The following is a 57671-nucleotide window of genomic DNA, read 5'->3' on the forward strand; positions in this document are numbered from 1 at the left end:
CGACGCTGAATACGTCGGCAGCGCCTTCGACGCCGCGGCGGCCAGCTTCGATCAGGATCTGGCGCGCTTGCGTTATCAGGGTCCGCAATGGACGGCGGCTTGCCTGTCCCGGCTGGGCATCGCGGCGCATTCGCTGCCCGCGCTGGACCTGGGATGCGGCACCGGGCTGGTCGGCGAGGCTGCGCGGCCTTACGCCAGCCGGCTCGATGGCGTGGATCTGAGCGTCGGCATGCTGGAGCGGGCCAGGGCCAAGGGAATATACGACAGCCTGGATGAGCGGGAGCTGCGTGACTTTCTCCGGACAGGGGGTGGGACTTACCAGCTGATCGTCTGCATGGACACGCTGCCTTATCTGGGTGATCTGGACCAGCTGTTCATGCTGTTGGCCGCGCGTGCGGCGCCGGGCGGCCTGCTGCTGTTCTGCACCGAAAGCCTGGACGACGGCGAGGCCGGCGATTTCCGGCTGCATCACAGCGGCCGCTACCGCCACCATGTCCGTTATCTGGACCGTTTGCTGCAAGAAGGTTGGGAGGTGCTGGAAAGAACGCGGATGCCGGTCAGGGACGAGTCCGGCTGCCCGGTGTGGGGCGACTTCGTCTGCGCGCGAAAACGCTAGGCGTTACGAGTGATTCGAAACAAACTACCATGGTATTTAAATGGTATTTGTAATTAATTCATATTGATCAATTGCTCTATTTTGGATATTCATAAAGTCATCGCCATGCGTAGACGAGTGGCATCGTTTGCGCGTGTTTTTCGTCAATCTCATGAAGGATGACCGCGATGCGCGCCAAAAACACGCTTTCCCTGCTGTTGCTGCTTTCGCTTTCCCCTTTGGCACACGCCCTGGGCAAGACCCCGGGCACTTATACCAACTACCGCTTCCCCGCCACCGCGTCGGCTGGCATGGATGCCGTTGATTTCACCATCAAGGTGGACCGCGATCCAGGCTATTCCGCCAATGTGTACTGGGCCAACCAGTTCGATCTGGTCGGCACGTCCGGCGCTTATACCGGCATGCAGAGCAATGGCGGCGGCAAGCGCACCTTCCTGTTTTCCGCCTGGGACACCACCGACGCCAAAGCAGGCAGCGTCGGCAGTTACTGCACCACGTTCTCCGGCGAAGGCACCGGCCGCAGCTGCCGCATCCACGTGGACTGGACGCAGGGGCACAGCTATCGCTTCCACGTCGCTTACGAGGCTGGCGGCTGGCTGGGGGTGACCGTCACCGATCAGACCAGCGGCGCGTCGTTCAAGCTGGGCAGCATCAAGACCGCGGCGAGCAAGATCTCGCCGCACAATATGGTCAACTGGGCCGAATACTTCGAGTGGAACAGCAACCGCGCCACTTGCCTGGGCCAGCCCTATAGCAAGGCGACATTCGGCGTGCCGTCCGGCTTCGTCGCCGGCAGACTGGTGCCGGCCAGCATCAGCGGCACCTCGGTCAGCGACGCCTGCCCGGTTTTTTCCAAGGTCACGGCCTACAGCCAGAGCAGCGCGCAGGAAAACGGCATCGGCAACAGCACCCGAGGGCCGATCGCTAATGGCAGCCAGTGCCTGGATGCCAGCGGCGGCGCGAGCGAGGGCGCGGCGGCTATTACTTATGGTTGCCACGGCGGCGGCAACCAGGCCTGGGTGCATGCGAAGGATGGCTCGCTGCAGCTGAAGGACAATTACTGCCTGGAAGAGCATGGCAGCGGCGTCGACATTCGCAGCTGCAGCGGGACATCCGCCTGGACGCGCAGCGGCAGCGCGATACGCAGCGCCAAGAGCGGCTTGTGCCTGAGCGCCAATCGTTCCGGGCAGCCGGTCAGCCTGCTGCAGTGCGGCGGCACGGCCAATCAGAGCTGGAGCTTGCCGACGCGCTGACGGACGCGACGCCGATCCGGCCGAGTCTGGCCGGATTCTCTTCTTTGGGGCGGGGGATGGCCGCGGCGGCATGTTTGACACCCCTCTGTTTCTTCAGATAAGTTTTGCCCTTCGGCAATCCACCCACCCATAGGCGAACCATGACTGCCCTTTACGCCTCGGATCAGAGAGTGACCCGAGCGCGCTCCGCGCAATCGCTAGCGATGAAGCATTGTTCGGAGCCTGATACGGAAGCTTGAGCTTCCACTCATTCATCGCCACGCAGATTGAGCGCTTCCCGCCAGGGGAGGCGGCATGGCGCGTGGCGATCGATATCAACAGGGCCGCGGATGATGATTCATCCGCGGCCCTGATCGTTTCCGCCGTCCTCTCAACGATGGCGTTCTTCCAAGCGAGCCGGGTCAAACCGGCTCGCTTTTTTCATTTCCGCGTGAATTCGCAACTAACTTGAATTGTGTTTCAGAAAGGATGATTCCATGTCCCAGAACATTTACGACGACCAAGAATTTTTCGATGGCTACGCGCAGCTGCCGCGCTCCCGCTGCGGCCTGGACGGCGCGCCCGAGTGGCCGGCGCTGCGCGCCATGCTGCCCGATCTGCGCGGCAAGAGCGTGGCCGATCTTGGCTGCGGCTATGGATGGTTCTGCCGCTACGCCAGCGAGGCGGGGGCCAGCGAAGTGCTGGGCATCGAGCTGTCGGAGAAGATGCTGGCGCGCGCTCGCGAGCTGACCCGCGGCGGCAACATCCATTACCAGCAAGGCGACCTCGAACGGCTGGTCCTGCCCGAACAAGGGCTGGATCTGGTTTACAGCTCGCTGACCCTGCACTATCTGCCCGACCTCGATCCGTTGTTCGCCGCTGCCCATCGCGCCTTGAGGCCAGGCGGCTGGCTGGTGTTTTCGATGGAGCATCCCATCCATACCTGCCCGAGCGTTCAGCAGTGGGTAAATGACAGAGAAGGCCGCCGCTCCTGGGCGGTCAACGGCTACCAGGCGGAGGGGCGGCGCGTCAGCAACTGGCTGGCCGACGGCGTGGTCAAGTACCACCGCACGCTGGGCGCCACGCTCAACGCCCTGATGGCTGCCGGCTTCGCGTTGCGGCATGTGAACGAATGGGGGCCGAGCGCCGAGCAGATCGCCATCGAGCCGGCGTTGGCGGAGGAGGCCGAGCGCCCGATGCTGGTGCTGATAGCCGCGCAAAAGTAAGCGCAGGGGAGGCGTCGCGGTCCGCCGCGCCTCTTTATCTACTCGTTTTTGCGCGGGCAAGCCGACGCGTTAAACCATGTGAGTATCGCGAGACAAACCGTTGTATAATCGCGCGATTTTGTTTCCGCCCAAGACGTTGAACATGAACAAGACTCCCCGCGTCGGTTTCGTCTCCCTTGGTTGTCCCAAGGCCGCGAGCGATTCCGAGCAGATCCTGACCCGCCTTCGCGCCGAAGGCTATGAAATCGCTCCTTCCTATGACGGGGCTGACCTGGTGGTGGTGAATACCTGCGGCTTCATCGACTCCGCCGTAGAGGAATCGCTGGACGCCATCGGCGAAGCGCTGAATGAAAACGGCAAAGTGATCGTCACTGGCTGTTTGGGGGCCAAGGGCGATGTGGTGCGCGATGTGCATCCGTCGGTCTTGGCCGTGACCGGCCCGCACGCCACCGAGGAAGTGATGACCGCGGTGCATACCCACCTGCCCAAGCCGCACGACCCCTTCGTCGACTTGGTGCCGGATATCGGCGTGCGCCTGACGCCCAAGCATTATGCCTACCTGAAGATTTCCGAGGGCTGCAACCACCGCTGCACCTTCTGCATCATCCCGTCGATGCGCGGCGATCTGGAAAGCCGTCCCATCCACGACGTGCTGCGCGAGGCGGAGAGCCTTGCCAAGGCCGGCGTCAAAGAGATCCTGGTGATCTCGCAGGACACCTCGGCTTACGGCGTGGACACCAAGTACAAGCTGGGTTTCCACAACGGCCGTCCGGTCAAGACCCGCATGACCGAGCTGTGCGAAGAGCTGGGCAGCCACGGCATCTGGGTGCGTCTGCACTACGTCTACCCGTACCCGCATGTAGACGAGGTGATTCCGCTGATGCGCGACGGCAAGATCCTGCCGTATCTCGACATCCCGTTCCAGCACGCCAGCCAGAAGGTGCTGAAGCTGATGAAACGGCCAGCCAACAGCGACAACGTGTTGGCGCGCATCAAGAAGTGGCGCGAGATCTGCCCGGAATTGGTGATCCGCTCCACCTTCATCGTCGGCTTCCCCGGCGAGACCGAGGAAGACTTCGAGGAGCTGCTGGCATTCATCCGCGAGGCGGAGCTCGACCGCGTCGGCTGCTTCACTTACTCCCCGGTCGAAGGCGCCACCGCCAACGAGTTGCCGAACCCGGTGCCGGAAGACGTGAAAGAAGCCCGCAAGGAGCGCTTCATGGAAGTGCAGGCCGAAATCAGCGCGCGCCGCCTGGAGCGCCGCGTCGGCCAGACTTTGAAAGTGCTGGTGGACGAGATCGATGAAGAAGGCACCGCGGTGTGCCGCAGCTATGCCGACGCGCCGGAAATCGACGGCCTGGTGTTTGTCGAAGACTCGACCGGCATGCAGCCGGGCGAGTTCTACCAGGTGGAAATCGTCGATTGCAGCGAGCACGATTTGTGGGGCGAGCGTCGCTGACGCGTGCCTCGCGGACAAGACAAAGCGCCGGATTTCGATCCGGCGCTTTTTTATTTCGCACTGGATAAAGTTTTTGACATTCCGGCCCTTGCGGCAAGATGGTTAACGGTATAATGGCCGTCAGCTTATGACGAGGCCATGTTTGTCAATGTCCTATTCGATTCAAACCCTGGCCGACATCGCATCTTGCGATCTCCTGTGTTGCCCGCCGTCCCTGCCCATCCGCGAAGCCGCCAGCCGGATGATGGCGGCAGCCTGCAGCTCCATCGTCGTGCGCGACGAAAAAGGAGAGGTGCTGGGCCTGTGGACCGAATCCGATGCGCTGGAGGCGTCGCTGGGACGCCGCGATCCGGACCTGCCGGTGGGGCAGGCGGTCAGCGCGCAGTTGGCCAGCCTGCCGCACGACATGTCGTTGCAGGACGCGGTGGAGGCCTTCCGCCGTCGCCAGCTGCGCCACGCGCTGGTGTGGAAGCGCGGTCAGCCGCTGGGCATCGTCACGCTGACCGACATCGTCCGCAATCAGGGGCTGGAATCCTTTCTGATCGTCAAGCGCATCCGCGACCTGCCCGGGCTGCCGGCGCGGTCGCTGCCGGCGGCGGCCACGCCGCGCGAAGCGATGGAGCGGATGCGCGAGCAGGGCCTGTCCGCGCTAGCTGTGGCGCTGGACGATGGCGGGCACGGCATCGTCACCCAGCGCGACGTGTTGCGCTGGCTGGCTTCGGACCAGTTGCCGCCAACCCTGGGCGAGGGCTGTCGCCGCCCGCTGATCGGCGTGTCCGAATTTTCCAGTTTACTGCAGGCCAGGCGCCTGCTGCAGCAGCACAATATCCGCCACCTAGCGGTGTTCGGCGACGACGGCGGCCTGCTTAGGCTGCTGGGCTTCGACGACATCGTGCAGGGCATCGAGCACGAATACCTGCACGAGCTGAACGAGGCGCTGCGTCAGCGGGACGAGGCCTTGCAGCAGTCGCGCCACAGCCTGCTGTTGGCCGACAAGGTGTTCGAATCGACGATGGAAGGCATCATCATCACCGACCGCAACGGCGTGATCCAGTCGGTGAATCCCGCTTTCGCCCGCATCACCGGCTACAGCCGGGAAGAGGCGCTGGGCAAGACGCCGGCCTTGCTGAAATCCGGCAAGCAGCCGCCTGAGTTCTATCAGCAGCTGTGGCGCTGCCTGCTGCGCGACGGACGCTGGCAGGGCGAGGTGGTGAACCGCCGCAAGGGCGGCCTGTTGTACACCGAGCACCTGAGCATCACCGCGATCCGCGACGCCAACGGCGAATGCCTGCACTACGTGGCGGTATTTTCCGACATCACCCAGCGGAAGCAGGCCGAGGAAAGGCTGCACTTCCTGGCCAACCACGACGCGCTGACCAGCCTGCCCAACCGCACGCTGTTCCTGGAGCGGCTGCAGGGCGCGGTGGACCGGGCCGGCGCGGCCGGCCAGCAGCTGGCGCTGCTGTTCATCGATCTGGACCGCTTCAAGCTGGTCAACGACACCCTGGGCCACTACGCCGGCGACCAGTTGCTGATCCACATCGCGCGGCAGCTGCAGTCGCGGCTGCTGCCCACCGAGACCGTGGCCAGGCTGGGCGGCGACGAATTCACGCTGCTGCTGGAAGGTGCCGCCGGCGAAGCCCAGGTGGCCGCGCGGGCGCAGGCGATGCTGGACGCGGTCACCGAGCTGTCCGGCGTGGCCGGCCAGCAGATGTTCATCTCCGCCAGCATAGGCATCAGCATGTTCCCGCTGGACGGCCGCGACGCCGACACGCTGCTGGTTCACGCCGACACCGCGATGTACCGCGCCAAGGATGGCGGCAAGAACGGCTTCCAGTTCTACACCCCGGACATGAACGCGCGCGCGCTGGAGCGGTTGAAGCTGGAATACAGCCTGCACCGCGCGCTGGCGCAGCAGGAGCTGGAGCTGTGGTACCAGCCCAAGGTGGCGCTGGACAGCGGCGCGTTGGTGGGCGCGGAGGCGCTGCTGCGCTGGCGGCATCCCGAGCTGGGCCTGGTGCCGCCGGACCGTTTCATTCCCATCGCCGAGGAAAGCGCGCTGATCGCGCAGATCGGCGCCTGGGTGCTGGAGACCGCCTGCGCCGACGCCCGCCGCTGGCGCGACGCTGGCCTGGCGCCGGGCCGGCTGGCAGTGAACGTTTCCGGCCGCCAGCTCAAGCACGGCGATTTTGTCGCCGAGCTTGAGCAGACGCTGGCCCGCCATGGCCTGGACAGCGGCGCGCTGGAGCTGGAAATTACCGAGAGCGTGGTGATGGAGGACGCCGGCGGCATGGTGGACACGCTGTTCCGGCTGCAGAAGCTGGGCATGTATCTGTCCATCGACGACTTCGGCACCGGCTATTCCTCGTTGTCCTATCTGAAGCGCTTGCCGGTGCGCGGACTGAAGATAGACCGCTCCTTCATCGACGACCTGCATTGCGACGGCGACGACGCCGCCATCACCAGCGCCATTATCTCCATCGCCCGCAGCCTGGGGCTGGACGTGGTGGCGGAGGGGGTGGAAGAGGAGGCGCAGCGGCGTTTCCTGCTGGAGCAGGGATGCAACTGCGCGCAGGGTTATCTGTTCAGCAGGCCGCTGCCGCGCGCTGATTATGAGGCGCTGCTGAGCTGCAGCCTGGCCGGCGCGGAGGCGTAAAAAAACCGGCGTCGGGAGACGCCGGTTTTTCATCGGAAGCCGGAGCTTAGCCGCCGATCCTGTCTTTGCCCATGAACGGACGCAGCACGCTCGGCACGGTCACGCTGCCGTCGGCGTTCTGGTAGTTTTCCAGCACCGCGACCAGGGTGCGGCCTACCGCCAGGCCGGAGCCGTTCAGCGTGTGAACCAGCTGGTTCTTGCCGTTTTCGTCCTTGTAGCGCGCCTTCATGCGGCGGGCCTGGAAGGCCTCGCAGTTGGAGCAGCTGGAGATTTCGCGATAGGTGTTCTGCGCCGGCAGCCACACTTCCAGGTCGTAGGTCTTGGACGAGCCGAAACCCATGTCGCCGGTGCACAATGTGATCACGCGGTAGGGCAGCTCCAGCGCCTTCAGGATGTTCTCGGCGTGGCCCACCATTTCTTCCAGCGCGGCGTAGGAGTCTTCCGGCTTCTCCACGCGCACCATCTCCACCTTGTCGAACTGGTGCTGGCGGATCATGCCGCGGGTGTCGCGGCCGTAGCTGCCGGCTTCGGAACGGAAACACGGCGAGTGCGCGGTCATCTTCTTCGGCAGCTCGCTCTCTTGCAGGATGGTGTCGGCGACGGTATTGGTCAGCGTCACTTCCGAGGTGGAAATCAGGTATTGCGGCACGGCGGACTCGTCGCCGCCGCGGGTCACCTTGAACATGTCGTCGGCGAACTTGGGCAGTTGGCCGGTGCCCAAAAGCGCGGTGTCGTTGACGATGTACGGGGTGTAGTGCTCTTCGTAGCCGTGGCTGCCGGTATGGGTGTTCAGCATGAATTGGGCGATGGCGCGGTGCAGGCGGGCGATGTCGCCCTTCAGCACGGTGAAGCGGGCACCGGACAGCTTGGCGCCGGTGTCGAAATCCAGGCCCAGCGGGGCGCCGACGTCGACGTGGTCTTTCACTTCGAAGTCGAACTGGCGCGGCACGCCGACGCGGCGCACTTCCACGTTGTCCGCCTCGTCCTTGCCGGCCGGCACCGATTCGTGCGGCAGGTTGGGGATGGACATCAGCCAGGCGTCCAGCTTGCCCTGCACGCCGTCGAATCCTTGTTCGGCGGCTTTCAGCTCGTCACCCAGAGTGGCTACTTCGGCCATGATGGCGGAGACGTCTTCACCCTTGCTCTTGGCGATGCCGATCTGTTTGGAAGTAGCGTTGCGCTTGGCTTGCAGTTCCTGCATCCGGGATTGCAGGGACTTGCGCTCGGCTTCCAGCTGATTGAATGCGGCGGTGTCCAGGGTGTAGCCGCGGTCCGCCAGACGGGCGGCGACGGCTTCGATGTCATTGCGAAGTAGATTGATGTCGAGCATGATTATTCCTGTTTTTCACTATCGGGATTTTGCTGGGCGTCTGCATCCAGCTGACGCAAAAAGGCCAGTTTATCCTGAATCTTGCTTTCCAGCCCGCGCGGCACCGGACGGTACCACTCGATGTCTTCCAGCCCCTCCGGAAGATAGGTTTCCCCGGCGGCGTAGGCGTGGGGCTCATCGTGCGCGTAGCGGTAGGCATGGCCGTAACCCAGTTCCTTCATCAGGCGGGTGGGCGCGTTCCGCAAGTGTACCGGCACCGGGCGGGATTTGTCCTGTTTGACGAAGGCGCGGGCCTGATTATACGCGTTGTATCCGGCATTGCTCTTGGCGGCCACCGCCAGATAGATCACCGCTTGTCCCAGCGCAAGTTCGCCTTCCGGACTGCCCAGCCTTTCGTAGGTCAGCGCCGCGTCGTTGGCGATCTGCATCGCGCGCGGATCGGCCAGGCCGATATCTTCCCAGGCCATGCGCACGATGCGCCGCGCCAGGTAGCGCGCGTCGGCGCCGCCGTCCAGCATCCGGCTGAGCCAGTACAGCGCGGCGTCCGGATTGGAGCCGCGCACTGATTTGTGCAGCGCCGAGATCTGGTCGTAGAAGGCGTCGCCGCCCTTGTCGAAGCGGCGCGCGTTCAGCGTCAGCACTTCTTCCAGAAAAGCCGGGTCGATGTGCGCCGCGCCGCGGGTCTGCGCCGCGGTGCGGGTCTGTTCCAGCAAGTTCAGGAAGCGGCGGGCGTCGCCGTCGGCGTAACCGGTCAGCGTGGAGACGGCCGCGTCGTCGAAATTCAGCCCGTCCAGCGCGCCTTCCGACCGCGCGCGCTCGAACAATTGCTTCAGCTCATCCTCGCTCAGGCTGTTCAGCACATAGACCTGGGCGCGCGACAGCAGCGCGGAATTGACCTCGAACGACGGGTTTTCGGTGGTGGCGCCGATGAAGGTGATCAGGCCGGATTCGACGAAGGGCAGGAAGGCGTCCTGCTGGCTCTTGTTGAAGCGGTGCACCTCGTCGACGAACAGGATGGTGCGTCGGCCGGAACGCTGCAGCACGGCATGCGCCTTTTCCACCGCCTCGCGGATGTCCTTGACGCCGGCGAACACCGCCGAGATCGGGATGAACTCGGCATCGAAGCTGGCGGCCAGAATGCGCGCCAGCGTGGTCTTGCCCACGCCGGGCGGGCCCCACAATATCATCGAGTGCGGCTTGCCGGACGCCACCGCCAGGCTCAGCGGCTTGCCCGGGCCGATCAGGTGCTGCTGGCCGACCACCTGGTCGAGCGCTTGCGGGCGCAAGGCCTCGGCCAGCGGTTTTTGCGGTTCGACGGAAAAAAGATCGGACATGGCGCGATTTGGGCGGGATGGAGCGGAGAAACAGTATACCAGTTGGAGGCGGGCATGAAAAAAGCGCCGGGCCGGTGCTTTTTGCTTGCATGTCGATGGAATGACGGTAGGCTATGGAGCCTGGAAACCTTGCCGTGCAAGCTCCGTGCTTCGTTTTTCGAAATGATGGCGAAGGGAAGATTTCCTGATGCCGTGTGGCGCTTGGCGGGACGATTTGAGCGGCGGTTTTCGACCAGAAAAATCGGTAGAATTTTGAGGTGGTTTTTTATCTTTAAAAATCAGCAGTTTGAAAATGGTGTGTTCCCCACGTGCGTGGGGATGAACCGATTGTGAAATGGCCGTCGTCGGTGCAGGTATCGTGTTCCCCACGTGCGTGGGGATGAACCGCAGTTGACGATGGAGGATTCGGCATGAATAAGCGTGTTCCCCACGTGCGTGGGGATGAACCGCCGGCCACCAGCCCGCTGACCTGGTTCAGGACGTGTTCCCCACGTGCGTGGGGATGAACCGCTGGTTGCAGCGCTGAATGGTGGCGTCGAATGGTGTTCCCCACGTGCGTGGGGATGAACCGGGTTTGGTTGATCGCCATAGCAAACAGGACCCGTGTTCCCCACGTGCGTGGGGATGAACCGCTCGGCGTCAAATTGGGGATCGCCGGGCTGGGGTGTTCCCCACGTGCGTGGGGATGAACCGCCGTCCGGCACCAGGCGCCGAATCTTGGCCGGGTGTTCCCCACGTGCGTGGGGATGAACCGCTCGGTACACGCAGCAACGCGTCCGCAACAGCGTGTTCCCCACGTGCGTGGGGATGAACCGCAGGGAGTGGAGATTCAGGATGCGTAATCTTGAGTGTTCCCCACGTGCGTGGGGATGAACCGTCAGGCTTACGCTGTCAACGCCTGGCTGATGCGTGTTCCCCACGTGCGTGGGGATGAACCGGCGCGTTGTTCGCGGCCTGAGCAAAACACAAAGTGTTCCCCACGTGCGTGGGGATGAACCGTAGTAAGTAACACTCCAGGCCCAGCTGCAGGGGTGTTCCCCACGTGCGTGGGGATGAACCGAAAAACGCCTTCTTCGCGGGTTCTTCGTGTATGTGTTCCCCACGTGCGTGGGGATGAACCGGTGCTGGGGACCCATTACCGCGACTCTGTCGAGTGTTCCCCACGTGCGTGGGGATGAACCGTGGACCGTTGGGATGGTGATGTCGGTGGCGAGGTGTTCCCCACGCACGTGGGGATGAGCCGGCCAGGGAAATCGGATTTGTGATCCCCAAGGAGTGTTCCTCACGCATGTGGGGATGAACCGAAATGGGCCGACGTCGCCCGCCTCTACAACGGGTGTTCCCCACGCACGTGGGGATGAGCCAAAGCTAGTGCCTCAAGGCTTGAGGGTTCGAGAATATTCCCCACGGTTGTGGGGATGAGTGACGGGGGACGGCTGGAGTGGTGTCGCGGCGTTGCCAGCCTGGCCGCGTCCGAAAACAAAAAAGCGCCCCTTGGGGCGCTTTTTCGGCACAACAATCCAGAAGGCTTAGGCGCGCTTCTTGAATTCGTTGGTGCGGGTGTCGATTTCGATCTTTTCGCCGGTGTTGACGAAGGCCGGAACCTGAACTTCGAAAGTGGTGCCAACCAAGCGGGCCGGCTTCAGCACTTTGCCCGAGGTGTCGCCGCGCACGGCCGGCTCGGTGTATTCCACTTCGCGGACCACGGTGGTCGGCAGTTCCACGGAGATGGCCTTGCCGTCGTAGAAGGTAACCTGGCAGATGTCTTCCATGCCGTCGACGATGAAGTTCAGGGTATCGCCCAGGTTGTCGGCTTCCACTTCGTACTGGTTGAATTCGGTGTCCATGAACACGTACATCGGGTCGGCGAAGTAGGAGTAGGTGCAGTCCTTGCGATCCAGCACCACCACGTCGAACTTGTCGTCCGCGCGGTATACGGCTTCGCTGCCGGCGCCGGTCAGCAGGTTCTTCATCTTCATCTTGACGACGGAGGCGTTGCGGCCGGATTTGCTGAATTCAGCCTTTTGAACAACCATCGGGTCGCTGCCGACCATGAATACATTACCAGCGCGCAGTTCTTGTGCGGTTTTCATGCTTGTCTAATTCCCAAACTCTTGAAATGAAGCCGGGAAAGATTCCCGACAAAACACGGCATTCTAGCTGATTTCGCCGACGAAGTGCAGCAGTCTGGCCGCGAGATCGCCGTCTTTCAGCAGATGCTGTTGCCAGTTTGTCGCATGTTCGCGCCACGCCGGCAGCCAGGGCGCGGCGTCGCGCCAGGCGGCGGCGATGTCGCCGTGCCGGTTCCAGGCCAGGTTCAGCGTGCGCACCGCGGCGGCCATCCCGGGCGGCAGGCCGGCGCAGTATTGCTCGAGAAAAGCTTCCAGCTTGGCGATATGGGCGTCGTCGTCCTGCGGGTAGATGTGCCACAGCATGGGCCGCGCCGCCCATTGCGAGCGCACCAGGCTGTCTTCGCCGCGCACGCAGTTGAAATCGCAGCTCCACAGCAGGCGGTCGTAGTCGTCCTGGTCGCTCAGCGGCAGCGCGTGAACGTCCAGATTGCCGAGGCGGGCGTGGTCGCCGGCGCGCAGCGCGCGACCGAACAGGCCGGCGACATCGGGCAGCACCTTGCCTTCCGGCACCAGGCAGCGCACCGGCAGCGGGCCGTCGGCCCAGGCTTGCAGCAGCTGCGCGGCGGCCGGGTTGTGGTAGGCGAACAGGCTGACGCGCAGCTCGCCGGCCACGCGCCGCGGCAAACCGCGGCGCAGCCAATAGTCGTTTTGCGCGGCTTCGTCCGCTTGCCAGGCTGTCCGCGCGTCTATCAGACCGTCCTCGCAGATCAGCCCGCCGCTGGCGGCGTCGAAGCCAGGGAAGAAGAAATGCTTGGTCAGCGGCAGTCTGGGGTGGGGCGAGGGCAGCTTGTGATGGCTGAGGGTCCAGTCCTCGGCCGACAGGTATTCCAGATTGATCCACGCCGGCTTGACGGCCTGGGCCGCCATCGCGTTCTCGAAACTGTCCGGTAGGCGGCAGCCGAAGGCCTCGATCACCGCGTCGGCGGGGACGATATCGGCCGGGAAATCCGTCTGCGGCCAGTGGAGGATGTCGATGTCGGCCAGTACCTGTCGTGGCAGGGCCGGGTCCAGCCCCGGGGCGATGCGGGCGAAGCTGTCCAGATCGTCCACCCACAGCCGCACGGCGTGGCCGTGGTCGCGCGCCAGCCGGCGCGCCAGGCGCCAGGCGACGCCGATGTCGCCGTAGTTGTCGATGACGGTACAGAAGATATCCCAGCTGCGAGGTGGCATGAGGCGAAACGATGGAGAAACAAACGCCGGCAGCTTACCACGGAAGCGCGGCGCTGCGGGCTGGCTGCGGCGGGCCTTATAATCCCATTCATGCCGCGCCTTCTCGCCCTGTTTTTGATCGCCCTGAGCCTGCACGCCCGCGCCGATGTCGCCTCGCTGCAGGCCGCGCTGCGCGCCGAGCGCCCACAGGCGGAGACGACGGTGGCCGCCTTGCAGCAGCTGGACGCCGCGTTGCTGCGGCCGGATTCGCTGTATCCGGCGCTGGACCAGCTTCCCCTTATCCAATTGCAGGCACTGTATCGCCACCGCGGCCAGTGCCGCGCGCCGTGGCCGGCGCTGCCGGCCGATGTATTGCGTTTCGAGCGCGCGCTGTGCGGTGGCGAAACGCTGCCGCCAGAATGGTTCGCCGTCCATTCCATCCATCCGCTGGGCGGCAGTTACGCCTGGCACTATCTGCAGCGCCATCCCGATTCCGCGCCTGCCTTGCAGCCTTATCTGCACGTGCGCGAGCGGCCGGAGGCCTTTGCCGGCATCGGCGGATTGAGCGACGACAACCTGGCCGCGCTGCTGTCCGGCGAGCGCTGGCTGCTGGACGGCGGCGCGCTGTGGTGGCGCGACGGCGCGTCCTGGCGGCGCTACGGCGCCGAACAATGGCGGCCGCTGGCGGAATCGGCCGGTTTGGCGCTGAGCCCGCTGGCCGACGGCGACGCCTGCCCGCAGCCGCTGGGCCGGATCTGCGCGCAGCCGTTGCCGCCGTCGCCATGGTGGTGGCGGGCGCTGGCGGGCTTGTCTCTGTCGGCGCTTGCCGGCGCGCTGGCCTATGGCTGGCTGCAGAGACGCCGGCTGGAGCGGGAGCGGCGCTTCGTGCTGCAGATGCTCACTCACGAGCTGCGCACGCCCATCGCCGGCCTGGGCAATGTGGTGGAGGACTTCCGCGCCGGTTTCGATCAACTGCCGCCCGGCGCGCAGCAAGGCTTCGGCCGGCTGGCCGACGGCGTGTTGCGGCTGCGCCAGCTGGCCGACGCCAGCCGCCACTATCTGGCGGCGGACAGCCGGCTGGAAGCGCCGCAGCCGCTGCCTTTGTCGGAGTGGCTGGACAGCTTCGCGGAACGCCACGGGGCGACTTACTGTCTGGATCAGGATAGAAATTTGAAGCTGCCAGCCTACTGGCTGTGCCTGTGCCTGGACAATCTGCTGCGCAACGCGCGCCAGCATGGCCGGCCGCCGGTGCGCATCCTGGCCAGCTGGGAGAAGGGCCGGCTGCGGCTGGCGGTGAGCGACGGCGGCGCGCTGCCGCGCTACCGCTTGTCGCTGTTGCGGCGCGAGCTGGGCGCGGATGCCGGCATGGGGCTGGGCCTGGCCATCGTGCGGCGGGTGATGAACAGGCTGGGCGGACGGCTGACGCTGGAAGGGCCGCCGACGACATTCGCGCTGGAGTTGCCGTGTGACGATATTGCTGATTGAAGACGACGCCGAACTGGGCGCGGGCTTGCGCCAGTTCCTGCAGCAGCAGGGCTACGATTGCCTGTGGCTGCGCGATGGCGGCGAAGTGGCCGCCCATTGGCGGCAGGCCGAACTGGCGATACTGGACCGCCAGCTGCCGGACGGCGATTCGCTGCGCCTGTTGCCGCAGTGGCTGGCGCTGAAGGCGCTGCCGGTGATCGTGCTCACCGCTCGGGTGGAGCTGGACGACCGGGTGGCCGGGCTGGAGGCCGGCGCGCGCGATTATCTGACCAAGCCCTTCGCCCATGTCGAGCTGCTGGCCCGCGTGCGCGCCCAATTGCGGCCGCTGGGCGAGGGCGCATTGGCCTGCGGCGAGCTGCAGTTGTTTCCGGCCAGGCTGGCGGCAGCCTGGCGCGGCGGCGAGGTGGCGCTCACCCGCACCGAATTCGACCTGCTGGCGATGCTGGCGCGGATGCCGGGCCGTGTGTTCACCCGCGACGAGCTGCTGAACCAGGTGTGGGGCTACCAGCATTTCCCGTCCACCCGCACCGTGGACACCCACGTGCTGCAACTGCGGCAGAAACTGCCCGACATCCCGATCGAAACCGTGCGCGGCGTCGGCTACCGGCTGAGCGGGGGCGAGGCGTGAAGCCGCCGTTCTGGCTGGCGCTGGCCTGGACGGCGCAGGCGGCCGCCGCGCCGCTGCTGCCCGCCACGCCGCTGGAGCCGGCCTATCACGCCTTGCTTTCCGGCGACCGCGCCGGCGCCTGGCGCCAGCTGGACGCGCTGGGGGCCGCGATGTCCAGCGCCGCGCAGCGCCAGGCCTGGCTTGCGTTGCAGCATGAGATGGTTGCCGGCCAGTGCGGCCGCGACGCGCCGGCTGCGCCGCCCGCGTGGCTGGGCGACCTGGAGCTGGACCTGATCCAGCGCGACATCCCGCTCAGCCGTTCCTACATCGTCAGGCTGAACGGCGTCAGCCCGCGGCGCGACCTGCGCTGGTCGCTGCGGCTGCCGGACGGCCGCGAGCTGCTGGCCGGCGCGAAGACGCGCTACGACGGCCGCCAGTTCGAGCTGGAAAGCGAAGACCAGTCCGCCGCCTTGCCGCCGGGCGTGTACAGGCTGAGCGCGCAAAGCGGCGGCGAGACCTGGCGGCAGGATCTGTCGCTGCCGGGCATGGCCGCGATGGACTGGCTGCGGCGCGACGGCCGCAAGCTGACGCCGCGTCCGCCTACCCAGCCATCCGCCTGCCCGCGGCCCTGGTTGGAACAGGCGCTGCTGTCGCAGCCGGATTTCGAACTGCGCTGGTGGCAGCGGCGCGAGCTGGGCCAGACGCTGCGCTGGCCGGCCAACCCCGGCGAGAAGCTGTGGGCCAGCGTGTCGCTGTTGCGCGCCGAGTTCAGAGGGCCCATCGCCGTCCGCCAGATCCACCGCGTGGCCGCGCCCTTGAGCCAGTTCTGACATTATCCTGACAATTGCCTGTTCCTTTTGCGCTGCAATGCGGTCTATCGAAATGACCGATTTGCGGGAGAGGGCATGACGCGTCTGATCAAAATATTGCCGCTGGCGGCGGCGTGGGGGATATCCCTGCCGGCCTGGGCCGGGCTGGTGTTGCAGAACCCGGAATGGAAAGTGGAGCTGGAGCCGGCCACGCTGGCGCTGAAGGTGACGCCGGCGGGCGAGCCGGCGCGGCGGGTGTCCGACGGCGTGCCGGCGCGCAAGGTGTCCGCGCTGCGCCAGGACGATCAGTCCGCCGACTGGCAATGGGACGACGGCCGTTACCGCTGGCAGGCCAAGCTGCAAGGCCGGGACCTGACGCTGACCCTGAACGCCAAAGCGCCGGGCAGGGTGGAGCTGCTGCGCCAGCCGGCGGCCGCGATGGGCAAGGGCCTGCTGCTGCCCCTGGCCGAGGGCAGCTACATCCCGGCGGGCAGCAAGCTGTGGCGCGATTTCCTGCCCGGCTTCGCCGGCGACGGCCTGGACACCTCGGAAAACCTCAGCCTGCCGCTGTGGGGCATGGACTATGGCCGCCGCAGCCTGCACTGGCTGCTGCTGGAGCCGTTCAACAATCAATTGGCCATCCGCGCCGACGGTTCGAATCTGGCGCTTGGCCTGAGCCACGAATTCAACCCGCTGAATCAGCAGCGGCCGATGACGCTGCTGCTGCGGCTGGCCGACGACAATCTGCTGGCCGGCGCGCAACGCTATCGGCAATGGCTGATCGAGCAAGGCCGTTATCAAACGCTGGCCGACAAGATCCAGGCGCAGCCGGACACCGCCAAGCTGATCGGCGCCAGCCACGTCTATCTGTGGGGCAATAATCTGCTGGATGCGTCCGACGTGCGCGACTGGCCGGCCTTCCTGACGCTGCTGCGCGGGCCGGACCCGCTGGCGGCCAGGCTGCGCGGCCGTTTCGACGCCGAGGCCGGCAAGGTTTTGCGCCAGGCCGGCGCCAAGCCGGACCATTACCAGCAACGCGCGCTGATGGAGGCCGTCAATCAGGCGCTGACCGCTGAAGCCCGCGCCGGCTGGCTGGGCAAGAAGCCGGACTGGGAACGGATGGCCGCGCCTTATCAGCGGCTGCGCGCGCTGGCGGAACGGCTGTTCGGCCCGGCATTGCGGCCGGATGCGTCGCGCTGGGGCGGCGGGTTGTCGCGCAAGACCATCACCGCCTTGCAGGCAGCCGGACTCAAGCGGCTGTGGCTGGGCGCGGACAACTGGGAGGGCGGGCTGTGGCAGCCGCAGGCGGTGAAGGCAGGCGTGGATGCCGGTTATTTGATGACCGCCTACGACTCCTACGAAACCGCGCTGAAACCGGGTTATCGCGAGGACTGGCTCACCGCTCAGCAGGGCGAGGCTATTTTCCGCGACTGCGGCGTGACGCTGGCCAATGGCAAGAAGAAGGCCGGCTTCCAGCAATCCGGCTATTACACCAACCCGGATTGCGTGCGCGACACCTTGCAACAGCGCACCCGCGCGCTGCATGCCGCCACCGGCTTCAACAGCTGGTTCTTGGATGCCTACGCCACCGGGATGGTGTTCGACGACTACACCTCCGGTCGCCAGACCGGCAAGGCGGAGATGGCGGCCGGCTATGAAAAGTCTATGCAATGGGTGGCGAACGCCTACCGGCTGCCGGTGGGATCGGAAATGGGCAACGCCGCCACCAGCCGCGGCATCGCCTTCGCCCACGGCATGCAGGTTCCGGTGATGGGCTGGGGCGATGCCGATCTGCAGAAAAACAAGCAGTCGCCGTACTTTCTGGGCCGCTGGTATCCGTCCAACCAGCCGGAAACCTTCTTCAAGAAAGTGCCGCTGAAGCAGCCGTACCGCGATCTTTACTTCAGCGCGCCATACCGCTTGCCGCTGTACCAGGCGGTGTTCCATGGTTCGGTGATCACCACCAACCACTGGCTGTACGACAATCTGAAATTCTCCAACGGCTACGCCGACAACCTGCTGGCGCAGTGGCTGTACAACGTGCCGCCGCTGTTCCACCTGTCCGCCGCCAGCCTCAAGGCCCGCTTGCCGCAGCTGCAATGCGCCGACCGCGCCTTCCGCCCCTTGCATGAGCGGCTGGCCACCCAGTCGTTGACCGGTTTCTCCTGGCTCAACCCCGAGCGCACGCTGCAGCAAACCCGTTTTGCCGACGGCAGCCGGCTCACCGCCAACTTCGGCTCCGCGCCGGTCCGCTACGATAAGCAAACCCTGCCGCCGCAAAGCCTGCTGGCCGAGCTGGCCGGCCAGCCACCCAGACTGCTGCAGGTGGCGGATTGCGCCGGTAAGTAAGCGGCGGCGATAATGCCGATGTCGTTTTGCCGGTCATGGAGCGGCGGTTTGCCATGGCCGGCGAGCGGCATTGCCGAGCGATCGAGATGGTGATTTTTTGAGCGGAAAAATCGGTAGATTTTTAGGGTGGGTTTTTATCTTTAGAAATCAGAATCTTGAGATTGGTGTGTTCCCCACATGCGTGGGGATGAACCGCCCTGCGGATGCTGAATTTGCATCTGCTACGGGTGTTCCCCACATGCGTGGGGATGAACCGGCGCGCGCCTGGTTGTCGGCCTTGGCGGAATCGTGTTCCCCACATGCGTGGGGATGAACCGCGGATGATGCGGGACCAGGCGGCGCAGGCGAAGTGTTCCCCACATGCGTGGGGATGAACCGCGAACTGAATGAAATTCCTGGCCTGCCCTTCGGTGTTCCCCACATGCGTGGGGATGAACCGGCGGAATGGGCGCTGCGTCGCTTACTCTCCTCGTGTTCCCCACATGCGTGGGGATGAACCGCATGAGCCACGCCCGCGCCCACTTCCAGCGGGGTGTTCCCCACATGCGTGGGGATGAACCGGGGTCAGCGCCGGCATCGATGTGGCGCTGGCCGTGTTCCCCACATGCGTGGGGATGAACCGTCCGGAGACGCCCGCCGGGTTGAGTCGCTGGCGTGTTCCCCACATGCGTGGGGATGAACCGCTGTGGAGCAACTTCCATGAATGCCCGATTCTGTGTTCCCCACATGCGTGGGGATGAACCGGACATCCACGCGCTGATCCAGTCATTGCGGGAGTGTTCTCCACATGCGTGGGGATGAACCGGACGGCGCGCAGGGCAAGACCGTCAATGCCGAGTGTTCCCCACATGCGTGGGGATGAACCGGCGGCCTCGGTCCGCAAATGATGGCGATCATCGTGTTCCCCGCATGCGTGGGGATGAACCGTCGGCCCGCCGGCTGGGGCGCATGCAAGAGCGTGTTCCCCACATGCGTGGGGATGAACCGATCGCCAACGTCTACAAGGTGCCGATCAAGAAGTGTTCCCCACATGCGTGGGGATGAGCCGGCGGTATGCACATTTGCGTCCGGTTTGGTTGTGTGTTTCCCACGCCCCTGGCTCGAGAAAAGACGTGGCTTTCTTTATGGGTAGTGATACGGGATTTCAAAAATATGGGGATTGAAGCGTGGGCGATGGTTGTGGGAATCGTCAGGCCAAACGGCAGGTACAACTCTCGACCCTGCAAGTTGCTGCCTAGAGAAGTTTCATGGCATGAGTTATGTCAATATTCTTATTGACCAAAATGACAATGTGCTTTTGGGCTGATAGCCTGCGCGCTTGGGTTGGTTCCAGTTGGCAGATCGGTTTTCACTGGGAGAGGCGATGCAGACAGAGTTGGACGGCAAAAAAGAGGTTCATGAACCCTCCAGTGTAACCGGACTAAGTTTTGATGATCTGCACCCCGCGGTCCGACAGCTATGGGCCAAAAGCGGTGACCCGACTGGCCATGGCCTGTTATGTCACATGCTGGACGTGGCTGCGGTGACCAGAGCTTTGCTCGACTACTGCGGGATTTCGGCCAAGGCGTTGGCGCTGCGTTTCGGCCTGCCCGAGTGTGCGGTGTTTCCATGGTTGGCTGCCTTGGTGGGTTTGCATGATCTGGGCAAGGCTACGCCTGGTTTTCAGGCGAAGTGGAACGAGGGGCGATTGCTGGATGAGCGGGCGGGTCTGCCGTTCATGCCGGAAAAGGCTTTGGAGCAAGACCGTCACGACCAGGCTACCGCTAGCCTGTTGCCAGCGCTGTTGCAGGCGCGCGATACGCCTTTTGCCTGGTCCTTGTGCGTGGCGCAGTCGGTCAGCGCCCATCATGGTTTTAATTTCGTCGATATGCGCAAGGGCGCGCCCTTGCGCGAGCCGGATGCCTGGAAGCAGGCGCGGCAGCAGCTGTTCGACGTTTATTGGGATACGGTTGCGCCGCCCGATTTGCCGCAGGATTGCGATCTATCGCTGATCGCAGTGGAGTGGCTGGCTGGTCTGACCAGCGTATGCGACTGGATAGGCTCCAACGCCGAGTGGTTTCCGCCGGGAGAGCGCGGCGCAACGCCGCTCGAACATTTCCAAAGCGCGCAGTCAATCGCACGTGCGGTCTTGGCGGATGGCGACAAGCTGGGTTGGCCACCTAAACGTGCCTTGCTCCAACAGCCCGATCTTACCTGCGATGAGCTGCTGACGCGCATCCTGAACGCGCCGGAGCGGCTTATCGCTCGGCCGCTGCAGCGTGTTGCGGAGGCGCTGCTGGAGGAGGGGACCGGGCCTGCCTTGATGGTGGTGGAAGCGCCGATGGGCGAGGGCAAGACCGAGCTGGCCTTTCTGGCCAGCCTGCGGCTGCAGGCCAGGCAAGGTTATCGCGGCATCAATTTCGCCTTACCTACTCAAGCTACCGGCAACGCACTGTTCGAACGCGCACTGGTGTTTTTGCGCGCGTTCGCGGCTGGGGTCCATCTGGACATCCAGCTGGCGCATGGCGGCGCGGCCATGAATGAAACGGTGGCCAAGCTGCGCAATGTCTGGGGGGATGAAGGGGACGACGCAGTACGCTCGTCCGCCTGGTTCGGCCAGCGTCGTCGCGGTCTGTTGTCGCCGTATGGCGTGGGCACGGTGGATCAGGCGCTGTTTGGTGTGATGAACGTCAAACACCACTTTGTCCGCTTGTGGGGTCTGGCAGACAAGGTTGTAGTGCTGGATGAAGTCCATGCTTATGACGCCTATACCAGCACATTGATCGAAGCCTTGCTGCGTTGGCTCAAGGGCATGGGCTGTTCGGTGATTCTGATGAGCGCCACCTTGCCGGACGCCCGGCGGGCGCGCTTGTTGAACGCCTGGGGAGTCGACACTTCGATTATTCCGGTTTTGCCCTATCCAAGAGTTTTGCTGGCGGACCGCAGCGGAGTGCGCGGCGAGACATTCAACGTACGCGAACAGCAGCCGATCACGGTGTCCGGCCTGGATGAGTCGCTGGAAAGCATCGCCGCTGCCGCGTTGGCCGCGCTGGAACATGGCGGCTGCGGCGCGGTGATCGTCAATACCGTGGACCGGGCGCAGCAGCTGTATTCCATGCTGGCGGGAAGGCTGGGAGAAAACGTGGAGCTATTGCTGTTCCACGCCCGTTTTCCCGCGGATGAAAGGCTATTGTGCGAGCGGCAAGTCTTGCGGACTTTTGGCGCGCCGGATGCTTCCGGTCAACGGCCAGAGCGAGCCTTGCTGATCGCTACGCAAGTGGCGGAACAAAGCCTCGATATCGACTTCGACTTCCTGATTTCCGACCTCGCCCCGGTGGACTTGCTTTTGCAGCGGGCCGGCCGGCTGCATCGCCACCGCCGCGGGCAGCGGCCCTCTAGCCATCAAACGCCGCATTTGCGGGTTGCCGGTTTGTTGCCGGACCGCCTGCCGGAGCTGAAGCAGACCAAGTGGGGAAGCATTTATGGCGATTATCTGTGCCTGGTGACTTGGGCCATTTTATTGAATGAGCCTGTCTGGCGTTTGCCGCTGGATATCGATCGGCTGGTGCAGGCGGTTTACGCGCCATGGCCGGACTTGAGCCGTTTGTCCCAGGAACTGCAGGACCGGATCGAGATGGTGGACAAGACCCGCCACGGTGCCAAAACGACTTTCCAAGCCCAGCTGGCCAGCCATATCGCTATCGATTCCAATGCCGAGCCCGCCTATGCCTACGCGGACAAGCCGCATGGCGCGGATGAAGACGACATTCTCGGCCTGCGCAACAAGACGCGGCTGGGCGAAGACGGCGTTACCGCGCTGCCGCTATGGCCGGATGTCGACGGCAACTGGCGACTGGCTCCAGATGACGCGCCATTCAGTCCGCAGCAGGCGGTAGATGACGCGCTGGCCAAACGCTTGTACGCGCGGCAGATCAAGCTGTCCCGCAAGGATGTGGTCCAGGCCTTGTTGCAGCAGCCCCTGTATCCGGCGCTGCAGGAACATGCGCTGCTGGCGCATTGCCAGCCCTTGTTGCTGCAGCCTGGCGGCAGTCTGTTGGGCAATACGCTGGTTAATTTGGATCCTTGCCTGGGCCTGGTGTATGGCCCGGAGCCGAAACAGGAGAGGGCATGAACGCAAGATTCAATCTGCTGGATGAGACCTGGCTGCCGGTGCGCAAGCTGGATGGCCGGGTGGAGATGGTCGGCTTGCTCGAACTGTTTGCTCGAGCGGGAGAGATGAGCGGTTTGGCGGAAACCGATCCGCCCAATCTGATTGCGCAATACCGGCTACTGCTCGCCATCTTTCACCGGGCCTTGGCTCATGGCAAGGGGCAGTGGTCATCGCGTGACATGGCGGGCTACTACCGAGAGGGGCTGCCGGTCGATCTGATCCACGCTTACCTTGAGCAATGGCGGGAGCGTTTCTTCCTGTTTCATCCCGAATTTCCCTTCATGCAGGTGGCGGCATTGGCCACGGCGGAAGAAACCCGCGACAAAACCAAACCGTGGACGCAGATCGCCCTGTCCAGCAGCACCGGCAATGCGCCGGTACTTTTTGACCACTCAATTGATGACTATCCACAACCAATTACTTTGGAAAAAGCATTAAGTCATCTACTCGGGTGTTTGCAGAGTGTTCCCGGTGGTTTGGTGAAAGTTCTTCGTACATCTGATCGGGCTGGGCCATTAGCAAACTGTGCTGCAGTTTTGCCGTTGGGGGCGAATTTAGCTAAAACTTTGGTTTTGGCGTTGCATCCTTGTAAGCCAGAAATTAATGATCTTCCTTCTTGGGAAAAGGAAGCTATCACAATGGCAGAGTTATCTGCTGATTCTAAATTGGTAACAGGGCCAAATGATAGATATACAAGACAGTGCCGGGCAGTTCTTTTATTGCAAGATGGTCCGTTGAATTTGGTCGGACATATTCTCTTTTCTGAGGGGGTGGCAATTGAAGAAAGTGAACACGTTCCTGATCCAATGGTTAACTATTTCATGGGAAAAGAGTCGGTAGTTAAACTCGGGTTTCAGGCAGGGCGTGCGATATGGCGAGATATGGCGACTCTCCTGCCAGATGTTCAGCAGGAAAGTGGATTGCGTGCCCCTGTATTGGTTTGGGCTAATAGTATTTTGGCCAATCAATCTGGAGTGTCACTAGATGTAATGGTAGCAGGTTGGGCAATGAAACCTAGAAAAGCAGCTGCAATTGAAAGATGGCGGCTCGATCATTTAGTACTTCCCGCATGCCTTTTGTTACAACCTGAGGCGGCTGATGAATTGCGAGACCATTTGAGTCTATCAGAGAAAGATTTCACTCAGTTTAGCCACGTTGCAACAATGATGCTGACCTACTCCATGCCCGATGAATCGCACAAAGATACCCGCAGCCGGGCGCGCAGCCTGTTTGAAAATGGCCCGGCCGGCACGCTTTATTTTTCAGCGCTGGAGCGCCAATTGCCGCGCCTATTGGATCTGATAGGCGAATCTCGCCTGGACCAGGCGGATGCTCATTGGGCCGCTTCCCGTCGTGCTGCGCTGGAGCAGGCCTGGATCGCCGCATGTCAGCAGTCCGGCACCACGGCCAAGGCGCTTCGCGCGCAGGAGCGAGCGGAGCCGGCCTATCGCTCGTTGTTGAAACCGCTGAAGTCCCCATCGTCTGTCGAGGAGCAAGCCCATGTCTGAACACGCGCAGGACTTCATCCTGCATTTGCAGCAATTGGCCGAGCAGGATAGGGGCGCATTGGCCGCTTTGCGCCGCAGCGTTGGTTTCCCGCCCGGCGCATACCCGCCGGCCTTTCCCCATGTAGAGCGTTTCGTGCCTCCGGACAGCCACGCAGAAGACAGCTTCCGGCTGGCGCTGTATATCGCGGCCAGCCTGTTTGCCTTGCTGCCCAAGCATCAAACGGGGCAGAGTCTGGCCGCTGCTTTCGGCAAGCTTTGGCGTGCGAGAGAAAGCGACAGTGTGGAAAAGCGCTTCATCACTTTGCTGGATGCGGAACCGGAACAGCTGCCCAACTATTTGCGCCAAGCGGTGACGCTGCTGGCGGCGGATGGTTACGGACTGGATTACCAGGCTTTACTGCGGGATCTGAATTATTGGCTGTCGCCCTGGCAAAGGGAGCAATACGATGGCACCACCTCGCGCGACAAGGTGCGCCGCAATTGGGCGCGGGATTTCTATCGCCAGCATGAAACCGAGCAAGGCTGATTTTTTCCATTATCCAGAGAGATAGCCATGAGTCTGTTTGTCGAATTCCATTTGATTCAGAATTTCGCGCCGTCCAACCTGAACCGCGACGATACCGGCGCGCCCAAGGATGCCGTGTTTGGCGGCTACCGTCGCGCCCGGGTCAGCAGCCAATGCCTCAAGCGCACTATTCGCTTGGGGGCGGATTTCCCATCGCAAAACCAGGGGGTGCGCACCAAAAAATTGCTGGAACTGCTGCGGGCGCAATTGCGCGAACAATACGGTCGCGAGAGCGAGGACGTGGATGTCCGCATCGAGGCCGCTTTGGCGGCTGCGGGCCTCAAGCTGAAGGACGACGGCAAGACCGAGTACCTGCTATTCCTTGGGCAGCAGGAGATCGACGCTTTCTCCAAGCTGGTGAACGAGCATTGGGATGTTCTGGCCACGCTGGTTAACGGCGAGAAAAAGAGTAAGAAAGACGCCAAGGCCAGCGCGCCAGCCGAGGTGGTGAAACAGGCCAAGTCCATCATGAATGGCGGCAAGGCGCTGGACGTGGCTCTATTTGGCCGCATGCTGGCCGACATGCCGGAAGTGAACCAGGACGCCGCCTGCCAGGTGGCGCACGCGATCAGCACGCATCGCGTGGAGCGCGAGTTTGACTACTTCACCGCGGTAGACGATATGGGCGGCGCGGACGAGACCGGCGCGGGCATGATAGGGCAGGTGGAATTCAATTCCGCCACCTTCTATCGCTATTCGGTGGTCGATCCTGCCAAACTGGCGGCCAATCTGCAGCATGACAAAGAACTGGCATTGACCGGCCTGCATGCTCTGACCCTGGCGACGGCGCGCGCCATTCCCACCGGCAAGCAAAACACCTTCGCTGCGCATAACCCGCCTAGTTTTATCGGCGTGGCCATCCGCCATGCCAGCCCGCTGAATCTGGCCAATGCTTTTGAAAAGCCGGTGTACGCGCGCGGCGGCGAAGCGCTGACCGCGCCCTCGGTGGCTGCTCTGGCCGACTACGACAGCAATTTAGCGGGCATCTACGGCGACGCGAACGATGCCTGGGCTTATATCGACCTGTCCGGCGCTTGGCCTGCGGGCAAGGGAGAAAAACTGCCCAGCTTGAATGCGCTGGCCGACTGGGTGGTGAGGCAAGCCCGCGCCAAGTTGGAGCAATGAAATGGCCACGTTGCTGCTCAGGCTGGCCGGCCCCATGCAATCATGGGGAACGACCAGCCGTTTCGATGAACGCGACAGCGGTTTGGAGCCATCCAAGTCTGGCGTGCTGGGGCTGATATGCGCGGCGCTGGGGAGGGATCGCGCCGCGCCGCTGGATGATCTGGCTGCGCTGAGAATGAGCGTGCGGGTGGATCGTGAGGGCCTGCTGATGCGCGATTACCAGACTGCTACCGGTGTGTTGCTTGCATCAGGCAAGACGGATGCCAAACGCACAGTGATCAGCCCACGCTATTACCTGGCCGATGCGGCGTTTCTGGTGGCGCTGGAGGGCGAGCGCGGTTTGCTGGCGACCATACAGAAGGCTTTGCAACGACCTGTTTGGCCTTTGTCCCTGGGCCGCAAGGCCATGCCACCCGGTCCACCGGTCTGGCTGCCAGATGGCATTCAGGATGAAGCCGCTCAGAAGGTGCTGTCTTCTTGGCCGCGCATCGCGCCGTGCCGCGCCGAACATAAAGGGCAGTCCTTGCGCCTGATGAGCGAACACCCGAGCGAAGGCGCGGTGCGGCTGGACCAACCGGTCGCGCCATTTGCCGAGCGGCGTTTCGGGCCGCGTTTTGTAAAGCCGGAGGTGGTGGATGTACCTGACACAACTGACGCTTGACGCCAGGCTGGCTGCGGCGCGCCGCGATCTTGCCAACGCCTATGACATGCACAGGAGTTTGTGCCGGGCATTTGCGGCAGATGGGCATACCAAGCCTGCGCGCTTTCTGTGGAGGCTGGAGCGACATGACGCCGCGCAAGGCGAGGCCATGGTGTTGGTACAGTCGGAACTGCCGGGCAACTGGCAATCGTTCGGCTACGTACAGACTATCGCTTGCAAGCCTTTGTCGCTGGAGGCGCTGGTGCAAACTGACAAACGCTACTTCTTCCGTCTATTGGCCAACCCCACGGTGACGAAGGAAGGTAAGCGCTACGGTTTGCAGGCGGAAGAGGCGCAACTGGCTTGGCTGGCGCGACAACTGGAGAAGTCAGGCGCGATGATTCAGCATGTGCAACGCGGGATGAGTCAGCAATGGAGGCTGCGTAAGCCAGGCAGCCTGATGACCTTGCAGGCGGCGCGCTTCGATGGTGTGCTGGCAGTGGACGATGCGCAGAAATTGCGTTTGGCAGTGGCGTCAGGCCTGGGGCACGCCAAAGCCATGGGTTTGGGCTTACTCTCTTTGGCGCCGTTGTAAAGGAAACGGGATGAGCCAACCCCTCCCGCCCTTGAAGCCGCTCCCGATCAAGGAGCGGCTTTCCGTCTTATTTGTCGAGCGCTGCCAGTTGGATGTGCTGGACGGCGCTTTCGTCGCGGTGGACGTCACTGGCGTGCGCACCCATATCCCGGTGGGCGGCGTAGCCTGTTTGATGCTGGAGCCGGGCGTGCGGGTATCGCACGCCGCCTGCAAGCTGGCGGCCCAGGTGGGCACTTTGCTGGTGTGGGTGGGCGAGGCCGGGGTGCGGCTGTACTCGGCCGGCCAGCCCGGCGGCGCGCGCGCCGACCGGCTGTTGTACCAGGCCCGGCTGGCGCTGGACGAGGACGCGCGGCTGAAGGTGGTGCGCGAGATGTACCGCCGCCGTTTTGGCGACGAGCCGCCGCAAAAGCGCAGCGTGGAACAGCTGCGCGGCATCGAGGGCGCGCGGGTGCGGGCCATGTACCAGCAGCTGGCGCAGCAGTACGGCGTCAAATGGCAGGCGCGCAATTACGACCGCGAAGACTGGGACCAGGCCGACATCCCCAACCGCTGCCTGTCCGCCGCCACCGCCTGCCTGTACGGCGTGACCGAGGCGGCGGTGCTGGCGGCCGGCTACGCGCCGGCCATAGGCTTCATCCACAGCGGCAAGCCGCTGTCCTTCGTCTACGACGTGGCCGACGTCTACAAATTCGAAACCGTGGTGCCGGTGGCCTTCGCCGTCGCCGCCAAGCCGGTGCACAACGTGGAGCGCGAGGTGCGCCAGCGCTGCCGCGACATGTTCCGCAAAACCAGGCTGCTGGAGCGCATCATCCCGGACATCGAAACCATGCTGGACGCCGGCGGCCTGGACAAGCCGGAGGCGCAGGGCGTGGTGGACGCGGCGTTTCCGGAAGACGAGGGGCTGGGCGATGCTGGTCATCGTACTTGAGAACGCGCCGCCCCGGCTGCGCGGCCGGATGGCGATCTGGTTGCTGGAAATCCGCGCCGGGGTCTACGTTGGAAACTACAACCGCAAGATCCGCGATTACCTATGGCAGCAGGTGGAGGACGGGTTGGAAGATGGCAACGCGGTGATGGCTTGGCAGGCCGCCACCGAGGCCGGCTTCGACTTCGTCACGCTTGGGGCCAACCGCCGCATGCCGGCCGAGTTCGACGGCGCGAAATTGGTGTCTTTTCTGCCGCCACCGGTACCGGAAGAGAGCAGTGAATAGCATGAGGATCGCTTTGTTCCAGAGGGCGATTTGGCTCTTTGAAAATCGGTAGATTTTTAGGTGGCGTTTTTGTTTTTCAAAATCAATTGCTTGCAATTGGTCTGTTCCCCACGTGCGTGGGGATGAACCGCTTGGCCGTGCGCACGCCGGACAGCAGGTCAACTGTTCCCCACGTGCGTGGGGATGAACCGTCCGTACAACGGGCGCTTGCTGCCGCCGGTGACTGTTCCCCACGTGCGTGGGGATGAACCGCCGCAGAACGACGCCGCCGCCCAGGCTGCTGCCTGTTCCCCACGTGCGTGGGGATGAACCGCCAAACCGCTTTTGCGCCCACTGCAGCGGGAACTGTTCCCCACGTGCGTGGGGATGAACCGGTTCAGCGCTGGCTCCGGTATTGCGAGGTGACCTGTTCCCCACGTGCGTGGGGATGAACCGAGCCATGACGAGAAAGCTATTACATGACCTTGCTGTTCCCCACGTGCGTGGGGATGAACCGTCGAGCTGGCCGACGCCGTCATTCGGATATTCCTGTTCCCCACGTGCGTGGGGATGAACCGCCGTGTCATCGAATTTCCAGATGATGTTCGGCCTGTTCCCCACGTGCGTGGGGATGAACCGTAGCCCGCCACATTTAATCCTCCCGGAGATAACTGTTCCCCACGTGCGTGGGGATGAACCGCCGGCAGGCATTAAAGCGCCGCATGACCACGTCTGTTCCCCACGTGCGTGGGGATGAACCGCCAGAGACCTTTGTCGACAGCCCGCAGGCCATCTGTTCCCCACGTGCGTGGGGATGAACCGGAATGATCGGTCTCATACAGTTCAATGCCGAACTGTTCCCCACGTGCGTGGGGATGAACCGTGCCACCGTTTACCGTGACAGTGTTTGTTCCCCTGTTCCCCACGTGCGTGGGGATGAACCGGGCGAGCGCGTGCCGGTGCAGGAGCAGTTCCTCTGTTCCCCACGTGCGTGGGGATGAACCGGCGATCAACGGATTTAAATTCCACTTCAACGCCTGTTCCCCACGTGCGTGGGGATGAACCGATGGCGGTGTGGCCCCACTGCGAGCCTTTGCCTGTTCCCCACGTGCGTGGGGATGAACCGGTTTGGTAAACATCCAGCAGCACCGTCTTGCCCTGTTCCCCACGTGCGTGGGGATGAACCGCGGCCATCTCCAAGCTCAAGGAAATGAGCTACCTGTTCCCCACGTGCGTGGGGATGAACCGAATCAGTTTTGGGGTCGCATGGAGGTTTACAACCTGTTCCCCACGTGCGTGGGGATGAACCGACCGACATCCAGCGGCTCAAGCAGATCCTGCCCTGTTCCCCACGTGCGTGGGGATGAACCGACGGACATGTCAGGCCTTGGCAGCTGCAGCAGCTGTTCCCCACGTGCGTGGGGATGAACCGTACGAAGCCCAGCAGCTTCGCAATCAGGGCAACTGTTCCCCACGTGCGTGGGGATGAACCGCCGTGGGTTCGGATGAAGAGGTTTGTCGAGGCCTGTTCCCCACGTGCGTGGGGATGAACCGCGCACGCCTGAGCGCATTAAAACCATTATGAACTGTTCCCCACGTGCGTGGGGATGAACCGAATAGTGCTTTTGGACGACTCTTGGCACGAGCCTGTTCCCCACGTGCGTGGGGATGAACCGTGGGCGGAGTTTGAGTGCCAGCCGGCTCCGGTCTGTTCCCCACGTGCGTGGGGATGAACCGAATCTGTTTTAGGATCGCACGATGGTTTATCACTGTTCCCCACGTGCGTGGGGATGAACCGTCGGTAAGAGATGGCGGCATCAGCGGCAGGGTCTGTTCCCCACGTGCGTGGGGATGAACCGCAGGCCTTTTGCGCGCTTTTGGAATTTGGGTTCTGTTCCCCACGTGCGTGGGGATGAACCGCAATGAGCAGATTACCACCCGGCTGGCGGTCGCTGTTCCCCACGTGCGTGGGGATGCACCGGGTGCCGCTGTCAGCTACGCGCCGATTTTTACCTGTGAACCGCAGTCCCGCCACCCGCTAAAGACCGCATGCGCGCGCGCCACGCATGGAAAGGTTTGTCATCCAATCTTTCCGCTGCTTGCGGCGCTTGGGTGGCGCTTCCTATGCTGCAATGGTTGAGGCTGAAGGAGTCGCCATGCAGCAGTTGAGAACGGGTTTGCTGGTTGCCGCGCTGTTTCTCGCGGTGGCCTTTGTTTCGAGATCGCTGGCCAGTTCCGTCACGGAAACCATGCCGGTCTGGCTGGGCAGCGGGGTGACTTTTTCCGCGTTGTTGATCTCCCCCCGCTGGCGCTGGCCGGCCATCCTCGCCGGCGTGTGGCTGGGGTCGGTGATCTGGGGCATGGTTGCGCATGGCCTGAGTCCGGCGGGGGCGGCGGCTTTCGCCAGCATCGAGGTGGTCAGCGGCGCCATGGGCTGCTGGGTGGCCAGCCTGGGGCGCAACGATCCGGATACCCCGGCCGGCATGGCTCTGTTCCTGTGCGGGGCGGCGCTGGCGTCCTGCCTGGGCGGCGCGCTGGCCATGGCCTTATGGCAATGGCAGCGGCCCGGCCTGAATCTGACGCTGGAGGGCGTGGCGTGGGTGTTGTCCACTATGGTGGGCATCTTGCTGCTGACGCCGGTGGTGACCGCGTTCCGGGGCTTTCACCTGCAGCTGTCTGGCGGCATGCCGATGATGCAGTTTCTGGGCGGCGGCGCGGCTTTTCTGCTGTTTCTATGCGCGGTGGCCTTGGTTTTCATCGATCACAGCGGCGAGCGCTACGGCCAGGTGGCCGCCACGCTGGCCTATCTTCCCATGCCTTTCCTGTTGATCGCCGCCGCCTTGTGGGGGCCGCGCGGCGGCGCCGTCGCCTTGTTGCTGGGCGGCTTGCTTATCATTGGGCGAACCGCTCATGGCGGCGGGCCGTTCGCGGTGGCCGAGGGGTTTTCCGGCGAGGCGGTGATCGAGGTGCAGGGCTTCGTGACGATATGGGCCGCGGTGATGATCGCGGTGAGGGCGCTGTCGGACGGCCGCCGCCAGGCGTTGGTTGACGCCCAGGCCTGGCGTCTGCGCTACGAGCGCATCATGCGCGAAGTGGGCGTGGCGACGGTGGAATATGAAGCGGCTACCGGGCACGCCACCTGGGGCATGGGGGCGGACAAGGTGCTGGGCGAGGATGTCGCGCATATCTCCAGCCTGGACGAGTGGCTGGAGCGGATCGAGCCGGACGAGCGCGGCCTGGTGGAGGCGACGTGGAGCAGCGTGGCCAGCGGCGAGACCTGGGCCAGCGAGCAAAGCTACACCGTGGTGCAGTCGGACGGGGAGCGGCTGCGAGTGCGGGAGCGCCTGGCCTGCGTGCGCGGCGCGGACGACGAAGTGGAAATGGTGGTGGGCATGCTGAGGCCGGAGCCTCTGGAGAATGGCAATGGCTGAGCCCGGCGTGTTCCTGATCCATGGCCTGGGCGGCACGCAATACGACCTGGGCTCCATGCACAAGCGGCTGAAGAACGCCGGCTTCGTCACCCATGCGCTGACGCTGCCCGGCCATGGCACGCGGCCGGAGGATTTGTCCGGCGTCAAAATGGAGGCATGGCTGGAGGCGGCGCGCGCCAAGTACCGCGAAATCGTCGGCCAGCATGAGGTGCTGCACGTGATGGGCATGTGCATGGGCGCCTTGCTGGCGCTGGAGGTGGCCAAGCTGGAGCGTCACGCCAAGGGCCGGCTGGTGGCGCTGGCCCCGCCGGTGTACATCGACGGCTGGGCCACGCCCTGGTATCGGGGCCTGCGGCCCTTGTTGTATCGGATTCCCGGATTGCCGGAGCGGATGAAGGTGGCGGAGGAGGAACCCTACGGCATCAAGAACGAGCAGCTGCGGGCCATCGTCAAGGCCAAGTTCGAGCGCGGGGAGAATTTCCATTACGGCTGGGTGCCGCTGGCCTGCATCCGCGAGGTGGATCGGCTGCGCGCCGCGGCGATGCGGGGGCTGGACCAGATCGCCTGCCCGACGCTGGTGGTGCACGCGCGCGAGGACGAACTGACCAGCCTGCGCTCGGCGCATTTCCTGGTGGAGCGCATCGGCAGCGGCAAGCGCGCCGGCCAGGCGCGCATGGTGGTGCTGGAAGACAGCTACCACATGGTGTGCGTGGACAACGACAGGGAAATCGTCGGCAAGCATGTGCTGGAATTTTTCAATGCCAGCGCGGCGGGCGGCTTCGGCATGAATAGGGTCGATCCGGCCATGGCCCCGGCGGAGATGGCGGAGCTGCTGGCCTTGGCGCGGGGCGTGTTGGAGCAGGGCGACTTCGCCGGCCTGTACCGGCTGGGCATCCCGGATTTCGCCTGGCTGCAGCCGGGGCGCAACCGCAGCAGCGGCGCATTTCCCGGCCGCAAGGGCCTGCGGCGGCTGCGGAAGTGGACGGATGAGGGCGCCAGCTTCTCCGCCTTCGGCGCGGCGGTGATCAATGCCGGCATGGCGGTGCAGCCGGCCACGCTGCTGCATCGCGGCCTCGCCTCGCCCGGGGTGCTGGCTGTGCAGATGCGCAAGGGCAAGCTGCTGGAGGCCAGGTGGTTTCCGGACGATCTGGACGCCGAGGACAGCCATTTCGGCGGCGAGCCGCTGTCGGACGGGCCCAGTGAGCAGGAAAAGGCGTTTGAGGCCGCGGCCGCGCTGTCGCGCACGCTGCGCAAGGCGCCGGACAACGCCACCTTGTTGGCGATGTACGCCCTGTACAAGCAGGGCTCGCAAGGCGACGCCGCGGGAGAGCGGCCGGGCATCACGGACATGGTGGGGAGGGCCAAGCACGACGCCTGGACTGCCAGGCGCGGCATGAGCCGCGAGCAGGCGATGACCGATTATGTGGCGCTGGTGAACCGTTTGAAGGATGGCGAGAGCCAGGAGGCCTGAGTCCGCCGCTTGTCGACGCCGAGATGGTAAGGGGAGCCGAGTGTCTCTCGCTTCCGCGCGGGGAGCCGCACCGGATGGCCTGGACGTTTCCATGGCTCCAGTAAGTACTGTCACTGATTGAAGCATTTCCCTGCGGCTGCCAGTCTGAATTCCCCAAACCGCGCAGGAGATGCAAGATGGCCTTCCCCACCGCAGTCAACAGCCAGATCACCGATGCCGTCACCCAGTCCAACGTCAAGGTGCTGGGAGAAGCGCCCGCCATGGCGATGGGGTCGATCTACCAGTCCATGGCCCACTCCACCGGCATCCTGTACGAGAATGCCGTCTCCTCGCAGCAACAGATGACCACGCTTGCCCAGTCGGTGTCCAACATCGGCGCGATACAGATCTACAGCGTGGATACCATGGCGGGCGCGGGTTTTGCCGAGCGGGCGAGCCAGCTAGGCGTCGCCGATAACCTCGCCAGCTTGTTGACGGTGCTGCGCAGCTTGCGCGATCAATAGCAAGCTGGCTTCCGGCAGCGCGCCGCGGCTGTTTCAATGCTTCTATCCCATTGTTTATTCGGAAGGAAGTTGATTTGGCGCAGAAGGTTTGTTCCTGATCAAATCCGGCTTCTTCAGCGCGGGCGATGGCCGCCGCCATTGCCTATGTTGGGGAGGCGGCCTGTCCGGGACGGGGCAGCGCAAGCGGAGGAGGCGGAGCATGGACTATCTATTGTTGTCGCACCCGACTTTCGGCGCGCTGGGCATCATCGCGGCGGTGTGGGTGCTGGTAGAGACCTTGAACGCGTCGGAGGGCAACGCGGCGCGGATCAGGCTGGCGTCGCGGGCTACGGCGTTGTGCATCGGCCTGTCCTGGATATTGGGCGGCTACTGGTATGTCCATTTCTACGGACACGACAAGGCGCTGATCCTGAAAGGCCCGCTGCCCTACGCGCACAATCTGGTGATGGAGACCAAGGAGCATCTGTTCTTCATCGTCTTGATCCTGGCGTTTTACTTGCCCATCGTGGCGGCTGGCCGGCTGCACAAGAATCCAGCTGCGCGGCGGATGACGGCGGCGACTGCGGCTTTGCTGGCGCTGACCGCGTTCGCGGTGGAGGGCGGCGGCGCCATCATCAGCTATGGCGTCAAGGCGGCGCTGCTGCAGCATGGAGGCTAGCGATGGACAATACTCTGAACCGATACGCCGGCGGCTTTGCCTTGTCGGCCTGCGTCGCCATCCTGTTCAACACCGCATTGGCCTGGCTGAAGGATAGCCTGCCGGCGCTGAACGGCTGGATGGCGTCGCTGACCGGCCATCACTGGACCACCCACGGCTTGTTCGACTTGGCGGTGTTTTTCCTGCTCGGACTGGCCTTCTCCCGCGCCGGCGCGGCGGACAGGCTGGGCGGCGACGTTCCGATGAAGCTGTTGGCGGGCTGTACCGTGGCAGCAGGCCTGGGCCTGCTGTTGTGGTTCCTGTTCGTTTAGCCCGCCGGGCGGAGGGAAGTTAGCTGCCGTTGCGCAGACGCTTCAGTTACAAGGCCAGATTCAGCGTTTTTTGCTGGATCTGGGCCTGTTTTCCGCGCCAGGCTGGGGTATCCGGCTCCAGCGCGGCGAGTTCTTCCCGCAGGGCGGCCAGTTCCCGTATCGCTTCCACTTCGGCCGGCACGCAGCCGGCGTCTTTCAATATCTTGTACGACGTTCTCAGCTCGACCGGCGTGGCGGCATCGCCGTCGTTCAGCTCCAGCGGCTCGCCCCATCCCTCGGCTCGCCCCATCCCTTCGCGCGTTGCAGCTCGCCGCGTCGAGATCGCGTGGACTCTGCATGGTCTGCCTCCAAGGGCATTGGATGCTGAATAATAACATTGGCATAATGTGTCATTGATGTGGAGGGAGCTCGGCCAGGAAACGGACCAGGCGCAGCGTCAGGCTTTCCCGCGTGGCGTTGGCGGGCCAGACGGCGTAGACGCCCAGCGGTTCCACACGATATTCGGGCAGCGCCACGCGCAGTTTGCCCGCCGCCAGCTCGCCTTCCGCCAGGAAGGCGGGCGGCGTCGCCAGGCCGCAGCCGGCGGCGGCCAGCTGGCAGGCCGCGTCCACGCTATTGACCGTGATCTGCGGCTGGATGGCGAAATCGTGCCGCTGTCCGGCGGCGTCGATCAGAGTTTTGCGTTTGCCGCGCATCCGTATGCCCAGCCAGGGCCAGTCGGCCAGGTCGGCGGGACATGCCGGCGCGGTGCGGGCGTCAAGCAAGCTGGGCGCGGCCACCAGCAGGCGGGGCATGTCGAACAGGCGGCGCGACTTCAACGCGCTGTCTTGCAGTTCTCCGATGCGGATGGCCAGGTCGATGCCGTCCCGGATCAGATCGCGTTTTTCGTCGCTGTAATCCAATTCCAGCTCCACTTTGGGATGGCATTGGGAGAATGCCGCCAGGCTGGCTGTGAGCGGGCCGCGGGCGAAGAAGGCCGGCAGGCTCAGCCTGAGCGCGCCGGCGGGTTCGGCCGCGCGTCCCGCCAGCTCGTTGAGTCCGGTTTCCGCCGCTTGCAGCATCGCCTGGGCGTGGCCGTAAAGCGCTTGGCCGTCCGGCGTCAGCGACAGCCGTCGGGTGGAGCGGTACAGCAAGGCGACGCCCAGCCGGCTTTCCAACTGCGAGACGTGATGGCTGACCACCGATGGCGCCAGGCCCAGCGCGCGAGCGGCGGCGCGGAAGGAGCCGGTTTCGATGGTCTTGGCAAAGACAGCCAGCGCGCGCAGTTCATCTATCATTGTTCTATTTTTTAGATTATTGAATTTCAATTGTACTTAATTGTAGATCATTTGGCGGCGGCGCATAGTGAGGCGGTATCTCATCATTGGAAAGAGCCGCTCATGGACGATATCCGTTGCGCCATCATCGTCGATCCCGATCTGCCGCTCGGCGTCATCGCCAATACCGCCGCCGTGCTGGCGATGTCGCTGGGCAAGCGCCACCCTGAGTTGGTGGGACAGGACCTGCCCGACGCGCGCGGCCAGCCTCGGACGGGCATCACCACGGTGCCGATGCCGGTGTTGAAGGCCGGCGCGGACCAACTGCGCGCATTGCGCGCGGCCGCTTGCAAGGCGGAGTTGACGCTGGTGGAGCTGGCTAGCGCCACGCGCGCCACCCGCAGCTATCAGGAGTATGCGGCGGCGTTGGCGTCCACGCCGGAAGAGGAGATCCAGTATCAGGGCCTGGCTCTGTGCGGGCCGGGCAAGCGAGTGCGGCAGCTGACCGGCAGCCTGGGCCTGTTGCGCTGAGGGGCCGGCATGATCTGGAACTTCATCGCGGCCACGGCGTTGGTCACCTTGATGCCGGGGCCGTCGCTGCTGCTGATCGCAGGGGCCTCGGCGCAGCGCGGATGGCGCGCTGGAGCGGTCGTGACGCTGGGCGTGGTGCTGGCGGACGCCATTCTGCTGCTGATGGTGCTAGGCGGTTTGGGGACATTGGCGGAGACTGCGCCGGCCGCGCTGTCATGGCTGAAGTGGCTGGGGGCGGCTTATCTGTTGTATCTGGGCGCGGCGCAGTTGCGCATAGCGGGGAAAGGCGCGTCCGGGGCGGGCTCGGGCAATTTCCGCAGCGGATTGGCCTCGACGCTGCTGAACCCGAAAATCATCGTCTTCCTGGCATTGTACTTTCCGCAGTTCATCCGGCCGGGAGAGGACGCGGGACGGCAGATGCTATTGCTGGGGCCGTTGTTCCTGCTGACAGTGCTGGTGGTGTTCCTGTTGTGCGCGGCCGCCGCGCGGTGGCTGGGCGGCATGGCCCGGGGGCAGGGCGGAGCCTGGCTGGAACGGGCCTGCGGGTGCTGCCTGATTGTCTGCGGACTGTATTCAGCCTTCGTTTAGCGCGGCTGGCAAAACTGTCGGCGCCGCGCCGGCGCGCCTTGAGCGGATGCAAGGTCGGAGTGCGTCGTCCGTTTCCTGTTGCAAGGGTTGAAAAGGGCGGAATGCCTGTTCCGCGGCGCACGGATGTCTCATCGAGTGTGCGCGGCGGCGTCCAAGCTCAGGTTTGGGGCGCGCGGATGTCAGCCTGCTCCAGCCATTGCCATAGCTCCGGCGCGTTGAAGTCGGCGATGACGGCGTCGGCGCCGGCCTCGCGCAGCGCGGCCTCGGGCAGCATGCCGGCGATGGCGAAGGTGTGCAGCCCGGCTTGCTTCGCGGCGCGGATGCCGGACAGGGAGTCCTCGAAGGCGCAGGCGCGTTCGGCGCGTCCGCCCAGCCGGGCCAGGCCGGCGAGATAGGGCAGGGGGTGGGGCTTGCCGTAAGCCAGCTCGTCGCCTATCACCAGCGTGTCCACTCGGGAGGCGAGGCCCAGGCCGTCCAGCATCAATTCGGCATTGGCGCGCGGCGCGTTGGTGACGATGGCGATGGCAGCGCCGTTGGCTCGCGCCCAATCGAACAGCCGCAGCGCGCCCGGCGTGGGCCGCAATTGGCTGATCGAGGCGCGGAAGAGCTTTTCCTTGCGCTCAGCCAGTTCCTGGTGCCGTTCAGGGAGGTCAGGCAGCAGCGCCTGCATGATGGCTTCGTTGGTGGAACCGTGGACGTGCCGCAGATAGCTGTCGTGGTCCAGCTCCCGGCAATGTTCGGCCAGCAGGGAGCGGAAGGCGTGAAAGTGAAGTTCGTCGGTATCGGTCAGGGTGCCGTCCAGATCGAACAGCAGGGTGAAGTCGGCTTGGAGCATGGCGGATTCGTGTTCTGGTTCCGCGCCCATGGTAGGCGGCTTGCCGTCGCCGGGCAAGCCGCCGCTTCGCCGCCCGGCGGTTTACGTCTGGCGGGATGGGGCGATGCCCAGCCGGTAGATGGTGGTGCTGCGGTATGGCTGCTCCGGCCGCAAGATAGCGCTGGGGAAGTGGGAGACGTTGGGCGCGTTGGGGAAGTGCTGGGCCTCCAGGCAGAAACCGTCCGATTGCCGGTAGGCGCGGCCGGATGCGCCATGGTGGCGGCCGGTGAGCACATTGCCGCTGTGCAGTTGCAGGCCGGGCTCGGTGGTGAGCACATCCAGCTGGCGTCCGCAACTGTCTTCCACCGCCCGCGCGGCCAGCCTGGGATAGGGTTCGGCGCCGTCTCGCGACAGCACGTAGCAATGGTCGAAGCCCCGGCCCAGACGGATTTGCGCGTCGTCGGCGCGTATGTCCCGCCCCAGCGGCTTGGGTTCGCGAAAATCGAACACCGTGTCCTGCACGCCGCGGATCTCGCCGGTGGGAATCAGTTCTTCCGTCACCGGCAGGAAGTGATCGGCCAAGATGGCCAGCCTGTGGTCCAGCACGCTGCCGCTGCCTTCGCCCGCCAGGTTGAAATAGGCGTGGTTGGTGGTGTTGAACACGGTGGGCCGGTCGCAGCTCGCTTCGTAGCTGATCACCAGATCGCCCAGCGGTTTCAGCGCGTAGCTGACGGTCAGGATCAGCTTGCCGGGAAAGCCTTGGTCGCCGTCCGGGCTTTCCAGCCGCAGAAGCACTTCGGGCCGGTCGGGGAGGTCGGCCACGGCGGCTACTTGCCACAGGCGGCGGTCGAAGCCTTCCGGTCCGCCGTGTATCGCATGGCGGCCTTCGTTCTGATCCACCTGATGCCACTGGCCGTCGAGCTGGAAGCGGCCGTTTTCGATCCGGTTGGCGTAGCGGCCCATGGTGGCGCCCAGGCGGCCGCCTGCCTGCCGGTAATCGTCCAGTCGGGTGTAGCCCAGCACCACCGAGTCGAAACGGCCGTGCCGGTCCGGGCAGCGCAGCGACTGCAGCGTAGCGCCCCAGGACAGGATGGCGGCGCTGACGCCGTTGCTCAGCGCCAGTTCTATCTTTTCGACGACTTCTCCGTCGGGCAGGATGCCGAATGCGGCGCGGGTGATCATGGGGTGGCCTCCGATTTTGGCGCGCGGACGGCGCGCAGCCGCATCAGCGCGTCGAAGCGTTGCAGAACGGCGGGCCGCTCGCGGCTGGCGCGCTCCGGATTGATGGGAAACAAGGCGGGATCGCGCTCGCCGCGCAGCAATAGCTTGGCGTGATGGCGGAACAGGTCTGCGGCTTCGTCTGACATCACCCAGTCCAGCGCCCTTCGCGCCAGCGCTTGCTGCGTGCTGCCGGCGAGGACGCCGTAGACTTCCGCTTCCGCGCCTATCGCATCCTGGGGCAGCGCCTGGATCAATGCGGGGTTGTCGCTCAGCCGGCGGCGGGCCGCCACCCGCACGGTGATGCCCAGCGCCGCGCCGTTCTGGCCGACGCGGGCGGCCGGTTCCCAGGCCGAGCCGGGGTAGTCGATCACGTTGCGGTCTATCTCCACCATCAGCCGCCAGCCGTCTTCCGGCCCGTAATATTGCAGGATGGTGGTCAAGGCCAGGTAGCCGGCGCCGGAGCGGCGGGGGTCTGGGAACAGCAGCGCCTGGCGGAGCGCCGGCGCTGCCAGATCGGACCAGCGCGTCGGCGTCTCGGCGCCGCGCGCTTGCAATAGCGCGGGATCGGCGACGAAAGCCAGCGAAAAGCCGGTAGGGCGGTAGAAACCATCGGCGTCGCAGCCGCCGGCCGCCGGCGGCGCGATGCGGGCGGCGATGCCCGGGCTCTGAGCGGCGGTGTCGGCCCAGCCCAGCACCAGGTCGCCCTCGGGGTCGGACAGCAGAAAAGCTGTCAGGCTGGAGGTGGGCATGCGCCACACGGTGATGGCGACATCGGGCAGCAGGCGGCTCAGCGCTTCGAGGTAGTCGGCCAGCTCATAGGGCTCGAAGGCGCTGTAAGCCACCAGATGCCCGCCCGCGCCGCTGCCGGTGGCGGCTTCGATGCGGACGGCGTCGGCGGGTAGCCCCGCCGGAGGAATGGACGGGTTCATGCGCCGGACTCCTCTGCTTCCGCGCCGAGCTCCAGCGCGTCCAGCCGCCGCCATAGCTCGGCGGCGGTGAAGTCGGCGATCACCTCGTCGGCGCCGGCGTCAAGCAGCGACGCGGCGGGCAGCGAGGTGCCGATGCCGAAGGTATGGATGCCGGCGGCGCTGGCGGCGCGCGCGCCGGACAGCGAATCCTCGAAGGCCAGCGCGCGCTCGGCGCGTCCGCCCAGACGCTGAAGCCCGGTCAGGTAAGGCAGCGGGTCCGGCTTGCCGCGCGGCAGCTCCTCGCCTATCACCAGCGCGTCTATCCTACCCAGCAGCTCCAGCCCGGCCAGCATGCGCTCGGCGTTGATGCGGGGGGCGTTGGTGACCACGGCGATCGGCACGCGGCGGGCCTCCGCCCATTCGAACAGTGCCAGCGCGCCGGGCGTGGGCTCCAGTTTGCCGATGGCGGCGCGGAACAGTTCCTCCTTGCGCTCGGCCAGCCGGCGGTGGGAGTCCAGGGACAGGTCGGGAAACAGCTCGCGCATGATCGCGTCGTTGGGCGCGCCCATGATCCGCTCTTTGTAGATCTGCATGGTGATGCTGCGTTTGTGATCGGCCAGCAGCGTTTGGTAGGCGCCGAAGTGCAGGATGTCGGTGTCCACCAGGGTGCCGTCCAGATCGAACAGCAGGGTGAAGTCGGCTTGGCTCATCATTGTTCTCCTTTTTGCTCAAGTCTCAGGCTTTGTGTGGCAGCGCATGGCGGTAGCCGGCGGCCAGGCAGGCCGCGGCCATCAGCAGGGGCAGAATAACCAGCATGCCGATCGCATTGACGAGGCCTGCCACTTGGCCGATATAGCCCAATGCGATGGGAACCACCAGCAGGGAAACGCCCACCGCCTGGGTGGCCCCCACCGAGATCAGGCCGACGTGGTCCGGCTCCAGCCGGATCGCATTGCTGATCAGCAGCGGGAAGAAGTTGCCCAGACACATGCCGGCCAGGGCCAGCGCGGCGATGGTGGCGGACGGCAGCGAGCTGGCCCACAGCGCGAGAATGGCGCCGCCGCCCAGCAGGATCACCGCCATCAGCATGTTGCGGCCGTCGAACCGGACCAGCAGCCGGCTGGAGACGATGCGGCCGAACACGGTGCCGCCGAAGAAGACCGACATCAGGCTCACCGCCTGCGCCGGCCCCAGGCCCAGCCGGCTTTCCAGGAACTGCGCGCCCCAGAAACCTATGCCCCATTCCGCGCCTATGCCCAGCAGCACCGAGCCCCAGCACAAGGCCACTGCCAGCGGCACGCCGCCGCGCGAGGGCTTGCTCGACCCGGCTGCCGGCGCAGGACGGCCGACGGGCGCAGGCAGGGGCAGCACCAGCGCCAGGGCCAGCGCGGCCGCCAGCAGTGTCCAGCGCCAGGGAATGCCGGCCGCGGCCAGCTGGCCGACCAGCAGCGGGCCGGAAAACACGCCGGCGCCGGCGAAGATGAAGGCCTCCACCATCGCCATGTCGCGGTGCTCGGCCTGATGCCAGGCCAGGCCGGCCTGCACCGCCGATTGCAGCACGCCGCCGGTCAGGCCCATGGCGATCGCCGCGGCCAGGGTGCCGGCGAAGCCGCGCGCCTGGGTGATGGACAACACGGCCAGCACCATGGCGACCGCAGCGCCGCGGACCAGCGGGCCGAGGCCCAACCTGGGCAGCAGCCAACCCCCCAGCAGGCCGGACGCGACCAGACCGCCGGCGTAGCTGGTGAAATGCCAGCCGACCTGGATGGGATCGTAGCCGAACTCGGCGCGCAGGAAGGGCAGGGTGGAGCCCAGCACCGACTGTTGGAAGCCGAACACGGCCAGCACCAGATAGAGGAACCAGGTGGGTCCGTCGCGGCGGAATGGCCGGGTGGATCGGGGGCTGTCTGTCATAGCGGTTGATCCTGAGGTGTGGGGTGGGGGCATCCGAACGCATGCCGCGCCTGGCGGATGGCAGATCCCTGTGTCGCCGACGATGGCTGGAGGCCTCGCCGCTTGCGTCTCGACACGGTCCGCAGCGGGCGCTGGGCTCCTCAAAACCTGCCCGTCGCGGTGGTTTCTGCCTGTTTTAATCCAGCAGCCGGTGCAATTGCGCGTATTGCAGCAGCATGATGGTCTTGCCGTCGGCGATGTCGCCGCAGTCCACCATCGCCAACGCCTGTTGCAGCGGCAGTTCCAGCACCTCCAGTTCCTCGCCGTCTTCCTCCACGCCACCGCCATCTCCCACCTTGTCGCGGGGATGGTATTCGCCGACGAAGAAGAACAGCTTCTCGGTGACCGAGCCTGGGCTCATGAAGGCCTCGAATACCTTGCGCACATTGTCTATCCGGTAGCCGGTCTCCTCCTCGGTTTCGCGGCGGATGCAGGTTTCCGCGTCGTCCTGGTCCAGCAGGCCGGCGCAGGCCTCGATCAGCATGCCGTCGTGGCCGTTGACGAAGGCGGGGAAGCGGAACTGGCGGGTGAGGATCACCGTGCGCCGGGAGCGGTTGTACAGCAGGATCACCGCGCCGTTGCCGCGGTCGTAGGTTTCGCGCGACAGCGTCTGCCAGCTGCCGTCGCGGCGCAGGTAGTCGAAGGTGGTTTTGCGCAGCACGTACCAGTCATCGGACAGCACTTCCACGCGTTGGATGCGCACCCTTTCCCGGGTCGCGGTGGTATTGCTCATGCAGCGTTTCCTTTTACTTGTTCGTCAATCGGTTTGCATTCGGCGCCACGGTCAGCAGCCGCGCCAGCATGGCGGGGTCGCGCTGTTCGGGCGCGGTCATGATGGCGGTGTCCAACGCGCGGTCGCAGCCGCAGCGGCAGGCGCCGCCGTGGCGGCCCAGGCGCTGCACGGCTTCTTCCACCAGCCGGCGCGCGCTGTCGCCGATTTCGGCCATCCGTTCCGCCACCAGCGCGGCGTTGACCGGTTCCTGCGATTCGAACCAACAGTCGTAGTCGGTGGGGATGGCCACCAGCGCGTAGCACAGCTCGGCTTCGCGGGCGAGCTTGGCTTCCGGCATCGCTGTCATGCCTATCACGGTGCCGTCCCACTGGCGGTAAAGCCGGGACTCGGCGCGGGTGGAGAATTGCGGCCCCTCCATCACCACATAGGTGCCGCCGTCGCGCGCCGGCACGCCCGCGGCGGCGGCGCTGTCGGCCAGCGCTTCGCGCATGCGGCCGCAGACCGGATCGCCGAAGGGCACATGGCCGACCAGGCCGGGACCGAAGAAGGTTTTGTCGCGCATCAGCGTGCGGTCGATGAACTGGTCGACCAGCACGAAATGGCCGGGGGGCACGTCTTCGCGCAGGCTGCCCACCGCGCTCATCGACAGGATCTGGGCGCAGCCCACGCTGCGCAGCGCGGCGATATTGGCCTTGACGTTGATCGATGCGGGCGGGATCGCGTGGCCTGGGCCATGGCGCTGCAGGAAGGCTACCGGCACGCCGCCGAGATAGCCGGTGACCACCGGCGAGGACGGCGCGCCGAAGGTGGTGGCGCAGTGGACGGTGCGGGCGTCGGTCAGGCCCAGCAGCCGCTGGAAACCGCTGCCGCCTATGATGCCGATGCGGGCCGGATGGGATTCAGTCATGGTGGATTCCTTGGGTGGAGAGGCGGCCGGCCAGCGGCGGGGCCACCAGCCGTTCGCGCAGTTCGGACAGCGCCGACGGCGCGTTGCCGCGGCAGCGCAGCAGGCCCTCGCTGGCATGCTCGGTGTAGCGAGGGTCGTGGATCTTCAGGTGTCGGTCTATCGCCGGCAGGTAGTTCCAGCGCACACCGGGGTATAGGGAGTGGACGAGATGGTAGGCGTCAGAGGTGGGGGCGATGAACACCCGCACCAGCCAGCCGCTGACGCCGAAGTAGTCGGTGGGGCGGCCCATCAGGTATTCCAGCTCCAGCCGCTCCTGCGGGAAGCCGGGCATGAACCAGCGATGTTCGGCAAGCAGCGACACCCAGGCGAATACCGGGTAGGAGGTGAACAGCGGCAGCAGCCAGCCGAAGGCCACGCCGGCCCAGCCGCCGACCCAGTACAGCAGCGCGCCGGTCGCCAGCAGCGTCGCGCAGCGGGCCAGCGCCGTGGTTTTGGAATGGTTGAGCAGGCTGTTGCGCGTCATTGTGCTCAGGTTGTTCCAGAAGCCGGCCGGCCACAGCGGGTACAGCAGGCGGGCCAGGAAGGCGGCATCCGACAGGCCGGCCAGATAGCCGCCAGCGAACACCCGGGCGCGGTTGGGGTCCAGTTCCGGGTGATTGGGTTTGCGGTGATGGTCGCCATGGGTTTTGTGGCGGCTGTGCATGTCGCGCTTGAACACCGGGAACTGGTAGAAGATGTCGCTCAGCCACCATTGCCAGGCATGGGACGGGCACAGCGCGAAATGGACGGCGTTGTGGCCGAACTCCTGCAGCGCGCGCATGCGGCCGCCGCTCCACAGCGTCACCAGCGCCCAGCCCACGGCGGAGTCGGCCAGCGCGGCCGCCATCACCGCCGCCACGATGTCCAGCCAGGTCCAGACGAAGGGCAGCGGCGCGAGCCAATTGTCGAGCGGACGATAATAGGTTTCCGGATTGTCGTTGATGCGCGGCAGCAGCCGCAGCCTACGCATCACCGGCCCGCTGTCGCGGTAATAGAAATAGACGATGCCGCGCATCGCCAGCGAGGCGGCCAGCACCGCCAGCAGAGGGTAAAGGGAATTCATGAGGGTTCTCCCGCCGCGGCCGGCGCGGACAGCGCCGGCAGCAATTCCGCCAGGCTGGCGCAGACCGGCGCATCTCCTTCGTCGAGCCGCGCCCGGTCCTGATGGCCGGTTTCCACCAGCAGCGCGCGCCAGCCGACTTGCCGCGCCACCTCGCAGTCGTGCAGCGTGTCGCCGATGAACAGCGTATCTGCCGGCGGCAGCGCCAGCCGGGATTGCAATGCCCGGGCTTCATCCAGCTTGCCCGAGGCGTGGGTGTGGTCCAGGCCGACCACATGCTGGAAACTGCCCAGCAGCCGCTTGGCGTCCAGCGTGCGCAACAACACGTCGCGCTGCGACGCCGACAGCACCGAGGCGCCAATGCCGCGGACGGTGGCTAGCTCCAGCAGTTCCGCGACGCCGTCGTGCATTGGACAGCGCGCGACATGGGCGTCGAAATGCTCGAGGTAGACGGCGACGATGTCGGCGAACGGATGACGCTTGAAGTTGAATCCCAGCCGCCCGTAGAACTCGGCGATCGGGAAGCCGAACTCGCGCCGGTAGCGCTCGCGGGTGACCGGTTCCGCGCCGAAGCGCGCGCAGCAGCGGTTCACCGACGCCACCGCCAGATCAATGTCGTCGATCAGGGTGCCGTTCCAGTCGAAGACCAGGTGGCGCACTCCGGCCAGCCACGATGCCGCGCTCATGGATGGCCTCCGCCGGTCCGCAGCGAGCCAAGCACGATGCGCGCGGCGATGGGCGGCGCGTACAGCCGGGACGGGCTGACGATCAGGTTGCTGACGCCGATCTGGGCTTCCAGCGCGCCGCGGTGGTAGGCGGACAGTCGGGTCAGTCCGGCGCCGTACCAGTGCAGGAAACGGGTGCGCCAGTCGCGCTCGCCCTCGGTTTCCGGGAAGCGCAGGTCTTCGGTGACCGCCATCTGCCAGGCGGGGTCCAGCACCCGGCACAGCTTTTCCTGCAGCTCCTGGAAGCCCAGCCCGCCGGCCAGCAGCGCGTCCAGGTTCTCGCCCAGGCATTCCGCCTCCAGCGCGCACAGCGTCATGCCCTGGCTGTACAGCGGATTCATGCTGCCCAGCGCGTCGCCGACCACCAGCAGGCCGTCCGGCCAGCGCGACAGCTGGTCGTAATGGCGGCGCAGGCTGCCGGGCATGCGGAATACCGACACGTCGGACAGCGGTTCGGCGTTCTGTATCACCTGGTGGATGTCCGGCATTGGCAGCGCGGCCAGCGCTTTCAGGAAGGCGTTCGGGTCGCGGTCCGGATATTGGCCGAACCAGCCGCCGGTGGTCACCATCCAGCGGTCGCCTTCTATCGGACTGATCACGCCCATCGCGCGCTGATGCGGCGGCGTGGCGAGCACCAGCAGTACTTTCCATTGGCTGGCGAACTCAGGGCAGCGCCGGTAGATGCGCGACGCATAGCCGAGGTCGGTTTTCACCATGCTTTTTTCCACCGCGCCGAAACCGGCGGTTTCCAGCCAGCCGGGCAGGCGGGTGCCGCGGCCGCTGGCGTCCACCAGCGCGTCGGCGTCCAGCGTCCAGGCATGGTCGTCGTTGCGCAGCCGGACGCCGGCGACCGCCAGCTTGTCGCCGTCGCGGCGGAAATCCACCCCTTCCATCTGGGTGCGCGACAACACCGTGATCTGAGGCAGCCGCGAGACGCGGCGGCGCAGATGGGTGTCGATCAGCCGGCGGCTGCAGTAATGAGCGTGGATGCCGCAGCGATAGCGGTTTTTCCAGCGCCCGGCCTGATACCACTTGACGTCGTGGCCCAGGTCGGCGACCAACGCGCCGGCCTGCTCCAGCTCCGACAGGAAACCGGGGAAGATGGCCTCCATGATCTCTTTGCCCCGCTGCAAGAGCAGATGGACGTGGTGTTCTTGCGGCACGCTTTGGCGCGCGCCGGTTTCATCGTGGAAATCGCTTTTCTCCACAATGGTGACGCGGGCGTAGCGGCGGGCCAGCGCGGCGGCCGCCAGGCAACCGGCGATGCTGCCGCCCAGCACCACTGCGTGGCCGGCTTCAACTCGGGGAGTAGTCATTCAATGTCCTCGCGATGTAGTCGAGGTCTTCGCTGGTCAGGTCCGGATGCAGCGGCACCGTGGTCAGCGAGCGCAGCAGCCGGGCGGCGTTCGGGCAATCGCGGCGGTAGCGTTCCAGCAGCGGCAGCTGGTACAGCGGCTGGTTGTCGTACTTGCCGATATCGGACGGGATGCCGCGCGCCATCTGATAGCGCACCAGTTGCCGGCCGTCGTGGCCCACCGCCTGCAGCAGCAGAGCGTAGCCATTGGCCTGGCCATGCGCGGGCAGCGGCAATTCGCGCAGCGCCGGGTTGTCCAGCGCGGCCAGCAGCCGTTCGCGGTTGCTCAGGCGGATGTCGAGATGCCGGGTCAGTTGGCGGCTGCGTGCCAACCCCAATGCTGCCTGCAGGCCGCCCAGCTTCAGATTGATGCCCACGCTCTGGCCGGTGAGGTTGCCGAAACGGGTGTAGGCGCGGATGCGCTCGGCCCGGCGCGGATCGGCGGTCATGACGAAGCCGCCTTCGCCGGTGGACATGAATTTGCAGTCGTGGGTGCTGAAGCAGCAGATGTCGCCGATGCGGGCCAGCCAGTCGCCGTTGAGCCGGGTCAGGTGGCAGTGCGCCAAGTCCTGGATCAGCGGGATGCCGCGTTCGCGCAGCAGCGTCCAGGTCCGGTGGGAGGGAATGGGATAACCCCACATCGGCACCTCGATCACCGCGCAGGTGCGCGGCCCCAGGCAGCGTTGGAGATCGTCCGGGTCCAGGCCGAAGCTGTCGGGCGCCACATCGCAGAACACCGGCACGAGCCCCAGGGCCAGGATGGGCAGCACGGTGCAGATCGGGCAGGTGGGCGCCAGCACCACTTCGTCTCCAGGCGCGAAATCGACGCCGGCCAGAGCGGCGTTGACCGAGGCCGCGCCGGAGGAGACGGCGATCATGTGCGGCAGGCCGTACAGATCGCCCAGCGCCGCTTCGTATTCGGCGACGATCTCCGCGGTGCCGGACAGGCCGTCGCGCAGCGCGCGCGCCAGCTCGGCGACATCGTCCGGCGTGTCATGGACGCAGGTTTCGGCGATATGGCGTGTTTCCAGCGCAAGCGTGCTCATCATCGGACTCCCTGCTGCACCGCCTGCCACACGGCATCGTCGTCGTACAGGCGTTCCAGCATGCGTCGGAAATTGGCGAACATCGGCAGCTGCTCCAGGCGCTCGCGCGGGAAGAAGCCTACCTCCACCGCCTCCCGGCCCGGGGGGCAGCGCCGCTCGGGCGTGGCGCACAGGTAGATCAGGTCCAGGTGGTAGTGCGGGGTTTTCGGATCGGCGATGTATTCGCACAGCACCCGGTACGGACGGTGCAGCGCGGAGACGTCGGCTTCTTCGTCCTCCAGTGCGACATCGCGCTCGCCCAGCAGCCTGGCATGGATGCCGGTTTCCTCGCGCACCTCGCGCAGCGCCGCCTCGTCCGGCGTTTCGTGCCGTTCGACGTGGCCGCCCGGGTACAACCAGACGCCGAGCTTGCGGTGGCGCAGCAGCAGCACTTCATGGTGGGGGTTGAGCACGAAGGCTGAAGCGGTGAAATGCCGCTCCAGCCCGGCGCGCTGCATCGCGCGGTCGGTGATCATGGCGCCTGGTATCCGTTGATGACGTCGGCCATGTAATCCAGCTCCGCGTCGCTCAGCGCGGGGTGCACGGGCAGCGTGGTCATGCCGGAGAGCAGCGCCTCGGCGTTTGGGCAGTCGAGGCGGTATTCGGCCAGCGCCGGGAAGCGGTACAGCGCCTGGCAGCCGTAGCGCTTGATGTCGGACGGCACGCCGCGGGCGTCCAGGTAGTCGATGAAGGCGCGGTTGTCGGCGAAGTCCAGCTCCAGATTGAGGAAGTAATAGTTGGGATTGCCGCCTTCAATGATCAGCTTTTCCCGTACCTGGGGATGGCGCAGCCGCTGCAGCAGATGGCGGGCGTGGGTCCGCCGGAGGTCTATCTGCTCGGAAAGCTTGCCCAGCCTGCTGTGGCCCAGGGCAGCCGGCAGCGCGGCCAGCTTGTAGTTGAGGCCGAAGTCCGCGCCGTTGAGGTTGCCGAAGCGGCTGTAGGAGCGGCAGCGCTCGGCGAGCTCGGCGTCGTCGGTCAGCACGAAGCCGCCTTCTCCGGTAGCCAGCGGTTTGCGCTCGTGGGTGCTGAAGCAGGACAGGTGGCCGTAGGCGGACAGGTGCTTGCCGTGCAGCGTGCTGCCGTGCGAGTGAGCTAGGTCCAGGATCAGCTTCAGGTCCAGCGAGTCGGCCAGTTCGCGCAGCTCGTCCACCTCGGTGGGATAGCCCCACATCGGGATGTCGATCAGCGCCACGGCGCGGGGGGAGACGCGGTCGCGCACCGAGTCGGGGTCGGCGCCGAAGCCATGGATGCGGGTATCGACGAACACCGGGTTGGCGCCGGCGGCGATGATGGGGTAGACGGTGCACAGCGGGCAGCTGGGCGTCAGCAGCACGTCGTCGCCCGGCCGCACGCCGGCGGCGTACAGCGCCACGCTGACCGCCGCGCCGCCGGAGGACAGGGCGACGGCTTCGGCGGCGCCGAACCAGCCAGCCAGCGCCTGCTCGTAGGCGGCCACGGTGTCGCTGGTGCCGGACAGCGCGCCGCGCAGCGCCCGCTCCAGCGCGGGAAGGTCGTCCGGGTACTGCGGACGGTATTTGTCGGAGATGACGCGGTCGGCGGTTTGCGCCGCGGCGATGGTTTCGGTCATGAAAGGCTCCTGTTCGATTACAGCGACAGCGATTCGATGCCGGTGCGTATCCGGCTGTTGGCGTTCTGCAGGCCTTGGGCCACGGCGTCGGCGGAGCAGATTTCCTCAATCACGCGGTAAGTGGGCAACAGGCTGGCGAAGTCTGCCTCGAAGCGGCGGTGTTCGCGTATCGCCTGAAAGAACTGGTGCAACTCGCCGTGGTAGCCGCTGCGCTCATAGCCGGAGTCCAGCGGCCCTGGCTGCCAGGCGCCGCGCCAGCGCTTGGCGGTGCCGGTGGGGCGGGTGGCGTGCTCGGGCTCGTGCAGCGTGATGTTCCACAGGTTGTCCAGCTCCACCAGGGTGGAGGTGGAGCTGACCAGCTTCATGTCGAATTCGAAGTAGGGGAAGCTGGTGCCGGCCAGCAGGCTGGCGGTGGCGCCGGAAGAGAAGGCCATGTCGGCTTTGACGATCAGCGCGTCCTCGTGGCGCTGGACGCTGGACTGCACCCGGCGCAGCTCGCCGTCGCCGAAGGTGATGGCCAGGTCTATGGTGTGGATCGCCTGCGCCAGCAGGAAGGAGCGTAGCGTGGAGTCCAGGCCCCATAGCGGGGCGCGGGGCTTGTTGGCGTAGTGGTTGAGCTGGATGTGCAGGGTTTCGCCGAACTCGTCCACCAGGGTCATTTCGCGCAGCTGGCGCACCGGGCGGGCGAACTTGAAGTTCATGCCCACGCCGGACACCACGTCGCTGCGGTTCGCGGCGTCGATCAGCGTTTCCAGCTCCTCCAGCGTCGCGCACGGCGGCTTCTCGACGAACACGTTGACGCCCTTGCCCATCGCCAGCAGCCCCATTTCGAAGTGCAGCTGAGGCGGGCCGGCCATGATCACCGCGTCCAGCTGGACCTGGTTCAGCATGTCCGGCACGTTGTCGTGCACCGGAATGTCCGAGATGAAGCGGTGGATGCGCCGCGCCCGTTCCAGATCGCTGTCGCAGGCGGCGACGATCCGTATGTCCTGCATCTGCAGCAAGGACGGCAGCAGGTTTTCCTGCATTTGCGCGCCGATGCCGACAAGGCCAACTTTGATCAAACTCATCGTGAATCTCCATGACGGCCCACGCGCGGGGCGCGGCGAGCCTGTCTTGCTCGGGATTGATGAAAAAGCCTCGGCCCTGCGCGGATAAGCGCATGGCGGAGTCATGCCCCAATGAGGAAAAGCGACACAGCCACTAGCGAGTTTTTATCGTTGGCATCCGGATTCGCGGGACGCGACGCCCGGTGCGGGCGGAGAGGCTCTGAAGGCCTTGCGGGAAACGGTTTTGGACCGGTTATGCGGCGAGTATGTGCCGCGGGTGGCTGGGGAGGCTGCGAATACTGATAGAAAAGACAGGTCTGTTTTAGTCGGAACTGTCAGGTAGAGATGGTCAGGGAGCGTGGAATGTCAGACGCGGCGGGGCTCGCGCAGTGTTGCCATTCGCGCCACATGCAAAAACGCCGCCGGGAGACCGGCGGCGTCGATGGGAACTTGCGGGGCTCAGGCCGCGTCGTCGACCCAGCGGATGGCCTGGGTGGGCACCGCCTTGTTTTCCACCTTGATCTGCAGAGCAAGGCCGCCGCAGGAGGTTTCGCGATACTTGGCGTCCATGTCCTTGCCAGTTTCGTACATGGCGGCGATCACCTTGTCCAGCGACACCTTGGGGCTGCTGACGCGGTGCATGGCCATCCGGGCGGCGTTGATCGCCTTGACCGCGGCGATGGCGTTGCGCTCGATGCAGGGAATCTGCACCTGGCCGGCCACCGGGTCGCAGGTCAGGCCCAGGTTGTGCTCCATGGCGATTTCGGCCGCCATGCACACCTGGGACGGGCTGCCGCCCATCAGTTCGGTCAGGCCGGCCGCGGCCATCGAACAAGCGACGCCCACTTCGCCCTGGCAGCCCACTTCGGCACCGGAGATGGAGGCGTTCAGCTTGAACAGGCAACCGATGGCGCCGGAGGACAGGAAGAAGCGCAGACAGCTGTCGTCGTCCAGCGGCTGGATGAAGTGGTTGTAGTAGGCCAGCACCGCCGGCACGATGCCGCAGGCGCCGTTGGTGGGCGCGGTCACCACGCGGCCGCCGGCGGCGTTTTCCTCGGACATCGCCATCGCGTACATATTGACCCAGTCCATCACGCTCATCGGGTCCTTGGCCACGGTGAGCGAACTGGTCAGCATCCGGTGCAGGGCCGGCGCGCGGCGCGGAATGCGCATCGGGCCTGGCAGGTTGCCTTCGGTGCGCATGCCGCGCTCGACGCTGCTTTTCATCACTTCCCACACGCGGCGGAAGTGCGCTTGCACCTCGCCCACTTCGTGGAAGGCTTTTTCGTTTTCCATCACCAGCGCGGCGATGGACAGGCCGGTTTCTTCGCACATGTCCATCAGTTGCTGGGCGGTGACGAAGTGGTAGGGCACCGGGGTGTCGCTGCAGCTGGACTGGTTGAAGTGCTCTTCGTCGACGATGAAGCCGCCGCCGATCGAGTAGTAAGTCTTGGTCAGAACCTTCTCATCGCCGATATAGGCGTGGATCTGCATGCCGTTTTCGTGCAGCGGCAGGTTGGCGGTGTGGAAATCCATGCCGAAGGCCACGCGCTGGTGGGTGCGGCCCAGCGTCAGCTGGCCGGTTTGCTCCACGTCGGCCATCAGGCTGGCGGTGGCGTCCGGGTCCACGGTGTCCGGCAGATTGCCGGCGAGTCCGAGGATGATGGCCTGGTCGGTGCAGTGGCCCTTGCCGGTGAGGGCAAGCGAGCCGTAGCAGTCCACGTGGACGCGGTTGACTTGGTTGAATTTGCCGGTTTCCTTGAGCGCGCCGAGGAACTGGTGTCCGGCCTTCATCGGGCCGACGGTGTGGGAACTGGAGGGGCCTACGCCGATTTTGTAGATGTCGCTCATGCTGAACATGATGCTACCTCTTTGAAGCTGGTACAGAAGGAGAACAGGCCGCGATCCGCGGCCTGTTTGCTTACGATCAGGCGATCAGATCGTAGAAGATGGCGGAGATGGCGATCAGGCCGATCAGCGTCACGAAGATGTTGCTGGCGGCGCCGGAGTACTTCTTCATCGCCGGCACTTTCTGGATCGCGTACATCGGCATCAGGAACAGCAGCATCGCGATCACCGGGCCGCCCAGGGTTTCGATCATGCCCAGGATGGACGGGTTGATGGTGGCGATGATCCAGCAGGTCACGATCATGAACACGGCGGTGTAGCGGTCCAGCTTGGAGGACTCGATGGTCTTGCCATTTTGACGCAGCTGCTTGACCACCAGGCCGTTGAAGCCTTCCTTGGCGCCCAGGTAGTGGCCCAGGAAGGATTTGCTGATGGCGACCATGGCGATGATCGGGGCGACCCATTCCATCACCGGGTTCTGGAAGTGGTTGGCCAGGTAGGACAGGATGGAGATGTTCTGGGCCTTGGCGGCGGCCAGATCGGCCGGGCTCAGGCTGAACACGCAGCTGAACACGAAGAACATCACGGTCAGCACCATCATGGTGTGGGCGCGGATCAGCACGCGGCTGGAAGCCGGCTCGGCGTCATCGCCGTGCAGCTTGCGCTGGTCGACGGAGAAGGACGAGATGATCGGCGAGTGGTTGAACGAGAACACCATCACCGGAATTGCCAGCCACAGCGTCTTGTAGAAGGCGCCGCTGGACACGGCGTCGCCCAGGCTGCCGGCATGGCGGATGGCGGTGTCGCTCCATTGCGGGATCAGGTACAGCGCCAGCAGCATCAGCACCACCACGAACGGGTAGACCAGGATGCTCATCGCCTTGACGATGACTTGGCCGCCCAGGCGCACGATGGACATCAGGCCCAGGATCAGCGCCAGCGAGAACACCGCGCGGGTGGCGATGCCGCTGCCCACTTCGATGTGCAGCTGGTTATTGAGGAAGGACAGCACCGTGTTGGTGATGGCCACGCTGTACATCAGCAGGATCGGGTAGATCGCGAAGAAGTACAGCAGGGTGATGATCTTGCCGGCGCCGATGCCGAAGTGCTCTTCCACCACTTCGGTGATGTCGGCGCCTTCCTTGCTGCCGGACAGCACGAAGCGGGTCAGGCCGCGGTGGGCGAAGAAGGTCAGCGGCAGGGCGAGGATGGCCATCAGCATCAGTGGCCACAGGCCGCCGATGCCGGCGTTGATCGGGAGGAACAGGACGCCGGCGCCGATGGCGGTGCCGTACAGGCCGAGCATCCAGGTGGTGTCGTGCTTGGTCCATCCGGACGAGCCGGAACGGGGAGCGGTTGAGGCGATTGCTTGAGACATGATGAGGTGCCTTTTACAAAACGAATATTTCGCAATTACTAGGTCCGATGTCCTGAGCCTTTGTCTTTCAAACCAGGCCATCGGGAGAAAGCTGTTCTAACCGGCGCGATCCCGAGCGGTGGATGCCTATCCGGTTGACTTGCTGCTCATCGTAAGTGCTTTGTAGTTTGAAAGGTACACATTTAAGAACATCAGTTGATTCTAATCAAGATAAATTTGTCATCAAATGAACAAATGAACACAGTCAGGTAGCGGAAAGCGGAATTAATTCATAATGCTTTTCGGGTTTAATTGAAATTAATTTTTATTTTTTTAAATTTTGAGCAATAAAATTTCTTGAAAATGTTTTAATTCATTAATTGTTCCAATTTTTTACATTTCGCGCATCTTGCAAGGCAGGCTTGGCATCAATTGTTGTATGGAGTAATTGCTCGGCAACAAATTTGCGTCGCTAGAGAGGCTGAAGCGATGAATCTTAGGATGGAAACCGGCATTGCCATGCATGCGGATACGCAGTCTATCTGTCAGCTTCCATCATGGTTTTTATTTTCAAGATTCTGAATTTAAACAATTTTTCTGGTGGTTTTGGCAGGTGGGCGAAGCAATGAGTGGGAAGGCTAGCCGTTTGTTCGAATATGATTGAAGTTGTTCGAAACAGTACTATCCTTGGTTATTGGTATGATCTAAAATGTTCGATTGTGAAAAATAATTATCAAAAATGAACAATATTGTTTTCGGAACTGGTGAGCGTAAGTCTCGGCCGCGGCTAGGCCATGCTTGAGTTGATCCATGGCCAGCCGCGTGGAGTCAAGCCTGCGGTGGATAGTTAGTCTGAGATCATGGCTGATATTGCCAAATTATTTTTTAAATCAATCGCTTGATTTTCTACGCGGCTATTCCGCTGGATATGAGTGGGATGATCGTACGCTGGCGGGCATCAACCGGGCGGACGCTAAGCGGGACCGGATGCAGTCTTGATTGTTATCAAACACAAATTTACTAAAACGAACATAAAATTTGCGGGAAGTCGCACTGGATGCGAACGGCCCCGGCCCGCGTCCGCTCTGCGCCAGCTTACCCACTATTGAAGAGACGAAATGAAATGAGCCACCCATCCACCCTCGCCTATGTGGTCGACGAGGCAGCCAGCAAGCAGGAAGTGCTGCTGTCCGAGCCCGGCCGCTATCTGCTCAGCGCCGCCATGGCCGGCGCCCTGATCGCCGTTGTGCTTGCGGTCAGCCTGAAACTGGGCCAGGTGTTCTTCGCCGCCGGCGATTCCGGCTATTACATCGCCACTTCCGGCTTCTTCGGCGTGGCGCTGGTCAGCATCATCGTCTGCAAGGTGGAGCTATTCACCAGCAATGTGATGTATTTCACCGTCGGCCGCCTGAGCGGACGCTGCCGCACCTGCAACCTGTTGCGCAGCTGGGCGGTGGTGTATATCGGCAACCTGATCGGCGTGCTGCTGTTCGTCGCCGTGCTGGCCGGTGCCGGCGGCATGGGCGCGTTGCCCGCCAACCATCTGCTGTTCAGCGTGGTGGAACACAAAGTCCATGCGTCTTCGCTGGAGATCTTCTGGAAAGGCGTGCTGTGCAACTGGGTGATCTGCTTGGCGGTCTGGGTGCCGATGCGGCTGGCCAACGAGGCGGCGCGCTTGCTGATCATCATGTTGCTGGTGTTCGTGTTCTTCTTCTCCGGCTTCGAGCACAGCATCGCCAACATGGCCTTCTTCGCGCTGGCCAAGCTGCAGGGCATGGCTGGCCTGGAGTGGGGCGGCATCCTGCATAATATGGTGCCGGCCACGTTGGGCAATATTGTCGGCGGCGCCATCGGCGTGGGCCTGGTGGTGTTCCGGCTGGAACGCCACACGCTGCAGGCTGTCTGATGCTTTAGGGAAACATTCCGGCCGGCGGACGGCATGTGGATGTTCGATTTCGAATGTAGTCGGCGCGGTACATGGCGTACCGCGCCGATTTTGCTATAAACCATTGAGAAAATAAGGACATTGGACGCATCTGGCATGTTGCGCCGCGGAATCGAAAACGCGCCGAAAGCGGTGGTTGACTTGACTAAGATCAAGCGAAATTTTCGAATCCGAATGTACGATGTGTTCAATATCTAACACTTACTGGATCAGCCAAGAAGGAGGCACCAGATGGACGCCATCACTCAAAATGCTACCCAAGCCAACCCGTGGCGCGACTTCGCCGCAGGCGACTGGCAGAGCAAGGTCGATGTCCGCAACTTCATCCAGCTGAACTATCAGCCGTACGAAGGCGACGACAGCTTCCTGGCTGGCGCCACCGAGCGCACCAAGAAGCTGTGGGATACTCTGGGCGAACTGCTGAAGCAGGAACGCGCCAAGGGCGTGCTGGACGTGTCCGCCGACCGCGGCTCCTCCATCACCGCGCACGAAGCCGGCTACATCGACCAGGCCAACGAAGTGATCGTCGGCCTGCAAACCGATGCCCCGCTGAAGCGCGCCATCATGCCGAACGGCGGCCTGCGCATGGTCGAGAACGGCCTGGAAGCCTTCGGCTTCAAGCTGGACCCGATGATCAAGGAAGTGTGGGAAAAGTATCGCAAGAGCCATAACCAGGGCGTGTTCGATGTCTACACCCCGGAAATCATGGCTTGCCGCAAGTCTGGCGTGATCACCGGCCTGCCGGACGCCTACGGCCGCGGCCGCATCATCGGCGACTACCGCCGCGTGGCCCTGTACGGCACCGACTTCCTGCGCGCCGAGCGCCAGCAAGTGTTCCACGAGCTGGACAACGCCACCTTCACCGATGAAGTGATGCGCCAGCGCGAAGAGCTGTCCGAACAATTCCGCGCTCTGGACGAGCTGAAGCAGATGGCCGCCAAGTACGGTTACGACATCAGCCGCCCGGCCGCCAATGCCCGCGAAGCGGTGCAGTGGGTGTACTTCGCCTACCTGGCCGCCGTCAAGGAACAGAACGGCGCCGCCATGTCCTTCGGCCGCGTGTCCACCTTCCTGGACGTCTACATCGAGCGCGACATCGCCGCCGGTGCGCTGACCGAGGCTGAAGCCCAGGAAATGATCGACGATCTGGTGATCAAGCTGCGCATTGTTCGCTTCCTGCGCACTCCGGAATACGATCAACTGTTCTCCGGCGACCCGACCTGGGTGACCGAATCCATCGGCGGCATGGGCGAAGACGGCCGCACCCTGGTGACCAAGAACAGCTTCCGTTTCCTGAACACCCTGTACAACCTGGGCCCGGCCCCGGAACCGAACCTGACCGTGCTGTGGTCCACCCGCTTCCCGCAAGGTTTCAAGAACTTCTGCGCCAAGGTCTCCATCGATACCAGCGCCATCCAGTATGAAAACGACGATCTGATGCTGCCTTACTGGGGCGACGACTACGGCATCGCCTGCTGCGTGTCGGCGATGAAGATCGGCAAGCAGATGCAGTTCTTCGGCGCCCGCGCCAACCTGGCCAAGGCCATGCTGTACGCAATCAACGGCGGCCGCGACGAGAAATCCGGCGCGCTGGTGGCCCACGGTTTCGAGCCCATCACCAGCGACGTGCTGACCTACGACGAGCTGATGCCCAAGTTCGAGAAGATGATGGACTGGCTGGCCGCCACCTACGTCAAGGCGCTGAACTGCATCCATTACATGCACGACAAGTACGCCTACGAGCGCATCGAGATGGCGCTGCACGACCGCGACATCGTCCGCACCATGGCTTGCGGCATCGCCGGCCTGTCGGTGGCCGCCGACTCGCTGTCCGCCGTCAAGTTCGCCAAGGTCCACATCATCCGCAATGAAGAAGGCCTGGCCGTCGACTACAAGATCGAAGGCGACTACCCGGCTTACGGCAACAACGACGACCGCGTCGACGACATCGCCGTGTGGCTGACCCAGTCCTTCATGGACAAGATCAAGGCCCAGCCGTACTTCTATCGCGATTCCAAGCCGACCCAGTCGGTGCTGACCATCACTTCCAACGTGGTGTACGGCAAGAAGACCGGCAACACCCCGGACGGCCGCCGCGCCGGCGAACCGTTCTCCCCGGGCGCCAACCCGATGAACGGCCGCGACGTGAAGGGCTTTGTCGCCGCGGGCGCCTCGGTGG

49 protein-coding genes and 3 CRISPR repeat arrays (2 of these 52 cut by a window edge) are annotated in these 57671 nt (G+C 64.4%); of the genes, 27 read left to right on the top strand and 22 right to left on the bottom strand.

Annotated elements, in window-relative coordinates:
• The 6 genes from LQR33_RS04830 to LQR33_RS04855 all read left to right on the top strand — a co-directional run.
• Positions 1-616 carry the end of a methyltransferase domain-containing protein gene (locus tag LQR33_RS04830; protein ID WP_231467807.1) on the top strand. 677 nt of this gene lie to the left of the window's left edge, so 616 of the gene's 1293 nt are visible here — the last part of the coding sequence; its start codon lies off the left edge, out of view; it ends in the stop codon at positions 614-616.
• 167 nt (positions 617-783) lie between these two features.
• Positions 784-1869 carry an RICIN domain-containing protein gene (locus tag LQR33_RS04835; protein ID WP_231178688.1) on the top strand — a complete coding sequence of 362 codons (1086 nt, stop codon included), beginning with the start codon at positions 784-786 and terminating at the stop codon, positions 1867-1869.
• Positions 1870-2104: 235 nt separating this feature from the next.
• Positions 2105-2320, top strand: coding sequence for a hypothetical protein (locus LQR33_RS04840; RefSeq protein WP_021477069.1), 216 nt, complete (start codon positions 2105-2107; stop codon positions 2318-2320).
• Between the two features lie 25 nt (positions 2321-2345).
• The gene (locus LQR33_RS04845; protein ID WP_231178686.1) at positions 2346-3074 is read left to right on the top strand and encodes a class I SAM-dependent methyltransferase; all 729 of its coding nucleotides are present in this window, start codon (positions 2346-2348) and stop codon (positions 3072-3074) included.
• A 142-nt stretch (positions 3075-3216) separates the two neighbouring features.
• Positions 3217-4533 carry a 30S ribosomal protein S12 methylthiotransferase RimO gene (gene rimO / locus LQR33_RS04850; RefSeq protein ID WP_031296344.1) on the top strand — a complete coding sequence of 439 codons (1317 nt, stop codon included), beginning with the start codon at positions 3217-3219 and terminating at the stop codon, positions 4531-4533.
• Positions 4534-4681: 148 nt separating this feature from the next.
• Positions 4682-7189, top strand: coding sequence for an EAL domain-containing protein (locus tag LQR33_RS04855; protein WP_231467809.1), 2508 nt, complete (start codon positions 4682-4684; stop codon positions 7187-7189).
• Between the two features lie 46 nt (positions 7190-7235).
• On the opposite strand, the gene serS is transcribed toward LQR33_RS04855, so the two are convergent.
• The 4 genes from serS to earP form a co-directional block, all read right to left on the bottom strand.
• Positions 7236-8519: a serine--tRNA ligase gene (gene serS / locus LQR33_RS04860; protein WP_221665955.1), complete on the bottom strand. Its 1284-nt coding sequence runs from the start codon at positions 8517-8519 to the stop codon at positions 7236-7238.
• A 2-nt stretch (positions 8520-8521) separates the two neighbouring features.
• Positions 8522-9853, bottom strand: coding sequence for a replication-associated recombination protein A (locus tag LQR33_RS04865; protein WP_231467811.1), 1332 nt, complete (start codon positions 9851-9853; stop codon positions 8522-8524).
• Positions 9854-10150: 297 nt separating this feature from the next.
• Positions 10151-11218: direct repeats of the CRISPR family, unit length 29 nt; unit sequence GTGTTCCCCACGTGCGTGGGGATGAACCG.
• A gap of 164 nt (positions 11219-11382) precedes the next feature.
• The gene (gene efp, locus LQR33_RS04870; RefSeq protein ID WP_031296347.1) at positions 11383-11946 is read right to left on the bottom strand and encodes an elongation factor P; all 564 of its coding nucleotides are present in this window, start codon (positions 11944-11946) and stop codon (positions 11383-11385) included.
• Between the two features lie 63 nt (positions 11947-12009).
• A complete protein-coding gene (gene earP, locus LQR33_RS04875) occupies positions 12010-13155 on the bottom strand; it encodes an elongation factor P maturation arginine rhamnosyltransferase EarP (RefSeq protein ID WP_231467813.1) in 1146 nt (381 codons plus the stop codon).
• 90 nt (positions 13156-13245) lie between these two features.
• Here earP and LQR33_RS04880 point away from each other — a divergent pair, with 90 nt between their 5' ends.
• The 17 genes from LQR33_RS04880 (at position 13246) to LQR33_RS04960 (ending at position 34531) form a co-directional block, all read left to right on the top strand.
• Positions 13246-14619, top strand: a complete 1374-nt coding sequence (locus LQR33_RS04880) for an ATP-binding protein (RefSeq protein ID WP_231467815.1) — start codon at positions 13246-13248, stop codon at positions 14617-14619.
• Entirely contained in the window at positions 14600-15247 is a 648-nt protein-coding gene (locus tag LQR33_RS04885; RefSeq protein WP_231467817.1) for a response regulator transcription factor, read from the top strand. Before LQR33_RS04880 ends, LQR33_RS04885 begins: the two co-directional genes overlap by 20 nt.
• Positions 15244-16056, top strand: a complete 813-nt coding sequence (locus LQR33_RS04890; RefSeq protein ID WP_231467819.1) for a DUF2861 family protein — start codon at positions 15244-15246, stop codon at positions 16054-16056. The genes LQR33_RS04885 and LQR33_RS04890 overlap by 4 nt, the downstream gene beginning before the upstream one ends.
• A 75-nt stretch (positions 16057-16131) precedes the next feature.
• Positions 16132-18384 (top strand): glycoside hydrolase, encoded by a 2253-nt coding sequence (locus tag LQR33_RS04895; protein WP_231467821.1) that lies wholly within the window; start codon positions 16132-16134, stop codon positions 18382-18384.
• Between the two features lie 166 nt (positions 18385-18550).
• Positions 18551-19432: direct repeats of the CRISPR family, unit length 29 nt; unit sequence GTGTTCCCCACATGCGTGGGGATGAACCG.
• 315 nt (positions 19433-19747) lie between these two features.
• Positions 19748-22495 carry a CRISPR-associated helicase Cas3' gene (gene cas3, locus LQR33_RS04900; RefSeq protein ID WP_269326203.1) on the top strand — a complete coding sequence of 916 codons (2748 nt, stop codon included), beginning with the start codon at positions 19748-19750 and terminating at the stop codon, positions 22493-22495.
• A complete protein-coding gene (casA, locus tag LQR33_RS04905) occupies positions 22492-24042 on the top strand; it encodes a type I-E CRISPR-associated protein Cse1/CasA (protein ID WP_231467825.1) in 1551 nt (516 codons plus the stop codon). The genes cas3 and casA overlap by 4 nt, the downstream gene beginning before the upstream one ends.
• Positions 24035-24568, top strand: a complete 534-nt coding sequence (gene casB, locus LQR33_RS04910; RefSeq protein ID WP_221665947.1) for a type I-E CRISPR-associated protein Cse2/CasB — start codon at positions 24035-24037, stop codon at positions 24566-24568. Before casA ends, casB begins: the two co-directional genes overlap by 8 nt.
• A 27-nt stretch (positions 24569-24595) precedes the next feature.
• A complete protein-coding gene (gene cas7e / locus LQR33_RS04915; protein WP_076227430.1) occupies positions 24596-25732 on the top strand; it encodes a type I-E CRISPR-associated protein Cas7/Cse4/CasC in 1137 nt (378 codons plus the stop codon).
• A 1-nt stretch (position 25733) separates the two neighbouring features.
• The gene (cas5e, locus tag LQR33_RS04920) at positions 25734-26393 is read left to right on the top strand and encodes a type I-E CRISPR-associated protein Cas5/CasD (protein ID WP_221665946.1); all 660 of its coding nucleotides are present in this window, start codon (positions 25734-25736) and stop codon (positions 26391-26393) included.
• Entirely contained in the window at positions 26368-26967 is a 600-nt protein-coding gene (gene cas6e, locus LQR33_RS04925) for a type I-E CRISPR-associated protein Cas6/Cse3/CasE (RefSeq protein WP_221665945.1), read from the top strand. Before cas5e ends, cas6e begins: the two co-directional genes overlap by 26 nt.
• 10 nt (positions 26968-26977) lie before the next feature.
• Positions 26978-27895: a type I-E CRISPR-associated endonuclease Cas1e gene (gene cas1e, locus LQR33_RS04930; protein WP_231467827.1), complete on the top strand. Its 918-nt coding sequence runs from the start codon at positions 26978-26980 to the stop codon at positions 27893-27895.
• Positions 27876-28178, top strand: a complete 303-nt coding sequence (gene cas2e / locus LQR33_RS04935) for a type I-E CRISPR-associated endoribonuclease Cas2e (protein ID WP_221665944.1) — start codon at positions 27876-27878, stop codon at positions 28176-28178. Before cas1e ends, cas2e begins: the two co-directional genes overlap by 20 nt.
• Positions 28179-28279: 101 nt before the next feature.
• Positions 28280-30138: a CRISPR direct-repeat array (repeat unit 29 nt; unit sequence CTGTTCCCCACGTGCGTGGGGATGAACCG).
• 175 nt (positions 30139-30313) lie between these two features.
• A complete protein-coding gene (locus tag LQR33_RS04940; protein ID WP_221667166.1) occupies positions 30314-31588 on the top strand; it encodes an MASE1 domain-containing protein in 1275 nt (424 codons plus the stop codon).
• Positions 31581-33059: an acyl-CoA-binding protein gene (locus tag LQR33_RS04945; RefSeq protein ID WP_231467829.1), complete on the top strand. Its 1479-nt coding sequence runs from the start codon at positions 31581-31583 to the stop codon at positions 33057-33059. Before LQR33_RS04940 ends, LQR33_RS04945 begins: the two co-directional genes overlap by 8 nt.
• 176 nt (positions 33060-33235) lie before the next feature.
• Positions 33236-33562, top strand: a complete 327-nt coding sequence (locus tag LQR33_RS04950; protein WP_166441074.1) for a RebB family R body protein — start codon at positions 33236-33238, stop codon at positions 33560-33562.
• Positions 33563-33761: 199 nt separating this feature from the next.
• On the top strand, positions 33762-34220 hold the full coding sequence (locus LQR33_RS04955; protein ID WP_021477086.1) for a hypothetical protein: 459 nt from the start codon (positions 33762-33764) through the stop codon (positions 34218-34220).
• A 2-nt stretch (positions 34221-34222) separates the two neighbouring features.
• Positions 34223-34531, top strand: coding sequence for a hypothetical protein (locus LQR33_RS04960; RefSeq protein ID WP_021477087.1), 309 nt, complete (start codon positions 34223-34225; stop codon positions 34529-34531).
• Between the two features lie 46 nt (positions 34532-34577).
• Here LQR33_RS04960 and LQR33_RS04965 read toward each other — a convergent pair whose 3' ends face one another.
• Both LQR33_RS04965 and LQR33_RS04970 read right to left on the bottom strand, forming a co-directional pair.
• Positions 34578-34820, bottom strand: coding sequence for a DnaJ family domain-containing protein (locus LQR33_RS04965; protein WP_231467831.1), 243 nt, complete (start codon positions 34818-34820; stop codon positions 34578-34580).
• A 100-nt stretch (positions 34821-34920) separates the two neighbouring features.
• Positions 34921-35808: a LysR family transcriptional regulator gene (locus LQR33_RS04970; RefSeq protein WP_231467833.1), complete on the bottom strand. Its 888-nt coding sequence runs from the start codon at positions 35806-35808 to the stop codon at positions 34921-34923.
• Between the two features lie 102 nt (positions 35809-35910).
• On the opposite strand from LQR33_RS04970, the gene LQR33_RS04975 reads away from it, so the two are divergent.
• Both LQR33_RS04975 and LQR33_RS04980 read left to right on the top strand, forming a co-directional pair.
• Positions 35911-36318 (top strand): DUF2000 domain-containing protein, encoded by a 408-nt coding sequence (locus LQR33_RS04975; protein WP_166441072.1) that lies wholly within the window; start codon positions 35911-35913, stop codon positions 36316-36318.
• A gap of 9 nt (positions 36319-36327) precedes the next feature.
• Positions 36328-36906, top strand: a complete 579-nt coding sequence (locus LQR33_RS04980; RefSeq protein WP_231467835.1) for a LysE family translocator — start codon at positions 36328-36330, stop codon at positions 36904-36906.
• Between the two features lie 157 nt (positions 36907-37063).
• Here LQR33_RS04980 and LQR33_RS04985 read toward each other — a convergent pair whose 3' ends face one another.
• The 16 genes from LQR33_RS04985 to LQR33_RS05060 form a co-directional block, all read right to left on the bottom strand.
• The gene (locus LQR33_RS04985) at positions 37064-37741 is read right to left on the bottom strand and encodes an HAD family hydrolase (protein WP_221667163.1); all 678 of its coding nucleotides are present in this window, start codon (positions 37739-37741) and stop codon (positions 37064-37066) included.
• Positions 37742-37822: 81 nt separating this feature from the next.
• The gene (locus LQR33_RS04990; RefSeq protein ID WP_231467837.1) at positions 37823-38902 is read right to left on the bottom strand and encodes an aldose epimerase family protein; all 1080 of its coding nucleotides are present in this window, start codon (positions 38900-38902) and stop codon (positions 37823-37825) included.
• Positions 38899-39870, bottom strand: coding sequence for an ABC transporter substrate-binding protein (locus LQR33_RS04995; protein WP_166441069.1), 972 nt, complete (start codon positions 39868-39870; stop codon positions 38899-38901). The genes LQR33_RS04990 and LQR33_RS04995 overlap by 4 nt, the downstream gene beginning before the upstream one ends.
• The gene (locus tag LQR33_RS05000) at positions 39867-40559 is read right to left on the bottom strand and encodes an HAD family hydrolase (protein ID WP_221665938.1); all 693 of its coding nucleotides are present in this window, start codon (positions 40557-40559) and stop codon (positions 39867-39869) included. The genes LQR33_RS04995 and LQR33_RS05000 overlap by 4 nt, the downstream gene beginning before the upstream one ends.
• Before the next feature lie 25 nt (positions 40560-40584).
• The gene (locus LQR33_RS05005; protein WP_231467839.1) at positions 40585-41763 is read right to left on the bottom strand and encodes an MFS transporter; all 1179 of its coding nucleotides are present in this window, start codon (positions 41761-41763) and stop codon (positions 40585-40587) included.
• Positions 41764-41938: 175 nt separating this feature from the next.
• Positions 41939-42535 (bottom strand): NUDIX domain-containing protein, encoded by a 597-nt coding sequence (locus LQR33_RS05010; RefSeq protein WP_021474968.1) that lies wholly within the window; start codon positions 42533-42535, stop codon positions 41939-41941.
• Positions 42536-42548: 13 nt separating this feature from the next.
• A complete protein-coding gene (mtnP, locus tag LQR33_RS05015) occupies positions 42549-43442 on the bottom strand; it encodes an S-methyl-5'-thioadenosine phosphorylase (protein ID WP_231467840.1) in 894 nt (297 codons plus the stop codon).
• On the bottom strand, positions 43435-44544 hold the full coding sequence (locus tag LQR33_RS05020) for a fatty acid desaturase family protein (protein WP_231467842.1): 1110 nt from the start codon (positions 44542-44544) through the stop codon (positions 43435-43437). Before LQR33_RS05020 ends, mtnP begins: the two co-directional genes overlap by 8 nt.
• Complete coding sequence (locus LQR33_RS05025) at positions 44541-45227, bottom strand: HAD family hydrolase (RefSeq protein ID WP_166441064.1); 687 nt, start codon at positions 45225-45227, stop codon at positions 44541-44543. The genes LQR33_RS05020 and LQR33_RS05025 overlap by 4 nt, the downstream gene beginning before the upstream one ends.
• Complete coding sequence (locus tag LQR33_RS05030; RefSeq protein ID WP_166441063.1) at positions 45224-46582, bottom strand: NAD(P)/FAD-dependent oxidoreductase; 1359 nt, start codon at positions 46580-46582, stop codon at positions 45224-45226. Before LQR33_RS05030 ends, LQR33_RS05025 begins: the two co-directional genes overlap by 4 nt.
• Complete coding sequence (locus LQR33_RS05035) at positions 46563-47669, bottom strand: DegT/DnrJ/EryC1/StrS family aminotransferase (RefSeq protein WP_231467844.1); 1107 nt, start codon at positions 47667-47669, stop codon at positions 46563-46565. Before LQR33_RS05035 ends, LQR33_RS05030 begins: the two co-directional genes overlap by 20 nt.
• On the bottom strand, positions 47666-48181 hold the full coding sequence (locus tag LQR33_RS05040) for an NUDIX hydrolase (protein ID WP_166441061.1): 516 nt from the start codon (positions 48179-48181) through the stop codon (positions 47666-47668). The genes LQR33_RS05035 and LQR33_RS05040 overlap by 4 nt, the downstream gene beginning before the upstream one ends.
• Positions 48178-49293, bottom strand: coding sequence for a DegT/DnrJ/EryC1/StrS family aminotransferase (locus LQR33_RS05045; protein WP_231467846.1), 1116 nt, complete (start codon positions 49291-49293; stop codon positions 48178-48180). The genes LQR33_RS05040 and LQR33_RS05045 overlap by 4 nt, the downstream gene beginning before the upstream one ends.
• Before the next feature lie 17 nt (positions 49294-49310).
• Positions 49311-50363, bottom strand: a complete 1053-nt coding sequence (locus LQR33_RS05050; RefSeq protein WP_231467848.1) for a Gfo/Idh/MocA family protein — start codon at positions 50361-50363, stop codon at positions 49311-49313.
• Between the two features lie 438 nt (positions 50364-50801).
• The gene (locus LQR33_RS05055; protein WP_166441058.1) at positions 50802-52202 is read right to left on the bottom strand and encodes an L-serine ammonia-lyase; all 1401 of its coding nucleotides are present in this window, start codon (positions 52200-52202) and stop codon (positions 50802-50804) included.
• Positions 52203-52269: 67 nt separating this feature from the next.
• Entirely contained in the window at positions 52270-53568 is a 1299-nt protein-coding gene (locus LQR33_RS05060; protein ID WP_166441057.1) for an HAAAP family serine/threonine permease, read from the bottom strand.
• Positions 53569-54670: 1102 nt separating this feature from the next.
• On the opposite strand from LQR33_RS05060, the gene LQR33_RS05065 reads away from it, so the two are divergent.
• Both LQR33_RS05065 and pflB read left to right on the top strand, forming a co-directional pair.
• Positions 54671-55453 carry a formate transporter FocA gene (locus LQR33_RS05065; protein WP_221666979.1) on the top strand — a complete coding sequence of 261 codons (783 nt, stop codon included), beginning with the start codon at positions 54671-54673 and terminating at the stop codon, positions 55451-55453.
• A gap of 270 nt (positions 55454-55723) precedes the next feature.
• Positions 55724-57671 carry the 5' portion of a formate C-acetyltransferase gene (pflB, locus tag LQR33_RS05070; protein ID WP_231467850.1) on the top strand. Its footprint extends 380 nt past the window's final position, so the window shows 1948 of its 2328 coding nt (coding positions 1-1948); its start codon is at positions 55724-55726; its stop codon lies off the right edge, out of view.

Source organism: Chromobacterium piscinae (assembly GCF_021129175.1).
GTDB lineage: Bacteria > Pseudomonadota > Gammaproteobacteria > Burkholderiales > Chromobacteriaceae > Chromobacterium > Chromobacterium piscinae.

Coding starts and splice junctions, on each gene's coding strand:
- LQR33_RS04835 (WP_231178688.1), top strand. CDS start 784: ATGCGCGCCAAAAACACGCTTTCCCTGCTGTTGCTGCTTTCGCTTTCC.
- LQR33_RS04845 (WP_231178686.1), top strand. CDS start 2,346: ATGTCCCAGAACATTTACGACGACCAAGAATTTTTCGATGGCTACGCG.
- rimO (WP_031296344.1), top strand. CDS start 3,217: ATGAACAAGACTCCCCGCGTCGGTTTCGTCTCCCTTGGTTGTCCCAAG.
- LQR33_RS04855 (WP_231467809.1), top strand. CDS start 4,682: ATGTCCTATTCGATTCAAACCCTGGCCGACATCGCATCTTGCGATCTC.
- serS (WP_221665955.1), bottom strand. CDS start 8,519: ATGCTCGACATCAATCTACTTCGCAATGACATCGAAGCCGTCGCCGCC.
- LQR33_RS04865 (WP_231467811.1), bottom strand. CDS start 9,853: ATGTCCGATCTTTTTTCCGTCGAACCGCAAAAACCGCTGGCCGAGGCC.
- efp (WP_031296347.1), bottom strand. CDS start 11,946: ATGAAAACCGCACAAGAACTGCGCGCTGGTAATGTATTCATGGTCGGC.
- earP (WP_231467813.1), bottom strand. CDS start 13,155: ATGCCACCTCGCAGCTGGGATATCTTCTGTACCGTCATCGACAACTAC.
- LQR33_RS04880 (WP_231467815.1), top strand. CDS start 13,246: ATGCCGCGCCTTCTCGCCCTGTTTTTGATCGCCCTGAGCCTGCACGCC.
- LQR33_RS04895 (WP_231467821.1), top strand. CDS start 16,132: ATGACGCGTCTGATCAAAATATTGCCGCTGGCGGCGGCGTGGGGGATA.
- cas3 (WP_269326203.1), top strand. CDS start 19,748: ATGCAGACAGAGTTGGACGGCAAAAAAGAGGTTCATGAACCCTCCAGT.
- casA (WP_231467825.1), top strand. CDS start 22,492: ATGAACGCAAGATTCAATCTGCTGGATGAGACCTGGCTGCCGGTGCGC.
- casB (WP_221665947.1), top strand. CDS start 24,035: ATGTCTGAACACGCGCAGGACTTCATCCTGCATTTGCAGCAATTGGCC.
- cas7e (WP_076227430.1), top strand. CDS start 24,596: ATGAGTCTGTTTGTCGAATTCCATTTGATTCAGAATTTCGCGCCGTCC.
- cas5e (WP_221665946.1), top strand. CDS start 25,734: ATGGCCACGTTGCTGCTCAGGCTGGCCGGCCCCATGCAATCATGGGGA.
- cas6e (WP_221665945.1), top strand. CDS start 26,368: ATGTACCTGACACAACTGACGCTTGACGCCAGGCTGGCTGCGGCGCGC.
- cas1e (WP_231467827.1), top strand. CDS start 26,978: ATGAGCCAACCCCTCCCGCCCTTGAAGCCGCTCCCGATCAAGGAGCGG.
- cas2e (WP_221665944.1), top strand. CDS start 27,876: ATGCTGGTCATCGTACTTGAGAACGCGCCGCCCCGGCTGCGCGGCCGG.
- LQR33_RS04940 (WP_221667166.1), top strand. CDS start 30,314: ATGCAGCAGTTGAGAACGGGTTTGCTGGTTGCCGCGCTGTTTCTCGCG.
- LQR33_RS04945 (WP_231467829.1), top strand. CDS start 31,581: ATGGCTGAGCCCGGCGTGTTCCTGATCCATGGCCTGGGCGGCACGCAA.
- LQR33_RS04950 (WP_166441074.1), top strand. CDS start 33,236: ATGGCCTTCCCCACCGCAGTCAACAGCCAGATCACCGATGCCGTCACC.
- LQR33_RS04955 (WP_021477086.1), top strand. CDS start 33,762: ATGGACTATCTATTGTTGTCGCACCCGACTTTCGGCGCGCTGGGCATC.
- LQR33_RS04960 (WP_021477087.1), top strand. CDS start 34,223: ATGGACAATACTCTGAACCGATACGCCGGCGGCTTTGCCTTGTCGGCC.
- LQR33_RS04965 (WP_231467831.1), bottom strand. CDS start 34,820: ATGGGGCGAGCCGAGGGATGGGGCGAGCCGCTGGAGCTGAACGACGGC.
- LQR33_RS04970 (WP_231467833.1), bottom strand. CDS start 35,808: ATGATAGATGAACTGCGCGCGCTGGCTGTCTTTGCCAAGACCATCGAA.
- LQR33_RS04975 (WP_166441072.1), top strand. CDS start 35,911: ATGGACGATATCCGTTGCGCCATCATCGTCGATCCCGATCTGCCGCTC.
- LQR33_RS04980 (WP_231467835.1), top strand. CDS start 36,328: ATGATCTGGAACTTCATCGCGGCCACGGCGTTGGTCACCTTGATGCCG.
- LQR33_RS04985 (WP_221667163.1), bottom strand. CDS start 37,741: ATGCTCCAAGCCGACTTCACCCTGCTGTTCGATCTGGACGGCACCCTG.
- LQR33_RS04990 (WP_231467837.1), bottom strand. CDS start 38,902: ATGATCACCCGCGCCGCATTCGGCATCCTGCCCGACGGAGAAGTCGTC.
- LQR33_RS04995 (WP_166441069.1), bottom strand. CDS start 39,870: ATGAACCCGTCCATTCCTCCGGCGGGGCTACCCGCCGACGCCGTCCGC.
- LQR33_RS05000 (WP_221665938.1), bottom strand. CDS start 40,559: ATGAGCCAAGCCGACTTCACCCTGCTGTTCGATCTGGACGGCACCCTG.
- LQR33_RS05005 (WP_231467839.1), bottom strand. CDS start 41,763: ATGACAGACAGCCCCCGATCCACCCGGCCATTCCGCCGCGACGGACCC.
- LQR33_RS05010 (WP_021474968.1), bottom strand. CDS start 42,535: ATGAGCAATACCACCGCGACCCGGGAAAGGGTGCGCATCCAACGCGTG.
- mtnP (WP_231467840.1), bottom strand. CDS start 43,442: ATGACTGAATCCCATCCGGCCCGCATCGGCATCATAGGCGGCAGCGGT.
- LQR33_RS05020 (WP_231467842.1), bottom strand. CDS start 44,544: ATGAATTCCCTTTACCCTCTGCTGGCGGTGCTGGCCGCCTCGCTGGCG.
- LQR33_RS05025 (WP_166441064.1), bottom strand. CDS start 45,227: ATGAGCGCGGCATCGTGGCTGGCCGGAGTGCGCCACCTGGTCTTCGAC.
- LQR33_RS05030 (WP_166441063.1), bottom strand. CDS start 46,582: ATGACTACTCCCCGAGTTGAAGCCGGCCACGCAGTGGTGCTGGGCGGC.
- LQR33_RS05035 (WP_231467844.1), bottom strand. CDS start 47,669: ATGATGAGCACGCTTGCGCTGGAAACACGCCATATCGCCGAAACCTGC.
- LQR33_RS05040 (WP_166441061.1), bottom strand. CDS start 48,181: ATGATCACCGACCGCGCGATGCAGCGCGCCGGGCTGGAGCGGCATTTC.
- LQR33_RS05045 (WP_231467846.1), bottom strand. CDS start 49,293: ATGACCGAAACCATCGCCGCGGCGCAAACCGCCGACCGCGTCATCTCC.
- LQR33_RS05050 (WP_231467848.1), bottom strand. CDS start 50,363: ATGAGTTTGATCAAAGTTGGCCTTGTCGGCATCGGCGCGCAAATGCAG.
- LQR33_RS05055 (WP_166441058.1), bottom strand. CDS start 52,202: ATGTTCAGCATGAGCGACATCTACAAAATCGGCGTAGGCCCCTCCAGT.
- LQR33_RS05060 (WP_166441057.1), bottom strand. CDS start 53,568: ATGTCTCAAGCAATCGCCTCAACCGCTCCCCGTTCCGGCTCGTCCGGA.
- LQR33_RS05065 (WP_221666979.1), top strand. CDS start 54,671: ATGAGCCACCCATCCACCCTCGCCTATGTGGTCGACGAGGCAGCCAGC.